Here is a 56941-nt window from a genome sequence, read left to right on the forward strand (position 1 = left end):
CTCGGCCGTCTCGTGCACGGCGAGAAGCCGGACCAGGTTCCGGAACGCCGCCCGGCGTTCGTCCCCGGCCGTCCGCTCCACCTCGTCGAAGAGGTTGCGGATGTCACCGTGCTGACGCATCAGCAGGGCCACGACATCGGCGTCGCTCGCGGCGATCCCGGCCATGTCAGCTCCTCTCCCGGGAGGCGACGTCGGGGTGCTCGCCCTCCGTCTCGATGCGGTACTCGCGGCCGAACATCTCCCGGTGCTGGGCCATCACCCGCTCGCTGGGCGGCTCCTCGCCACCGTGGATCTGCTCCTGCATCTTCTCGAACCGCTCGTGGGCGTCGCGGACATAGCCGGTGCCCAGCGTCGTCAGATCCATCTGGGTGTCCAGCAGACCGCGCACGAACTGCTTGTTCTCCTCGAAGGTCAGTACGTTCGGCAGCTCCGGGGCGAGGATCTCCTGCGGCTCACGGCCGTCGTGACGGCGCATCAGGTCGCAGGCGATCCGCAGGTGCTCCAGCTCCATGTTCAGGTGCAGCTCCCAGACCGCCTTCACCTTGGGGTCGGGCTCCTGCTCCATGAACGAGTGGTACAGGTAGCACTCGTTGTACTCGTGGGTGACGAGCTGCTCCCACCACGACTCGCCCGGGTCGACGAGGGACTCGTAGTGGGTGACGTGCTCCTCCTCGATCAGCCCGATCTCCTGGTAGAGCTGGCGGGCGATCGGCTCCATGTACTGGGGGCCGACGTTCATGTAGAAGTTCATGGTCTGCTGCTCGGCCGACATGATCGTCAGCGCGTGCAGCCGGGACAGCGGGTTGACCGTCGTACGGTCGTAGGGCTCGCGCACGTTGTCGGCCGGGTGCCGGTGGTGGAACTTGGTCGGCCGTCCCGGCATCACCTCCGTGAGCCCTTCCACGATCGACTCCGCCTTGCGGTGCTCGATCATCTCGTAGAGGTTGGCGTACCGGTACAGGTGGTCGAAGTCCTCCAGGACGCCGAACTCGTACGCCTGCTTCAGGTACGGGTCGGGCTCGTGGCGGGCGATCCAGCCGGTGAGGTCGACCGCGACCTGCTCGTAGGAGATGGTCGTCTCCAGGACCGAGGCGAGGCCGGGCAGCAGCCAGTTGACGACCTTCTGCTGCTGCTGCTCGATGTAACGGACCTCCGCCAGCTGCCGTTTGACGTCCGGGTCGGGACAGTGGCGGGCGAACTGGTGGCTGAAGAGGATCGCCTCGACCTCGATGCCGTTCATCGCGATGATGCGGCACTTGGTGTACGGGTCGCCGCGGTCGGGGTCGACCGGCTCGACGTCGAGCTCACGCCAGTTGCGCAGCTGGCGGTCCAGAGGGATGCCTTGGTGTTCCAGGGGGTTGAAGCCCATGAGTGTCTCCTAGGACTAGGGCCGGAACAGAGCCGCGCGGGTACCCGTGCCGGTGCGGTGTAACCAGGCGGTGAGGGACGAGAAGAAGCGGAATCGGCCAGATGCCGGGACGCCCGCTCCGCCTCCCGGGCAAGCGCCTGCGCGCCGACGGCCGCCCTCCGTCCGCACCGGCGTGTACCGGCAGGTCACGGCGGTGAGCTCGGCTCCGCCGCGGGGGTCGACGCGGGGTCCGGCCGCATCGCGGGGAACAGCAGTTCCGTGGCGGCCCTCGCGTGCAGGGAGTCCAGCGTCTTGATCTGCCGCGCCGCCCGGCGCAGCAGTTCCTCCAGCCGGTCGGCGTCCAGCCGCGAGTCCTGCGCCGACGCGGCGAGCAGCCCGCGCCACAGCGAGGCCTTGCCCTGCGCGCCCAGCCGCAGCGCCTCCAGCTCGATCAGCAGGGCGAGTCCTGAGCGGCGCAGCAGACGCCCGTTGGGCTTCAGCCGCGCGGCCTTCTCGCCCAGCCAGGCCCCGTACGTCTTGTAGCGCCTGACGGGGACGTCGAGGTCGGCGAGGAGGCGTACCAGGGCCTGCCGGTCCTGGGAGATCTCCTTGCACAGGTTCTCCAGGCTCTCGCCATAGGCCGTGCCATGGTGCTCCTGCGTCATGCGGCGGGCCAGTTCGACGCCCGCCGTCGCGCCGGCCAGGTGGTCGTTGAGATAGATCACCAGGCGTTTCTGCCGTGCCGGACCGTCGATCGAGGTCCGTGTCGTCGTGTTCATGGTTCCCCTCCGGACGCTGGAGTCCTGTGCCGGCCTCCGAGTGCCCCGGCCGGGCCGGTCGACCACCCGGTCGCGGAACCCCGGCGCGGACGACGGGCTCGGGCCCGCCCGGTGGCGGCGTACCAGCCCACCCCCATCAGCACGGCCAGCCCCGCTTCCACGAGGTCGCCGCCGTAGTACATCCACTGGGCGCCCTGATGCAGGTCGGCGGCGCTGAGAACGGTGCCGGGCGGGGGCCGGGAGTACAGCGTGCGGGCCAGCACCGCGTGCGCGGCCCCGGCGGCCAGTACGGCCGTACCGCGCATGGCGAGGCCCCGACGGCGGCGTACGGGATCGAGCCCGCCCACCGCGAACGTGAACAGCAGTCCAGCCAGCACCATGTGCACCAGGACCGCGCCGTGGACCCACGGCCGGTCCGCCGTGGCCGCGAACAGGCCGGTGCGGTACAGCAGCCACAGCCCGCCCATGTCCAGGACGGCCGCCAGCGGAGGGAAGAGCAGCAGACCCACGGCACGGGAGTGCGCGAGCGCCACCAGACGCCGCCGTACCCGGCCGGGGGCGAGGGCGCGCAGGGCGAGGGTGAGGGGGCGGGCGGCGACGAACAGCAGCGGGGCCGCCATGCCGACGACCAGGTGCCGCACCACGTGCTGGGTGAACGGGCCGCCCCACGGCTCGCCCAGCGTCGCCCAGGCCGTGGCCGAGCCTCCCGCCACGAAGGACATGTCCCGGGCCACCGGCCAGGCGTCCCCGCGCCGCCGCAGCCGGCCCGCCGCCGCCAGATAGCCGGCGGTCACCAGCAGCGCGGCCCCGGCCACCACCAGCTCGGCCGGTCCCGGGGCGCCCGGGTGCACATGGGCGGGGCTCATCCCGGACGTTCGCCGTCCCCGTGCCGCCGCCGCGCGGCACGCACGGCGAGGCCCGTGCCGGCGAGCAGGAGAAGCAGCCCCGCGAGGTTCCACGCCACGTCGTACGGGGTCACGTCGACGCCGTAGCGGATCTGGTGCAGGCGCAGCAGCTTGTGGTCCACGACCCCGTCGAACAACTGGAAGGCGCCCATGCCGAGGAGGAGGCCCGCCCAGGCGTGGGGTACCGCCAGGGCACGCCGGCGGCGCAGGTCGGCGTAGAGGAAGAACCCGGCGCACAGGGCGAGCACTTCGGCGGTGTGCAGGAGACCGTCCGAGAGCAGACCCGCGCGGGAGGTGGCGCGGTCGTAGAAGTGGTGCCAGCCCAGGATCTGGTGGAAGACGATCTCGTCGACCGCCGCGGTGACCGCCGCCCCGATCAGCGCGCACACGGCCATGGACCGGCGTGCCTCGACGCGCGGGCCGGGGGCGGTGTCCTGCCTGACCGATGCGGTCATGGCTGCGTCCTCCTCAGCGGCGTTCGCCCTCGTGTCCCTCGGCGTCGATGGCGTCGCGCCGACCGCTGTGCCGCTTCTGGTCGTACTCGGCGATGTCGGGGTGGTGCAGGTCGAAGGCGGGTGACTCGGAGCGGATGGGCGGGAGAGCGGTGAAGTTGTGGCGGGGCGGCGGGCAGGAGGTGGCCCATTCCAGGGAGCGGCCGTAGCCCCAGGGGTCGTCGACCTTGACGCGTTCGCCGTACTTGGCGGTCTTCCAGACGTTGTAGAGGAACGGCAGGGTGGACAGGCCGAGGAGGAAGGCGCCGATGGAGGAGACCGTGTTCAGGGCGGTGAAGCCGTCGGCGGCCAGGTAGTCGGCGTAGCGGCGGGGCATGCCCTCGGCACCCAGCCAGTGCTGGGCCAGGAAGGTGGTGTGGAAGCCGACGAACAGCGTCCAGAAGTGGATCTTCTCCAGGCGGTGGTCGAGCATCGTGCCGGTCATCTTCGGCCACCAGAAGCTGAATCCGCCGAACATCGCGAACACGATCGTGCCGAACAGCACGTAGTGGAAGTGCGCCACCACGAAGTAGGTGTCGTGCACGTGGAAGTCCAGGGGCGGGGAGGCGAGCAGGACACCGGTCAGGCCGCCGAAGAGGAAGGTGACCAGGAAGCCGGCCGCCCACAGCATGGGTGGTTCGAAGGACAGCGAGCCCTTCCACATGGTGCCGATCCAGTTGAAGAACTTCACCCCCGTCGGCACGGCGATCAGGTAGCTCATGAAGGAGAAGAACGGCAGCAGCACGGCCCCGGTGGCGAACATGTGGTGCGCCCACACGGTCACGGACAGTCCGGAGATGGCGATGGTTGCGCCGACCAGGCCCATGTAGCCGAAGATCGGCTTGCGGGAGAACACCGGGATGATCTCGGTGATCACGCCGAAGAAGGGCAGGGCGAGGATGTAGACCTCGGGGTGGCCGAAGAACCAGAACAGGTGCTGCCACAGGATCGCCCCGCCGTTTCCGGGGTCGAAGATGTGCGCCCCGAACTTGCGGTCCGCCTCCAGCGCCAGCAGGGCCGCGGCCAGGACCGGGAACGCGAGCAGCACGAGCACCGACGTGAGCAGCACGTTCCAGGTGAAGATCGGCATGCGGAACATGGTCATCCCGGGCGCACGCATGCAGATGATGGTGGTGATGAAGTTGACCGCGCCCAGGATGGTGCCGAACCCGGACAGCGCCAGGCCCATGATCCACATGTCGCCGCCGAGGTAGGGGGTGCGCTCACCGCCGCTGAGCGGGGTGTATGCGGTCCAGCCGAAGTCGGCGGTGCCGTTGGTGGTGAACATGCTGCTCACGACGATCAGTCCGCCGAAGAGGAACAGCCAGTACGAGAACATGTTCAGCCGCGGGAAGGCGACGTCCGGGGAGCCGATCTGCAGCGGCATGATCGCGTTGGCGAACCCGGCGAAGGTCGGGGTGGCGAACAGCAGCAGCATGACCGTGCCGTGCATGGTGAACGCCTGGTTGTACTGCTCGCTGGAGAGGAACTGGAGCCCGGGCCGGGCCAGTTCCGCCCTGATCGCCATCGCCAGCACCCCGCCGACCAGGAAGAAGCAGAACGAGGTGATCAGGTACAGATGACCGATCTTCTTGTGGTCGGTCGTGGTCAGCCAGGACACGACCACGCGGCCCCTGCCGCGGCGGCCCGCCGCAGGAACCGGAGCGACAGGTTCTGTGTGTGTGGCCATCAGCCCGCCTACGGTGCCTCGAGGGTCGTCGTGTCGGGCAGCGTGTAACCAGCCTGCCGGAATCCAGTCCTGTCACTTTCCGCCGCGGCCCGCCCGGGAACCCCGGTAGGCGGCGTCGCGTGTCCGGGCCAGCGCGCTGACCGGGGAAAGGCCGTCGAGGCTGTGCCCGTAGACGTCGAACCCGGGGCTTTCGTCCTCCCCCAGGGCCAGCGGTTCCCCCACCGTCAGGACGGCGAACGGACGCCAGGACCGCCCGGTGGTCTCCGCGCACAGGTCGAAGACGAGCGGTCCCACCGCCAGGGCCTCGCGCAGACGTGCCGGATCGCCGTGCACCGGTGCCTGCCGGGAGAGGCGGGGAAAGGCGGCCAGGACGCCGCGGCTGTCGCCGACCCGGTAGGGGAGGAGGCTGGAGTAGGGACCGCCCAGGACGTCGGCCCGGGGCAGTGGGAGGTGCCGGGCGAGCGGGTTGCGGCCGCAGCTCGTCAGCAGCAGGTCGAGCGGGCGGTCCGCGCCTCCGGCGTCCGCCACGCGTACCGCCAGACCCAGTCCGTCGGGCAGCCGCCGGGGCAGACCGGCGGCCCGGGAGAGCCTGACCCGGGCGGCGTACCGACCGGGACGGTCCAGCCAGGGCACCCCCCAGGCGGCGCCGCCGTCGGGGACGACATCCAGTCCGGCCGTGCAGGTCAGACCCTGCGGGTGGAGGGCGGGGGCTCGCCGGAGCCGGGCCAGCCGGCGGAAACCGCTCTCCGCCAGGGACGCGGGCCGTGCCGTCGGACGCTGCCGCAGGTCGCCTCCGTCGTCACGCATCACGGACCGGACCAGCCGCTCTCCCACGCCGCGCGCTCTTCACCGCGCTCGCCGTTCTCGTCCTCCGCGTCCTCCGCCTTCTCCGCGTCCTCCGCCTCCTCCGTGTTCTCGCCCTCGGCCTGGGACGGGGTCGTGCGGGGCACGTCCCGCTCCTCGTCCGGTGCGGCTTCCTGCCGTTCGCCCTCCGCCTGGGACGGGGTCTGCTCACTCATCGTCGGCCTCCTGCGGGGTGTCCGGTGTCTGCGGTGGATGTGCGGGACGGGCGTGCCCTGGCGCCCGTGGGGGGAGAGAGGGAGCTCGGAGCTGGGCGGGCAGACGGTGCGGCGCTTCCTTCGCGTCGGCTCCGACGGCCCGCCGGAGCTCCTCGCCGCCGAGGAGGCGGCCCGGCGGCGGGAACGGCAGCCGGTTCCTCACCGCCTCCCGCTTCTTCCGCGTGCGGTGCCCCGGCCGGAGGCGGGCCGCAGCCAGGTGCTGATCCATCCGGTCTGCATCGCCGCGTCGAGGAGGTACGTCGGCCGGATCCGTCCTGTGGGCACGTAGACCAGATCGACGGCGAGCAGGGTCAGAGCGGTGCCCAGACCGATCCGGCGGGCCTGTTCCGGCCCACGGGGGTCCGAGGCCGCCGCGAGCTGGGCCAGACCCGCGGAGACCAGGAGCCCGCCGGTGGTGCGCTGGAGCCACACGTCGGTCTTCGGCCCGAAGACCCACTCGAAGCTGCGCAGGTGCACCAACGGCCACAGACCGCCCACGACGTTGAAGGCCCCGTGCGCGACCGCGACGCCCTGTCCCGGCCTCCGTCTGCTCGTCCCGGTCATACGTCACCTCTCGTCCGGACGGGCCGGGTACCCCTGGGCGGGCATCCTCACTCCGGGGCCAGGGCCACCGTGGTCGTGACCCGGGTGAGCGAGGGCTTCCTCGGCACCGACCCGAACCCGAAGCGCACGGGCGGCGCGACGGGGGCCATGGCACCGAGGTCGTCGCCCCCGAAGGCCGCCGTCACCGAGTCGACGGGGCGCAGGTCCCGAGCGCCGTACCACTCCCGGCGGCCCCCTGCCGTACTGCCGCGGGTACGCACACCGGGCAGCAGCACGCGGGCCGGGAGAGCCGTGAGCGCGCACCAGACCGGCTGCCGCGCGAGCGGGGCGGGCACCGCCCGCAGCAGCAGACCCAGCCACTGGCGCCGGCCCACGGTGAAACGCAGGTCGAGAGGGCCCGCCGCCACGCTCCAGGTTCCGTCGGTGACGCGTACGCCGACCGGCACGACCCGCACGGTGTCGAAGACATAGGTGTCGCTGACGAAGTCCGCCGTCTCCCGCGTCGGCGCGAGCAACAACCGCTCGCCGTCGGGCCGTTCCAGCATCACATCGCTGAACGGCCCGAACGGCGACCGCGGCCAGTGCCCGAGCACGACGCGGGTCCCGGAGGCCGTGCCCAACCCGGCGATCCAGCCGTCGAAACGCAGGTGCCCGCTCATGCGACCACGGGCCGTGAGGGACCGAGCCGGACGTGTCCGACCCCGGGGGAGTAGTGCACGACGGGCTCGTCGAGCGGGACGGGCAGCCCCGCCGCGGCGGTCAGCGTCTCCTCCAGCACGTCGACGGCCGCACCGGCAAGCGGCCACGGCTCGTGCTCGACGGGCGTCTCGAGGACAACCCCCAGCCGACGGGTGTACGCCCGCCAGCGCGAGGTCAGCCACACGTCACGCTCCGTCGGCTGCACGGGCGCGCCGGGCCGTACGACGAGCCGGTAGGCGACCCGGCCGGCCCCGCGCGAGCCGGTGTACGACACGGTGTCGCCGTCCGTGGCGACGCGCAGGTGTGCCGGCGTGTACGGCGCCCCGACCACGCGAGCGGCGAGCATCAGCGGGCAGGCCACCTGGATGGACAGGAACCAGATCCCGTCCCGGCCGTCCCCGCGCCGCACGTAGGTCCGCAGGTTGGTCTCCGCGAACGACGGGAGTCCGGGCACGGCGGCGGGAACGCCCATGGGGCGCACGTCCGCCATCACGAAGGGCGTGAGCCCCACCCACGCCACGCCGTCGTACTCGTCCACGGCCGGCTCCCGGGGCACCAGGGCCCGCACCGCCTCCGGCGGGAACGGCCAGTGCACGAAGGTCTGCCGCAGCCACCGGGCCCGCAGGACCGGCACCCGCACCCGCTGTTCGGCTCCGTGGGCCACCACGAGCGCCGGGTCCCCGCCCCGGGACGGCGAAAACGCACAGGCTGCGGGGCGGTACGGCCCGGGCCGCGTTTCCGGCCGAGGGGGACGGGCACTCGCGGCGCCATGAATCAGAGTCGTCCGCCGCTCGCCGACAGCTCGCTCGCCCTCCTCGCCAAGGGCTACTCCTGGCTGCCCGACCGTTGGTGCCGCACCGCCGCCCCGCTCGTGCGCACCCGGCTGATGGGACAGCACGCCGTAGCCCTGCACGGCCCGGAGGCGGTGCGGTTCTTCTACGACGAACGTCATGTGGAACGCGGCACGGCGCTTCCCGGCCCGGTGCTCAGCACCCTGTTCGGCCATGGCGCCGTGCACACCCTGGACGGACAGGCGCACCGGGTGCGCAAGGAGATGTTCCTGTCCCTGCTGACCGGGCCCGAGGCGGTCGCCGGACTGGTCGACCGCGTGACCGAGGTCTGGGACGAGGCGGTGCAGTCGTGGCCCGAGCGTCCGGTCGTCCTGTTCGACGAGGCGAGCCGGATCCTCGCCCGGGGCGTCTGCCAGTGGGCCGGAATCCCCGTCGACGACGCGGATTCCGTGGCCCGCGACATGGTCGCGATGGTCGACGGCTTCGCCACAGCGGGACCGCGCCACTGGCGGGCACGCAGGGCCAGGGCACGCAGTGAGGCCTGGCTGGCGGGTCTGGCCGAGGAGGTGCGCGCGGGCGACGCCACGGCCCCCGCGGGGTCGGTGCTGGAGGCGGTCGTCCGGCACCGGGACGCCGACGGCCGGCCCCTGGACCCGCACACCGCCGCGGTCGAACTGCTCAACGTCATCCGTCCCACCGTCGCCGTCTGCTGGTTCGTCTCCTACGCCGGTCACGCACTGCGCACCCCCGGCGTCAGGGAACGGCTGCGCGAGGACGACCCCGCCTACGCCGTCGCGTTCGCCCACGAGCTGCGGCGCTTCTACCCCTTCGCGCCCTTTCTCGGCGGCCGGGCGGTGACCGATCTGGAATGGCGGGGCGAGCCGATCCCGTCCGGCACCCTGATCCTGCTCGACCTCTACGGGCAGAACCACGATCCCGACCTCTGGGACGCCCCGTACGCCTTCGCCCCGCAGCGCTTCGTGGGGCGGCCGCCGCGGCCCGACGAACTCGTGCCGCAAGGCGGCGCGGACCGGGCCGCCGGCCACCGCTGCCCCGGCGAGGACGTCACCGTCGCGCTGCTCGCCGCCCTCGGCCCGCGACTGGCCCGACTGGAGTACGACGTGCCCGAACAGGACCTGCGGATCCCGCTGAACCGCATGCCGGCGCGGGTGCGCAGCGGTTTCGTCCTCCACACCGTCCGCACCCCGGTCCCGGCGCTCCACTGAGGGCCACCGCCCCAGCCCTGCGCCCGCTGCCCGCCCGGTGCCTCACCGGGCGGGCAGCGCTCGTGCCGGCTTCACCCCGATGTCCCCGCCCGGCTGCCGCTCCCGGCGTGCCCGCCGGGCCTGAGCATCTGGCTCATGGCCAGTTCGCGGTAGAGGGCGCTGTCGGCCAGCAGCTCCTCGTGGCGTCCGCCGGCGGCGGCGCGGCCGTCGTGCAGCACGACGATGTGGTCGGCATGCTGCACGGTGGACAGGCGGTGCGCGATGACCAGCAGGGCGCACTCCTGGGCGACGTCCTTCATGACGGCGGTGAGCGCCGACTCATTGACCGCATCGAGGTGGGAGGTGGGTTCGTCCAGCAGGAGCAGCGTGGGGCGGGCCAGCAACGCGCGGGCGAGGGCGACACGTTGGCGTTCGCCGCCGGAGAGGGTGCCGCCGCGTTCTCCGATGACGGCGTTCAGCCCGCCGGGCAGCCGGTCGACGACCTCCTCGAGTCGGGCCAGCTCCACGACGCGCCGGATCTCCGCGTCGGTGGCGTCGGGCACGGCGTAGGCGATGTTGTCGCGCAGGGTGCCGCGGACGACGTGCGCGTTCTGGTCGACGACGGCCATGCGTCTGCGGCATGCGGCACGGGTGAGTTCGGTCGCGGGCCGCCCGTCGAAGAGCACGTGGCCCGCGTCCGGTTCCCAGAACCTCGCCACCAGGGCGAACAACGTGCTCTTGCCGGCTCCGGACCGGCCCACCAGGGCGACGTGCTGCCGGTGCGCGACGCTGAACGAGACGCCGCGGAGGACCGGCCGGTCCGGGTCGTAGCCGAAGTGGACGTCGCGCAGGGTGAGGGCGGGCTGCTCGCGGGTGCCGGCCGGTCCGGCCGGCGGGGATGCGGGGACCGGGTCTCTCGGCACGCGCGGCGCGGTGGGCTCGACGGGCAGACGGAGTGTCTGGTCGATGCGCCGGTAGGCGCCCATCCCGCGCTGGACGAGGCCCATGGCATGGAAGACGGAGGACAGCGGCAGGACGAGGTACGAGGCGTACAGCAGGAAGGCGACGAGGTCGCCGAGGGAGCCGGCGTGCCCGTTGACCCGCAGGCTGCCGACGACCAGGACGATGAGGAAGGAGCCCTGGACGGCCAGTTCGACGGCGGGGCTCATGACCGCGGCGACCTTCGCGGTGCGCACCCCAGCGCCGTAGGCCGCCTCGACGCGTGCGCCGATGCCCGCCGCCTCGCGCTCCTCGGCGCAGTGCACCCGGACCATCGGCAGGGCGGCGAGGGCGCGTTCGAGGTCCGCGGCGACGGCACCGACCGAGTCCTGCATCTGTTCGGACGCGCTGCGGATGCGCGTCAGCAGCGCGGCGACGACCAGGGCCGCCGCGGCCACGGTGACGGCGACCATGAGCAGCAGCAGGGGGTCCAGCCACGCCATGAGGACGATCGCCCCCGCGGCGACGAGGCTGCCCGTCACCAGATCGACGAGGGCCTGCGACACGACCTCCCGGAGCAAGGTCGTGTCGGCCGTCACCCGGGAGATGAGATCGCCGCTCCGCTGGCGGTCGTACTCCCTCATCTCCAGCCGGAGCAGCCGCCCCACCAGCCCGTGCCGGAGCTGCCGTACGACTCGTTCGCCCATCCGCTCCAGGAGGAAGCGCCCGGCGGCTCCCGTCGCCGCTTCGGTGACGAACAGCGCGCCGAGCATCCCCAGCAGAGGCCACACGACCTGTCCGCGGCCGCTCGCGTCCACGACGTGCTTGGCGACGAGAGGCTGGGCCAGCCCGAGGGCGGAGCCCACGAGGGTCAGTGCGGTGGCGACGGCGATGGCGCTCCGGTGCCCGGCGGTGAGCCGGTACATCGTGACCACCGCCGTCCGGGTCGATCTGTCCCCCGCGGTGACCAGGGTCCGGCCGCCGGCCGGGATCGTCGTGTCGATCATCGGTCCGTCGGAGGTGACAGCGGGGCGACGGTCACCAGCCGGGCGAAGTAGCCCTCCGGTACGCCCTCTCCGACGGGCCTGCCCTCCGCCTCGATCCACGCGTGCGCGGTGAAGGGCGGGACGACGCGTACGCCGGTGCACCAGGTCGGCCACGTTCCGCCGAGCCGGCACAGCAGTGCCGCCCCCAGAGAGCGCGGCAGGCACCCCTTCGGTCCGGCGCAGCGCAGGCTGGCGGCGCACATGGCGTCGCGCGCGTCCTGGGCCTGCGTCGTGGTGGCCGGCGCGGCTCCGCGCCGCAGGATGCCGAGCACGGTGCGGATGCTGCGGGGAGGCAGGAGGGCGAGGGCGACGGCGGGGAGCAGGACGAGGCGCGCGGCCAGGCGCCGGGCCATGGGGACCCCGGTGGGGCGTTGCAGCGCGCTGGGCGTCGTCATGAGGCGAGCCCCGAGTTCCGCAGCTCCCGTACGAGCGTCTCGACGTCCTGCATGGCCTGCGCCTGGTCGATGTCGAACTCCCGGACCAGGGCAGCGGCCGCGTCCGACTCCTCGCCGCCGTCGAGCAGCGTCCGCACGACCAGGGTGGCGGTCGGGTTCAACTCCCAGTAGGCGCCGGCCCGTTCGTCCAGCAGCACCGTGCCGTAGTCCGTCTCGGCCGTGGAGACGTCGTCGCCGAACCGCAGGGGCATGTGGGGGCCTTTCTGACGTGGGGACGTGTGGTCAGGGGTGGGCAACACGGGCGCCGCTGCGGGCGAGTCCCCGCAGCCACACCTCGGCGGCGATCGTGGAGTAGAGGATGGCGTCGGACAGGCCCGGGGAGGCGGGCCGCCGGGCGAGGCGGCGGAGCTCGGCGCCGTCCACCAGGCCCAGCTCCTCCAGCCGCGAGTTCTCCCACAGCGCCAGCAGGTCGGCGCGGTGCTCCCGCAGCCCGTTGGAGGCGTCCATGGAGGCCGTGGCCTTGTTGGTCCGCCGCAGACATGCCTCGGGCACGATCCCGCGCATCGCGGCGCTCAGGACGGGCTTGTACGCCCAGGGCGTCACGCGCTCGCTCGGACGGACGGCGAGACAGGCCTCGACGACACGGTCGTCGAGGAAGGGGGAGGCCATCGGCAGTCCGGCGCGGGCCGCCATCCGGTCCCACTGCCGGATCACGCGGGTGCACGAGCGGATCTGTTCCAGGTCGGTGTGCAGTCCACGGTCCGGATGCAGCGGCGAGGCCGTCGCCGCCGCCGTGAGCAGTGCCCGGCGTGCCATCCGTTCGGCGTCGGGCGTCACCCAGTCGAACAGACGCGGGGCCATGCCCCAGCCGAGCCCCGTCGCGACGGACGCGGGCAGTGGGCCGCGCAGGTGCCGGGCGGAGTCGGCGAGCCACGTCCCGTACGGCCGGGAGTCGGCGAGAGCGCGGACCGTGCCGGCGAGCGGCCACTGCCACAGGGCCCTGAACCCTCGCAACTGCCGTACGGCGAACAGCGGTCGGGTGCGCAGCAGCCGGTGGTAGTACGCCTCGGAGCACCAGGCCACGTGGTCGCCGCCGATGCCGGTCAGATGCAGGCGGCTGCCGCGTGCGGCGAGGCCGGGCAGATGGTGCAGGACCCGGGAGCGGTCCATGACGCCGATGGTGGGCTCGTCGAGGAGGTCGTCGACGGCGAGCAGGTCCTCGTAGACCAGGGGCGACGCGTCGGCGTCCCAGACCACGTGCTCGACCTCCGGGAGGTGGCCCATCGCCTGTTCGGCCCAGTACAGGTCGGTGTCCGCCGGATCGCGTCCCGGCCAGGTACTGGCCACCACGTGGGCCGGGGAGCGGTCCGCGAGGAAGCAGACGGAGGTCGAGTCCAGGCCGCCGGAGAGATCACAGCTGACCACGCCGCCCTGCCGGGTGCGCGCGTCGACGGCCTCTCCCAGCGCCTCGCGGATGAGGGGCGCCGCCTCGGCGAGCGGCCGGACCGGCTCCGGCGGCGTCCACCACCGGGTGTGCCGCACGGTGCGCCCGTCCGCGGTGACGACCACGGCGTCCTGCGGGGGAACGGCGGTGACCGCGCGCCACAGGGACGTCTCGAACAGTGGATAGGGGGCGGGCCACAGCAGCCTCGTGGCCAGCTCTTCCACGTCGGGGTCGACGCCCAGGACGGCGGCGAGCGTGTCGGCACGGGTGGCGGCCACCCGCACGCCGTTGACCTCCGCGTGGAAGACGAGTCGCAGTCCGGAGGCGGTGCCCTGCATCCTGATCCGTCCGTCGAGGGCGCCGACGAGGTGGAAGCTGCCGGGAAGGGACCGGGCCAGTGCGTCGAGTTCCGCGAGATCGCGCAACCGTGCGACCCGGCGCCGCAGTTCGCCGGCTTCGACGGGGCAGCAGCCGACGACGGCCACAGCGGCGTATCCGGCGGTCGCCGTGACCATGTCGTCGGCGTGCCAGTGGCCGACCAGCCAGGGCCGGCCCGACGCATGCGCGAGGATCCGGCTTCCGGGGCGGGCGAAGGAGCGGGCCACGGCGGCCGCGTCCGCGTGGTCGGTGAAGACCGCGAAGTGCGCGTCGCCGGGGCCCGTCCCCGCACTTTCGTGCAGTTCAGTCATGACGTCGAGTCAAGGACCGTCGGTCAGTCAGTTCTTGCTCAGGATCAGCCGGTCGTTGCCGGAGCGCTGAAGGAGCCCCGTCTCCTTCCGGAAGGTGCCGAGCCGGACGAGCGTCGGTGCCTCATAGGCCTTCTTCATGACTACTCCTCAGGTGCAGGTTTCCCGACCACCTCCGTCGGTCCGCCCAGGCTCATCGGGAACCCGGGCCAGGAAGTGGGCGCAGCACCTAGCTAGCTTCAGACCGTGAGACCAGGGCAAGAGCGTCCATGAAGCTCAGATAATATGGAGAATTTGGACTTCTCGGATTGTGCACCGACTCCCCGGGACCGCTTTTGCACGGGATTATGTGGAGCGTCGGGTATGCGCTTGTTCAAAGAAGCGTTTCGACCTGAGTCCCGGCGGATGCCCGTTGTTCGTCCGGAAGTGCGCCGACGGCGGTCACGTGCAGCGCCGCCGGGCGCACTCCCGGCTCCTGGCCGTGCGCCGCTTTCCTTCGCCCCACCCTCCGGCACCCCCAGGGCCGCGGCCCGCCGGCACGAACGGACGGCACCGAGTCGCAGACCGGAGCGCGCGGCGGCGGGGCAGCGGGGCAGCGGACCGGGGCAGACCGGCAGGCCCCTCCCCGGCCCGCCCGTGCGCTTCCCTAGGACGTGTTCTGGGAGGTCTTTTGGCCGAAGACATGCCGATGTACAGTGACCGATGCCCCTGACCTGCAGAAAGCCGGCGGGGAGCCGTCTTCCAGGAGTCCAAAGTGCTGCGTACTCTGTTCAAGTCCAAGATCCACCGCGCCACCGTCACCCAGGCCGACCTGCACTACGTGGGATCGGTGACCATCGACGCGGATCTCCTCGACGCCGCCGACCTGCTGCCCGGTGAGCTCGTCCACATCGTCGACATCACCAACGGCGCCCGGCTGGAGACCTACGTCATCGAAGGGGAGCGCGGTTCCGGTGTGGTCGGCATCAACGGCGCCGCCGCCCATCTCGTCCACCCCGGCGATCTGGTGATCATCATCAGTTACGCTCAAGTGACCGACGCCGAGGCACGGGCACTGGAACCCCGGGTCGTGCACGTGGACCGCGACAACCGCATCCTCGCCCTGGGGGCCGATCCGTCGGAACCCGTGCCGGGTTCGGACCAGGAGCGCAGCCCGCATTCGGTGCCGGCCTGACCCCGTTCGACGACCTTCGGACCAGGAGCACGCCCATGAGCGACATCGAGATCCGCGACGACCGGCCGGCCGGAATGCTGGAGGCCCTCGGATCCGGGAGCGACGAAGTCGTCGGCCACATCCAGTACTTCGTCCTCGAATCCCCCGAGCGCGCCCTGGTCCCGGTCCACACCATCGTGGACCCGGCCCACGAGGGCCAGGGCATCGCGGGTTCCCTGGCCCGCGAGTTCTACGGCATCGCGGCCCGCGAGGGCGTCTCCGTCGCCCCTCTCTGCCCGTACGTCGTCAAGTGGGCCGCACGCCACCCCGAGGAGGCCCCCGCGGCGACCCCGGAACTGCTCAGGGCGGCGAAGCAGTGGCTGACGGCCCACCCCGAGGGCTTCTGAACGGACGCCGCACCGGCTCGCCTCGGCCCGCTCCGCCTGCATCGGCGGGGCGGGCCTTCGCGATGCCCCACGCGATCCCCCTCGTCACGCGAGTGGGTGACTGGCGGGAGGGGCGACGGGTACGCGGGGCAGTAGTCCAGAGCCGATGCCGACCGACTGGCTGGAGGACCTGATGACCGATCCGTACCCCGACCCCGTCCCCCCGGGCCCCACGCCCGGCCCCGGGCCGGTTCCCACGCCGGGGCCGGCGCCGGAGCCCCCGTCACCCCCGAACCCGACCCCGACTCCGGGCCCGGGCCCCGGTCCTGCGCCCGATCCGGTCCCGCCGGGCCCCGCGCCCGACCCTTCGCCGTCCCCGGTCCCGCCGGGACCCGAGCCGGTTCCCGACCCGGAGCCGGGACCGCCGCTCAGCTGACGGCGGGCGACAGACGGAAGGAGGGCCACCGGACGGTGGCCCTCCTTCCTGTCAGGGCCACGCTCAGCCGGTCACCTCGGACCGGTCCCCGCCCCACAGCGTGTGGAACGAGCCCTCGCGGTCGGTGCGCCGGTAGGTGTGCGCCCCGAAGAAGTCCCGCTGCCCCTGCGTCAGCGCCGCGGGCAGCCGCTCGGCGCGCAGCGCGTCGTAGTAGGCCAGCGCCGCCGCGAAGCCCGGCGTCGGCACTCCCTGCCGCGTCGCAGCCACGACGACCTCGCGCCAGTCGTCCTGCGCGTCGGCGATCTCCTGCGCGAAGGTGTCGTCGGAGAGCAGGCTGGGCAGGTCCGCGCGGGTGTCGTAGGCGGACCGGATGCGGTCGAGGAAGGCCGCGCGGATGATGCAGCCACCGCGCCAGATCGCCGAGACGGCGCCCAGGTCGATGTCCCAGTCGTACTCCTCGCGGGCGGCCGCGATCTCGTGGAAGCCCTGCGTGTACGACACGATCTTCGAGGCGTACAGCGCCTGCTCGACACGGTCGGCGAAGGCTCCCGCCTCGGCCTCCGGCAGCGGCGTCGCCTTGGGCCCGGCGAGGGAGCGGGACGCCTCCCGCAGCTCGGCGTGGCCGGACAGGGAGCGGGCGAAGACCGCCTCCGCGATGCCCGAGACCGGGACACCGAGGTCGAGGGCGATCTGCACGGTCCAGCGGCCGGTGCCCTTCTGCTCGGCCTGGTCCACCACCACGTCCACGAACGGCTTGCCCGTCTCCGCGTCCACGTGGGAGAGCACCTCGGCGGTGATCTCGATCAGGTACGAGTCCAGGCGGCCCGTGTTCCAGGTGCGGAAGATGTCGGCGATCTGCGCGGGGGAGTACCCGGCCACATCGCGCAGCAACTGGTAGGCCTCACCGATGAGCTGCATGTCGGCGTACTCGATGCCGTTGTGGACCATCTTCACGAAGTGCCCGGCCCCGTCGGGACCCACGTGGGTCACGCACGGAGCGCCGTCCTTCGCCTTCGCGGAGATCTTCTCCAGCATCGGGCCGAGCGAGTCGTACGACTCCTTCGGGCCGCCCGGCATGATGCTCGGGCCGTTGAGCGCGCCCTCCTCGCCGCCGGAGACGCCCATGCCGACGAAGTGGATGCCCTGCTCGCGCAGTTCGCGCTCCCGGCGCCGGGTGTCCGCGAAGTGCGCGTTGCCACCGTCGATGATCATGTCACCGGGCTCCAGCAGCGGCGCGAACTCCTGGATCACCGCGTCGGTCGGCTCCCCGGCCTTCACCATGATGACCAGCCGGCGCGGCCGCTCGAGGGCCGCCACGAACTCCTTGGCGGTCTCCGCCGCGATGAAGTCGCCCTCGCTCCCGAACTCCTCGACCAGGGCGTGCGTGCGCGACGCGGTCCGGTTGTGCAGGGCGACCGTATAGCCGTTGCGGGCGAAGTTGCGGGCGAGGTTGCGGCCCATGACCGCGAGGCCCGTGACACCGATCTGCGCTGTGTTGCTCATACCGCCTGCTCCCAAAAGATCCCGTGGATCGCGTAGGTCGTCTACCGCTGCCGGTCGTGCTTGTCAGTATCGTCCACCGGTCATCCTGGCCCGTCGGGGGACTGTCCGCACACCAGGGATACGGTTCGGGCGCCTCGTTGCGTTCAGCCGGACCCGCCGGTCGGGTGCGCGCCCCCACGCGGCCGGATGCCGTCTTGTCATGGCCTGTTCGCGGCGATTACTTTTGCCCCTCCTGGCGCATGACGCTTGTCTAGGGGGAGGCCTCCATGGCCGTACGCGGCCGGCACCGCCGGTATCAGCCGAACAGGATCAACCGGGCCTCGCTCACCGTCACCGCGGGCGGTGTCGGCATCGCGGTCCCGCTCATCGGCACCGGCACCGCACACGCCGCCGACGTGGACACCTGGAACAAGGTCGCCGCGTGCGAGTCCAGCAGCAACTGGAGCATCAACACCGGCAACGGCTATTACGGCGGGCTCCAGTTCACCCAGTCCACCTGGGAGGCGTACGGCGGCGCCCGGTACGCGCCGCGTGCGGATCTGGCCACCAGGGACCAGCAGATCGCGGTGGCGGAGAAGGTGCTGGACGGACAGGGGCCGGGCGCCTGGCCGACGTGTTCCGTGCGGGCCGGGCTGACGCGCGGGGGCTCCGCCCCGGACGTCCCGCCGCTCACGAAGAGGACGGCCTCCGTGCGGGACGTCCAGCCGCAGACCACCCCGCAGTCGCGGGCCGGGTCCGCCGAGATGTACACCGTGGTCCGGGGCGACTCGCTCTCCGGGATCGCCGACGCGCACAAGGTGCGGGGCGGCTGGCGGGGGCTGTACTCCGCCAACCGCGAGACCGTCGGGGCCGATCCCGACCTGATCCTGCCGGGCCAGCGGCTCAAGCTGCGGGCCGGCGCCGCCACGCCCACCACCACCGAGCACACCTCGACCCCGACGAGGAAGACCTCCTCCGGCACCGGGAAGAAGACCGAGAAGGCCGCGGACACCGGCCTGGTCGCCCCCGTGAACGCCTCCCTCGGGACCCCGTACCACAAACAGGGCTCGGCCTGGTCGAAGGGCTACCACACCGGTGTCGACTTCGCCGTGCCCACCGGGACCTCCGTGAGGGCGGTGGCGGCCGGCAAGGTCGTCACCTCGGGCTGGGGCGGCTCCTTCGGTTACCAGGTGGTCATCCGGCACGCCGACGGCCGCTACACGCAGTACGCCCACCTGTCCGCGATCTCCGTGAAGGCCGGACAGAGCGTGGGTCCCGGCCAGCGCATCGGCCGGTCGGGCTCCACGGGCAACAGCACGGGCCCGCATCTGCACTTCGAGGTGCGGACGGGGCCCGGCTTCGGCAGCGACATCGACCCGGTGGCGTACCTCCGGGCCGGCGGCATCAGGATTTGACGCGGGTCCGGTGCCGGTCCAGTACCGGCATCGGGATGTACGCCGCGCCGTAGAACGGGCCGTAGTACGCCGGGGGCTGGCCTCCCGGGTCCGCGAGCTCCTCGGACGGGCCGTCCCTCCGTGCCGTCCCGGGGGCGGCGGGAGCCGGCACGAGCAGTTCCTCGCGCAGGGCGGCGACCTGTTCGACCAGCACGCTCTCGCGCACGAGCGCGTCGGCCGGCTCCTCGGCGGGCGCCGGGACGAACACGTCGACGTCGTCGAGGTCCGCGGCCTCGGCGGGCTCGCCGTGGGTGCGCTGGATGCGCTCCGTCGTCAGCAGGATCAGGCCGCCCGCCGCCACCACACCGCAGCTCAGGGCGAGCGCGGTGCCCGTGGTGCCGTAGCGGAAGGTCTCCCCGAACATCGTGATGCCGACCACGGCCGCCACCACCGGGTTCACGACCGTCAGCGTCGCCAGCGGAGCCGCGAGACCGGCGCCGCGGTAGGAGGCCTGCGACAGCATCAGTCCGGCGGTGGCCAGGACACCGATCGCGGCCAGTGAGGGCAGGTCCGTCGCCGAGACGCCACCGCTCCAGTCGACGGCGACCGTCTTGGTGAACACCGAGGACATGCCGAACGCTATGCCGGACGCGGTCGCGAGCAGCACGCTGCGCACCACCGGGTGCCGGTGTGCGGCCCGGCCCGCGATCATCAGCGCGACCACCGCGGCGGCCGTCACCAGCGCGGCGAACACCCGCTGGGTCGTGCCGAGCGAGTGCGCGTCGGAGGCGCCCACCAGGGAGAGCAGACCGGCCAGTCCCACCGTCGCCATGATCGCGCCCCGCCAGGCGGTCGCCCCGGCCCTGCGGCCGACGAACAGCGCGGCCATCGGCAGGGCGAACACGATCGTCAGGGCACCCAGCGGCTGGACCAGGCTGAGCGGACCGTAGGCGAGCGCCACCACGTGCAGGAGTCCGCCGAGGCCGTTCAGCGCGACCGCCGCCCACCAGCTCGGCCGGCGCAGCGGCGCGAACTGCTCGTCCGGGTGCGACACCGCGACCTGCTCCTGCACGATCGCTCCGCCCGCGTAGGCGACGGCGGAGACGAGGGAGAGGAGCACGGACAACGCGAGGGCACTCATGAGCAGCTCCTCTGCGTGAGGCGGGGGCGTGGCGCCCGGCGCGACGAAGGGTCGTCTTCCATGACCAACACGATGCCCGGAAAACTTCTTCCCGTCGTCGTCCCTGAGCAGGCAATGGGTCCTACTGCCGATGGAGTACGGAACGGCCCGTGTCCTCCCCAGGGCGGGTGACACGGAGGGGAGGGCCCCTGCTGGGCACCCCTAGGGGTCTTGGTACTACTGCTGGTCGTGGACCTCGACCCGGATCTGGTGGCGCTGCGACCGCTCGGCGCCTTCTTCGTCCTGCGCACGATCGGCGGCAGCCCCGCGGCACCGCGACCGGCGCTGCCGACCCTCGCACAAGTCTACGAGAACCGAGGATCGGATGTTTACGGAAATGCGCTGACTTTCCGGGTCCGGAAGGTGGCCGACGCCCTGCGCGCTCCCGAGCCCCGGATCGCGGCCTCGATCGCCCACCAGGGTCTCGCGGCCCGGCTGTGGTCGGTGGCGCTCGGCTGCGCCGTCCGGTACGGGCACATCCCCGACCTGGCCCCGCAGCGGCTGCTCTGGGACCCCGAGGCGAGCGCCCCCGACGATCTCCTGCTGGACGCGGTGGCACCGCTTCCGGCCGACGCCGAAACGATCTCCCGGGTCGTGCTGCACGGCCATCTCGAACCCCTGACGGCGACGCTGCACACGGACTACCGGCTGGCCACCGGACTGCTGTGGGGCAACGCCGCCTCGGCGCTCACGGGAGCCGTCCGCCAACTGGGCCACCACGGCGTCCGCGCCCTCGCGGCCGACCTCCTCACCCACCCCCTGCTCGCGGGGAGGCTCGACAGCGCCGCCCTCCGCCGCCGGAGCTGCTGTCTGTACTACCGGTTGCCGGGAGGTGGCGTGTGCGGTGACTGTTGTTTCACACGAGCCCCGCGCTCTTCCCCGCGCGGCGCATCTGGGTGACCATGAAAGCCGATCAGTCGAGACAGGGGGTTCCGGGTGCGAGTGGGCCTGCTGACCCGGGAGTACCCGCCGGACGTGTACGGCGGCGCGGGTGTCCATGTCGAGTTCCTGGCTCGGGAGTTGAGATCCCTCGTCGACCTGGACGTGCACTGCTGGGGCGAGGGCCGCACGGAGGGCGTGGTCCGGCACCGGCCGTGGTCCGCGCTGGACACCGCCAACGACGCGCTGCGCACCTTCTCCGTGGACCTCTCCATGGCCGCGGGCCTCGAAGGCCGTGAGCTGGTCCACTCCCACACCTGGTACGCCAACCTCGCCGGCCACCTCGGCAAGCTCCTGCACGGCATCCCGCACGTGATGACCGCCCACTCCCTGGAGCCCCTGCGCCCCTGGAAGGCCGAGCAGCTCGGCGGCGGATACGCGCTGTCGAGCTGGGCCGAACGCACCGCGATCGAGTCCGCCGACGCGGTGATCGCCGTCTCGGGAGCCATGCGCGAGGACATCCTGAGCTGCTACCCGGGGCTGGATCCGGCCAGGGTCCACATCGTGCACAACGGCATCGACACCACTCTCTACCGGCCCGACCACGGCACCGAGGTGCTGGACCGGATCGGCCTGGACCGGGACCGCCCGTTCGTGCTGTTCGTCGGCCGCATCACCCGCCAGAAGGGCGTGCCGCACCTGCTGCGCGCGGTGCGGGACATCGACCCGGCCGCGCAGGTCGTGCTGTGCGCGGGCGCCCCGGACACCCCGGAGATCGACCGGGAGTTCCGCGAGCTCTTCGAGCAGCTGAGCCGGGTCCGCGAGGGCGTGCACTGGATACCGCAGATGCTGCCGCGCCCCGAGGTGATCCAGCTCCTCACCCATGCCGCGGTCTTCGTGTGCCCCTCGGTGTACGAACCCCTCGGCATCGTCAACCTGGAGGCGATGGCCTGCGGGACCCCCGTGGTGGCCTCGCGGGTCGGCGGTATCCCCGAGGTCGTGGACGACGGCAGGACCGGACTGCTCGTGACCGTGGACGACGGGTTCGAAACGGCCCTCGCGGGGGCACTCGACTCCGTGATCGGCGATCCGGCCACGGCACGGCGGATGGGCGAGGCGGGTCGGGAGCGCGCGGTGGGCGAGTTCGGCTGGGACGCGGTCGCGCGGCGCACGGTCCGGCTCTACGAGGAGATCGTCAAACAGGCGTAGCTGGCCCCCGGCAAGGGCAGGCATCGGTCACGGACCAGGTGAGGGGAGCGGCCATGCGTCGTGGCGGACCTTCGGTGCTCGGCATCGTACTCGCGGGCGGAGAAGGCAAACGCCTGATGCCCCTGACCACGGACCGCGCCAAACCGGCGGTCACCTTCGGAGGCACCTACCGGCTGGTCGACTTCGTCCTGTCCAACCTCGTCAACGCCGACATCCTGCGCATCTGCGTGCTCACGCAGTACAAGTCGCACTCGCTGGACCGGCACATCACGACCACCTGGCGGATGTCGAGCCTGCTCGGCAACTACATCACGCCGGTGCCCGCCCAGCAGCGTCTGGGACCGCGCTGGTACCTGGGCAGCGCGGACGCGATCCTGCAGTCGCTGAACCTGATCTACGACGAGCGCCCCGAGTACGTCGCGGTGTTCGGTGCCGACCACGTGTACCGCATGGACCCTCGGCAGATGCTCGCGCAGCACATCGAGTCCGGTGCGGGCGTCACCGTGGCCGGCATCCGCGTGCCGCGCTCCGAGTCCCCGTCGTTCGGGGTGATCTCCCCGGCCTCGGACGGTCTCACGGTGGAGCGCTTCCTGGAGAAGCCCGCCGACCCGCCCGGCCTCGCGGACGACCCCGAGTGCGTGTTCGCCTCGATGGGCAACTACATCTTCACCACCAAGGCCCTCATCGAGGCGCTCCAGCGGGACTCCGAGGACGAGCACTCCGTCCACGACATGGGCGGTTCGATCCTCCCGCAGCTCACCGACCGCGGCGAGGCCCAGCTCTACGACTTCAGCGCCAACCACGTGCCCGGCGAGACCACCCGGGACCGCGGCTACTGGCGGGACGTCGGCACCCTGGACGCCTACTACGACGCCCACATGGACCTGATCGCCGAGCGCCCCGCGTTCAACCTCTACAACCGGCAGTGGCCCATCTACACCCACTCCGGCCAGCTCTCCCCGGCCCGCTTCAACGCCGGCGGCATCGCCAGCGAGTCCATCATCAGCGCGGGCTGCCTCATCCGCGGCCAGGTCACCCGGTCCGTGCTCTCACCCGGTGTCCTGGTCGACCCGGGGGCCGTCGTCCAGGGCTCGGTCCTGCACGACAACGTGAAGATAGGCCGGGGCGCGGTGGTCCGCGGGGCCGTCCTCGACAAGAACGTCGAGGTGCCGCCGGGCGCCACGATCGGGGTGAACCCGGAGCGGGACGCGGAACTGTACACGGTGTCCAAGGGCGGGGTGATCGCGCTCGGGAAGGGGCAGCTCGTGTCCTAGGCCCCGGCCGGCTCGGCCCGCCCTCGTGGGGAGTGCCCCGCGGGGGCGTGGACCGCGTCGCCCTCGTGGCACACCTCGTCGTCCCCGGACAGACTTGTCATGTCCCTGGACGGGAAGCCGAATCCGTGTTGTCATGCCAACTCCTGCCCATGACAACGTTGTTATGGAGGCTTCCATGCACCGCAGGCACCTCACCCGCCTCAGAGGCCGGCTGGCGTTACTGTTCGCCGCGCTCCTCGGGATCGCCGGCCTGACCGCGGCGCCCGCCCTGGCCGACGACCCCGTCGAGGCCCACGGCCTCAAGGGCGAGTACTGGACCCAGTCCGCCCCCGGCGCCTTCGACTTCCACGAGCTGAAGGCGACCACCTTCGACCCGAACCTCGACTTCGACAACCTCGAACCCCGCCTCGCCGCCGCGACCGGCCGCGCGGACGACGTCAGCGTCCGCTGGACCGGCAGGCTCGTCCCGACGGCGTCCGGGCCCCACACCTTCTCCGTCATCGGCGACAACGGCTTCCGCCTGTGGCTCGGCGGACAGCTCCTCATCGACCACTGGGTCGACGACTGGGACCGCGAACAGACCGCGCAGCCGGTCGAGTTGGCCGCCGGGCAGTCCTACGACATCAAGGTCGAGTACTTCGAGCACTACGGCGGCTCCAACCTCCACCTGCGCTGGATCCGGCCCGGCGGCACCAAGGAGTCGGTCCCGCAGTCCGCGTTCCGGCTCCCCGAGGGCTACGACTACGACGGACCGGTCGCGACCACGGTCCTCGGCACCGGCCGCACCCTGAAGCTCGACTTCGCCCAGCCGCTCGCCGCGCCTCCGGCCGGCCTCACCGACCACCTCCAGGCGGTGATCGGCGGCGCCAAGTGGCCCCTGGGCACGGCGAAACAGGACCCGCGCGATCCCCGAGTGCTTCTGGTCGAGCTCGCCGAACCCGTCGTGGGCAACAGAACCGGCACCGCACGCGGCACCGCCGACCTCCGCTACGACGGCCGGGGCGGGCTCACCGGCGCCGACGGCAACGTTGTCAAGGCGTTCTGGAGCAGTGGCGCCAACCGTTCGACGTACGAGCTGCGCACGAAGTGGGCCGACGAGGTGGGCCCCGGCAACGCCCATCCCGAGTACCCCCGCCCGCAGTTGACCCGCGACCAATGGCGGAACCTCAACGGCCGCTGGCAGTTCGCCGCCGCCGAGGCCGGTGAACGGCCGCCGGTGGGCCGGGACCTGGCCGAGCGCATCCTCGTCCCGTACCCGGTCGAGTCCCAGCTCTCCGGCCTGGAACGGCACGAGGACCGCATGTGGTACCGCCGCACCTTCACCGTCCCGGCCGACTGGCACATCGGCTCCGGCAAGCGGCTGCGGCTCAACTTCGGTGCCGTCGACTGGCGGTCCGAGGTCTACGTCAACGGCACCAGGGTCGCCGAACACACCGGCGGCTACGACAAGTTCAGCGCCGACATCACCGACGCGCTGCGGCCGGGCCGCACCCAGGAGCTGATCGTCGGCGTGTACGACCCCACCGACGCGGCCGACGGCGAGAACCCGCCGCTCGGCAAGCAGCGCCTCGACCCGAGCGGCATCTGGTACACCCCGTCCTCCGGCATCTGGCAGACCGTCTGGATGGAGCCCGTCGCCCGCGACCACGTCGACTCCCTGAAGCTGACCCCCGACGTGCCCACCGGACGGCTCACGGTGGAGGCGCAGGGCGTCCGCGACGGCGTACCGGTCACGGCGACGGCGTACGACGGGAAGCGGAAGGTCGCCACGGCCCGCGGCCGGACCGGGCAGCCGCTCACCCTGACCCTCACCGACCCGCACCTGTGGTCGCCCGACGACCCCTTCCTGTACGGCCTGAAGGTGACCGTCGGCACCGACCGCGTCGGCAGCTACTTCGGGATGCGCTCCATCGCCGTCGAGAACGTGGACGGCACCCCGCGCACGGTCCTCAACGGCGAGCCGGTCTTCATGATGGCCACCCTCGACCAGGGCTTCTGGCCCGACGGCCTGCACACCGCACCCACCGACGAGGCCCTCGCGTACGACCTGAAGGTGCACAAGCGGCTCGGCTTCAACGCCGTCCGCAAGCACATCAAGGTCGAACCCGACCGCTGGTTCTACTGGGCCGACCGGCTGGGCCCGATGGTGTGGCAGGACATGCCCGCCATGACCGCCGGGGTGAATCCGAGCCCCGCCGCCCGCGCGGAGTACGAGCGCGAGATGAAACAGATGATCGACGAACACATCAGCAGCCCGTCGGTCGTCATGTGGGTGACCTTCAACGAGGGCTGGGGGCAGTACGACGTCGGCCGGGTCGCCGAACAGGCCAAGGACTGGGACCCGACCCGCCTGGTCAACAACCAGTCGGGGCTCAACCTCGGCGCCGATGGGAACGCCGGCGACATCATGGACGAGCACGGCTATCCCAGCCCCGCCCTGCCGCCCCACCCGGACGGCCGACGTGCCCTGGTCAGCGGCGAGTACGGCGGTCTCGGCCTGGCGGTGCCCGGGCACGCCTGGTCGGTCCAGCAGTCCTACGTCGACGTCGATCCGGCGACCTACACCGACGACTACCTGGCCAAGCTCGACGAGGTGCGTGCCCTGGCCTGCCGCGGTGGCAACGGCGCCGTCTACACCCAGATCTCGGACGTCGAGGGTGAGCTGAACGGGCTGCTCACCTACGACCGGAAGGTCCTGAAACCGGACGCCGGGCGGGTCAGGGCCGCGCACCAGGCCCTCATCCGTGACGCGTCCCGGGCTGCCCCGGCTGGGTGCTGATCACCCTCCGATGAGCCCATCCGCACCATGTGTCCCGCCCCTTTCACCGGGGGCGGGACTTAATCTGGTGTTAACTGAGCGTAGCTTGATCGTACTTGACCGTAATCGCCGGAGGGCGATTGACTGCTGGTCCACCTGTTGTCGACGCGAGGCAAGGCATTGACTTCCGACCTGCTGGCCCCTCTCGACCTGGCGTTCTGGAACATGGAATCCGCCGAGCACCCGATGCACCTGGGAGCGCTCGGCGTCTTCACGGCGCACTCGCCCACCGCCGGCGCCCACGCGGCCGACCTGCTCGCGGGCCGCGCCGCCGCCGTCCCCGGACTGCGGATGCGCATCCGGGACGTGTGGCCGCTCGGCTTCCCGTACGCCTTCGGGGGAGCCGCCCGCGTCCCCGACCCCGACTTCGACCCGCTCCGGCACGTCCTGCTGCACGCCCCGACGGCGGACTTCCACGCCGAGGCCGGACGGCTCATGCAGCGGCCGCTGGACCGCGAGCGCCCGCCTTGGGAGGCGCACGTGCTGCCGGGGGAGGACGGGGCCTCCTTCGCGGTGCTGTTCAAGTTCCACCACGCCCTCGCCGACGGACTGCGGGCACTGACGCTCGCCGCCGCCGTCCTGGACCCGATGGACCTGCCCACCCCCCGGCCGCGCCCCGAGGAGCCCGCGAGGAAGCTGCTCCCGGACGTCCGCAGGCTCCCCGAGCTCGTCCGGGGGGCCGCCTCCGACCTGGGCCGCGCCCTCGACATCGGCGCCTCGGTCGCCCTGTCCTCCCTGGGCGCGCAGCCCTGCGCCGCCCTCACCTCCGAGGCGAGCGGCACCCGGCGCACCGCCGGAGTCGTCGTCGACCTCGACGACGTGCACCGCGTCCGCAAGAGCCGCGGCGGCACCGTCAACGACGTCCTGATCGCGGTCGTCGCGGGCGCCCTGCGCCGCTGGCTGGACGAGCGCGGCGACGGCAGCGAGGGCGTGGCCCCCCGCGCCCTGATCCCGGTCTCCAGGCGCCGTCCGCGCACCGCGCACCCCCAGGGCAACCGGCTCTCCGGGTACCTGGTGCGGCTCCCGGTCGACGACGCCGATCCGTTGGGCCGCCTCGACGCGGTCCGCACGGCCATGGACCGCAACAAGGACGCCGGACCCAACCGGGGCGCCGGCGCGGTCGCCCTGCTCGCCGACCACGTCCCGGCCCTCGGCCACCGCCTCGGCGGGCCGCTGGCCGGTCAGGGCGCCCGGCTGTGGTTCGACATCCTCGTCACCAGCGTCCCGCTGCCCGGCATCGGCCTGAAGCTCGGCGGCAACCCGGTCACCGAGGTCTACCCCTTCGCCCCGCTCGCCCGCGGCCAGTCCCTCGCGGTCGCCATCTCGACCTACCGCGGACAGGTCCACTACGGCCTCGTCGCCGACGCGGAAGCGGTGCCTGACCTGGACCTGCTGGCCCGGGCGCTGACCGAGGAGGTGGCGGAACTGCTGGTCGCCTGCGGTTCTTGATCGTTTCCGGTTTCTGGCGGGGCCCCACGCTGAAGTAAAATTCCGCGTTCGACCAGCGGACGCGGCCACAGCCGCACGGGTGACCAGGGAAACGGCAGCGCGATGACGGTGACAGAGGACGGCTCGGCCACGACCACGGACGAGGTCGTGCGCGAACCCGGTGACGAGGGCGTCTTCGGCCCCGGCATCGACCCGGAGCGGCTGGCCGTCTGCCTCAGCGTGCTCGACGAGCTCGACAAGCTGGAGGTCGACCACCCCGACGCGATCGCCGTGCGCCGCGCCACCGCCGGGATCTACCGGACAGTGAAGCAGCGCCGCCGGCAGGAGCGCCGGGCCGCCAAGACCGCCCACGACAAGGCGGTCACGGAGGCCACGGCGACCGGCTCCGCCCAGCGCATCGACGACGAGACCGAGGGCATCCTGCCGCAGTCGCGGACCGAGGAGGGCAGGATCGCGGGGATACTCCAGCGCCCGCGCTCCTGCTACACCTGCAAGACCCGGTACGTCGAGGTCGACTACTTCTACCACCAGCTCTGTCCGGACTGCGCCGCCCTGAACCGCGCCAAGCGCGACGCCCGCGCCGACCTCACCGGCAAGCGCGCCCTGCTCACCGGCGGCCGCGCCAAGATCGGCATGTACATCGCGCTGCGCCTGCTGCGCGACGGCGCGCACACCACGATCACCACCCGGTTCCCGAAGGACGCCATCCGCCGCTTCAAGGCCATGGACGACTCCGCGGACTGGCTGCACCGCCTGGAGGTCGTCGGCATCGACCTGCGCGACCCGGCGCAGGCCGTGGCCCTCGCCGAGCGGGTCGCCGAGGCGGGCCCGCTCGACATCCTCGTCAACAACGCGACCCAGACCGTACGCCGGCTGCCCTCCGCCTACGCCGCCCTGGTCGACGGCGAGAGCGCCCCGCTGCCCGCCGGTGAGCTCCCCGCCCACCACGTCATCGGCGCCTTCGGCTCCGGCGCGGTCGACGGACTCGCCTCCCTGCCCGCCGGGATCTCCGGCCTCGACGCCCAGCAGGTCGCCGACCTCGCCCTGGTCGCGGGCAACGCCAGCGTCGCCCGGCACCTCGACGGCACCGCCATCGACGCGGGCGGCCTCGTCCCCGACGTCGTGGACAGCAACACCTGGGTCCAGACCATCGACCAGATCTCCCCGGTGGAGCTCCTGGAGACCCAGCTCTGCAACTACACGTCCCCGTTCATCCTGATCAGCGCGCTGCGCCCGGCCATGGCCGACGCCGCGAAGAAGGCGGCCAGCAAACGCGCCTACGTCGTGAACGTCTCGGCGATGGAGGGCGTCTTCGGCCGCGGCTACAAAGGCGCCGGCCACCCCAACACCAACGCCGCCAAGGCGGCCATGAACATGGTCACGCGGACCAGCGCCCAGGAGATGTTCCAGACCGACGGCATCCTGATGACCTCGGTCGACACCGGCTGGATCACCGACGAGCGCCCCCACTTCGACAAGCTCCGCCTCGCCGAGGAGGGCTTCCACGCCCCTCTGGACCTGGTCGACGGCGCGGCCCGCGTCTACGACCCGATCGTGCGCGGCGAGGACGGCGAGGACGTCTACGGGGTCTTCCTGAAGGACTACGCGCCCGGCAAGTGGTGAGCCACCGGCAGCGCGTGTGGCCTGGTCCCGGCGGGGCACCCGGGGGCCGGGCACAGCGCACCGGGAGGTTCTCATGAGCGACTCGCACGGCGTCGATCCGCGCGCCCACAGTGATCCGCGCAACGTCTATCCGAGCGATGAGGAGTTCTACCGGGGTGACCGTCCCCGCGACGCGGTCCTGCCCGAGGACCGGCCTCGTGGTGGCGGCACGTCACACCGCGGCAGGCTCTTCACGGTGGTGCTGATCGCCTTCATCGCCCTGGCGTCATCGTCTGGTTCCTCGCGTTTCCGTGAGGAGGAGCGGTCACCGTCCGCGCGGCGCGGGCGACCGCAGCCGGTCATGGACGGCGTACCCGCCCGGATGCGCCGCCCGCACCCGCGTGCCCCCGTCCCCAGCAGCTCCGTCCCGGTGATCCCTCCTCACGCTCGAACCGCGCTCGCGCGGGGACACATCCCGTGGCCGCGTCGGACGCGAGCCACACCACCGTCCGCGCGAATTCACGGCCATGAGGGGCCGTACGGCTGATGCGTCGCCGTGTTGCTGACCAGGAGGTCGTTCAGAGGCGGTCTGCCGGACGTCCGGGTCCCTGGCCGTGACGCACACCAGCGCTTCGGCATCGGCCAGTTGCCGGGCGACCTCCCGCCCGATCCCGCGGGTGCCGCCGGTCACGAGGGCAGCCCTGCCGTGCGGTCCGTACGAGGACGTCATCGCCGTACGGACTCATGACGGACCGTCAGTCGACGCTCTCCAGGCGGGAGTTGCGTGCCGCGACCAGTTCCAGGACGGCCCGCCAGTCCTCCAGGACACCGGCGTCGAACCGGGCCGTGCGGCTCTCCTCGGCCGCCAGGCGCAGCAGGTCGTCGTCGGGGGCGGGGCCGCGGTGGGCCAGTAGGCGGTGGACCCGTTCTCCGAGCAGGGCGCGGACGACCTCGGCGGCCTGTCCGGTGCCCATCACCAGGCCCGCCACCTGGAGTTCCTTGTCGGCGGGCCGGCTGCGGCGCAGCAGTGCCGCGGTCCGCAGGGCGTGTTCGCTGCCGCAGGCGTGCAGCAGATCCATCAGTTCGTCGACACTGCGCAGTTCCATACGTCAGACCTCCCGCCGGTCCGGCCGTTGCCGTGGGTCAGCAGAACATGGGCGCCTTGCGAATCGGCCAACGGGACCTGAACTGCGTGCCCGGGGGTCGGAGGACCGGTCGAGCCATAGGCCGAACGAGTGACTCCAGGAGGGCACTCAAAGCGGCAAATCAGGCGAAAAGCGGGCGTAGAAGCCACAGTGAAGTGCAATGGTTACACCTTGTTTTCACTCGCTATCGAGCGGCCCTCCGCTCATCTGGTTAATCTGTAGCGGACGGACGGCAGTACGGGGTCCCACCCACACCCACAGTCCGTCCCGGGACAAGCCGGTCACCACGGTCTGTTCTCACCTGAGTTGCCGGCGCCACCGCGTCCGACCCGATCTCGACCCAGACCCGAGCGGACGTCCAGGCGCCGACCGTAGGTTGGCCAGGTACGTCCCGAGGGTGAGCCCGACACATAAGGAGTGCGCGGTGACACCGGAGAAGACGAATCGCGAACAGCGCCCCAAGGAACGCCCGGAGCGCGCGGGCCGACGGCCCGGAGACATCGGCAGCCTCGACGTGTGGGCGCGGTCCGCCCCCATCCGTCTCGCGGGCTACGAGGACGACCTCGCCGAGCCCCACATCCTGCCCAGCGTGGACTGACGGCAGGACCTTCGCGATCGCCGACGGCATGGGCGTGCGAGACTCACGCCCATGCTGATCAGAGAAGCCGTGGCCGACGACTGGCCACGGATCTGGCCGTTCTGGCACCGGATCGTGGCCGCGGGCGAGACCTACGCCTGGGACCCCGACACCTCCGAGGAAGCCGCGCGGGCCCTGTGGATGAGCCCGGCCAAGCGGGTCCACGTCGTCGAGGACGAGACCGGAGCGGTCGTCGCCTCCGCCTACGTCACCCCCAACTACGGTGGTCCGGCGGCCCGGATCGCCAACGCCGGCTTCATGGTCGACCCCGACCGGGGCGGCCGCGGAATCGGCCGGGCCCTCGCCGAGCACATCCTGGCCACCGCCGCGGCCGACGGCTACCGAGGCATGGTGTTCAACGCCGTCGTGGAGACCAACCCGGCCGTGAAGCTGTGGACCTCGCTCGGCTTCACGATTCTCGGCACCGTGCCGGACGCCTTCGACCACCCCCGGCACGGCCCGGTCGGGCTGCACATCATGTACAGGGCCCTGTAGGGCCGGGAGTTCAGCCGAGCGGTGCCGTCCGCCGCCACGGCCGCCGTCGCTCCAGCTCCTGTGCGACCTCCAGCAGCACCGTCTCCGACCCGGGCCGGCCGACCAGTTGGACGGCGGTGGGGGCGCCCGAGGGCAGGGTGCCGAGCGGCACCGACATGGCAGGCCAGCCGGTGAGGTTCCACGGCGGGGTCAGCGGCGAGTAGTTGGTGTTGGCCAGGACATTGCGCAGCCAGCCCCGCTCGTGCCAGGGCTCCGCCTTCGGGGAGCGGCGGGCCAGTGCCGGGAGCAGCAGCACGTCGTGCTCGGCGAAGAACGGCTCCAGGCGCTCGCGCAGTTCCTGCCGGGCCTTCCCCTTCCGTACGGTCCTGACGAAGCGCCGCCCGATCGCCGCGTGCACCCGGGTGCGCCGGGCCAGCAGCCGGGGGTCGAGGCCCTGGGCGTCCACCGAGGTGCCCGCCGTCCAGGTGGCGAGCGAGGTGACTCCCAGCGAGAGCGGGTACGGCGGGTCGGCGCGCCGCACCTGGTGCCCGGCCTTGATCAGCAGTCCGGCCGCCTCGCGGACCGCCTGCGCGTACGGCGCGCTGATGGTGACCCCGGCGAGCGGGCTGCGCAGGGACACGGCGACGTCGAGCGTCGCGGGCGCGTCCCGCCGTACGAACTCGGTGCCGGCGATGACCGAGAGCAGCAGACGGGCGTCCTCGACCGTGGTCGCGAGGGGGCCGTTCTCGGACATGCCGAACCAGTCGCCGTCGCTGATGCCGGCCGGCACCACACCCGAGCCCGGCTTCAGCGTGACGAGACCGCAGTTGGCCGCCGGGATGCGCAGGGAGCCCATGCCGTCGTTGCCGAGGGCGACCGGGACCAGGCCCGCGGCGACCGCGGCGGCGCTGCCCCCGGACGAGCCGCCCGCCGTGCGCGAGGTGTCCCAGGGGTTGCGGGAGGTGCCGTGGACGCCCTCCGTGGTGCCGAAGACGCACAGCTCCGGCACGTTGGTCAGTCCGACGACCACCGCGCCCGCGGCCCGCAGGCGGGCCACGACCTCATGGTCGGCGTCGGCGGGCGTGTCCGGGGTCGCGGTCGAGCCGACGCGGTTGGTCTCGCCGCGCACCGCGAGATTGTCCTTGACGGCCACGGGCACGCCGGCCAGGGGCAGTTCACCGAGGTCGTCCCGGGAGCCCACCTCGTCCGCCTCCGCCAGTGCCGCCTCGGCGCGGACCACCCGGAACGCCCCGACCCGCCCGTCCAGCTTCTCGATCCGGGCGAGGTGCTCGGCCACCACCTCCCGGGGCGTGGCGCGCTTCTCGCGGACGGCGGCGGCTATCTCGGCGGCGGTACGGCCGACCCAGTTGGTCACGTGCGCTCCTCGGGGCTACTGGCGAGTACGTAGGAAGAACTCTGCCCGGCGGCGGACGCCACGTCGAGAGCACCCGCGCCCGGACATTCGGCCCGGCCCCCTCGGACCCTTCACGGCGGGTGCGGCTGGACAGGCCCACCGCCCGCGGAAAATCCGGTCTCCGGCGCGACTCCGGGCGGTGCAGCCCCTGGACCGGAACGTGGACGCCACGGCGGCCGGGCCTCAGCGCAGGTGCTCCTCGAAGAGGTCCACGGTGGTCTCCATCGAGCGTGCCCACCGCGAAGAGAAGGTGCGCCCCTCGCCCTGGTACGTACGCAACTCGACGCCCTTGCCCGCCTTCTCGAACGCGGCGACCGTCTGCCGGGTCCAGCGCAGGGGACAGGTCGTGTCGGCGGTGCCGTGGTGGATCAGCAGGGGGTCCGTGACCCGGTCGAGGTAGGTGAGGGGGGACACCTCCCGCCAGAACTCCGGGTTCGTAGCGGGGTGCCGTGCGCCGACTCGATCTCGGCCATCAGCGGGTCCCCCTCGAGCCGTTGGAACTGGTCGATGTTCTCCTCGGGGCGCGCGCTGACCGGTGCGAAGGCGACCGCCGCGTCGAACAGGCCCGGGGCGACCACCAGCGTGTTGTAGACGACCCCGCCGCCCATCGAACGACCGAGGAGGCCCAGGCGGCCGGTGTCGATGTCGGGGCGGCTTAGTCGGGGTGCAGGACGGCACGGCCCTGCGGGAGAGGAGGACCTCGCTCTGACTCAAGTCCTCGCCTGTAGAACCTCGGCTTGACGTAGCCGTAGGCCGACACCACGGCGGAAGGGACCTTCGCCCTTTGCGGATGTTGATCAGCCCGAGATCGTCCGGCCGTTCGCCTCGTGCGTCACCTCGTAACCGGTGTACGCGAAGGTGCGGCTGAGCACCCTGCTCATGAGAGGTGCGCTCCGACGTCGCCGCTCGTACAGCCCCCGTACGGTCATTGTCCCCGCTTCTCCCCTCCGTGTCGGCTCGCTTCCGTCGTGTTCGTGTCCGGCACGCACGGGCGCAGGTCGGCGGGGAGCAGGTCAAGGACACAGGGGCGATCGTCGTGTGCGGGGTCGAGTACGAGGGCCAGGCGCAGGAGGCCCACATGTGCCTCGGCGGACTCGCGGGCGGCAAGCAGTCTCCTGGCGGACTCGATTCGTACGGGGACGGGGGCGCTCGGGTCGGCGAGCACGGTGCGTAGTACCTCCTTCGCCCGGCTGCGCCCCGTGCGCCACTTCATGAGTTCGGTCGCGGCCAGGACGCGGTGGTGAGGGTGCGCCTGTTCGTCGTCCACGACCCGGCGGCAGGCGGCCTCCGCCTCACTGCCGACGTCGAGCTTCGTCCACGCGGCGGCCGCGGCGAGCTGCGCTTCAGGGGTGGCGGTGTCGGGGCCGGAGAGGGATCGGAGGATGCGGCGGCCTTCCTCGCCCAGGTTCTCGGCGAGCAGGGCGGCAGCCCGGGCGCGGACCTCGACGGGGAGTGCGGGGTCGGACACCAGTGCGCGGAGGAGGGGGATGCGGTTCAAGGCGCCGCTGGCCGGGAGGTCTTCGCAGATGGTGACACGGAGTTCCGGAGGTGTGGCGTCATCGCCGGCCAAGGCGAACCATGGCTCGTCGAGGTCTCTACCGGCGGCCGCCGCGGCCGCGCATCTGTCCGAGAGGGGAGCCGTGCTGTCTTTGGCCCATGAGAGGAGCATCTTCCGGACACGGCCGGAGGTGCTTTCATCACGCACGAGGAACGACGGTCGCCTGAGCTGGGTGAGCGCCTCTGGCCGCCGTTGCCTGACGAGATCGACCCATTGTGTGACATATGCCGAAAGTTCGATTCCGGCCAGGGCGCCTGCTGGTACAGACGTGCCTTCGTCGTCTTGTGAGAAGGAGAGGGTATGCCAGAGAGTCGGGTGGGACGTGTGGCTGGACAGCATTCCCACCCACGCGTGGAGTCTCAGACGCTGCAGAGGATCCTGACTGACGTCGGCCATCAGCGTTCTCCATCGCGGGTATGGGATCAGCCCGATCAGCTGGGAGGCGGCCCGTACCCGGTCGTAGGGGGCGGCCTTGGGATCCGCCGCGATGCGGTTCAGGACACGGCGGGTCCGGGGAACGACGGTCGACCGGTTCAGATGAGAATCCCCTTCGAACGACAGCAGCGACTCCGTGGGCACCGACTCGTCGTCGATCAACGCCTCCAGGCGTCCGCGAAGAGTGGCGTCCGGGGTCAGATCGTCGGCCAGGTTGAGGAGCCTCCACAGATGCTCGTCGGGCAGGCCGGCCTCGTCCAGCAGGCGGTGCAGAGCCTCGGAGGCGGCGCGGACGTCGACTTCGGCCAAGGCGGCGAGAGCTTCGATGCGGTCACGCATGCCCCCGTACGGGTCCTCTGCGACTCGTCGCAGCAACCCCGAGGAGGTGTCGCGGTCACCGGTTTCGAGTAGCCGCATCGCCGCGTCCCGGCGTACGTCCGCGGGCACGGCCGGATCGCTCGCGATCGAGGCGAGCAGGTCGTCGGTGTCCGCCGCGTTGAGTTCGTTCAAGGCCTCCACAGCCTCAAGCCGGTCCGCGGCACCAATGCAGGTGTCCGTTGTCATCCGCACCAAAGATGCGTGCACCCCGTCCGTGGACGCGAGTGTCCTAAGGACGTCCAGATGGACGAGCCGCTCGCCGACGGTGAGCGTCGGATCGTGGAAGGCTTGCAGCACCACCTGCCGGAGTCTGGTCGACTCCCCGAGTCCTTGCAGAATTCGAGGAAGGTAATAGCCCACGCTCCATCGATCTGTAGGCCCGGCCGAGAGGCGGTCGACACAGTCCATCGCGACGGATCGCCGTCCGAGCCGGGCGAGCCGGGCAATGGCGTCGATCCGGGTGTAACCGCTTCGCCGCTCATCACGTGCAACGCGTTCAAGCAGCGTCACGTCGTCGATGTGGGACACCGCTGTTGTCACGGCGTCCTCCGAGGACTCGGAGCTGTCGACGACCTGCGTGCACACGAGACACAACGTTTCCTGGTCGGCCTCCGGCATGGCCCAGATCGCCCTGTGCCGCAGATACAAGGGCACGGAAGGATCCCTGCACAGTTCCGCCAGCTGCTCCGGTCGTGACAGCGTCAGCAGAAGACCCTGCAGAAAGCGGGTCATGTGGGGAGCCTCGACCAGGACCGGATTGTCGTGCAGCGCCTCGGTCAGGGCGGTCAATGCCTCCTCAGGAAGGCTGCGGGGGAGAAGGCTCAGCGTGTTGTCGACGTGCTGATGGGGAAACTCCGATGCACGCAGCAACGCGCCGAGCGCGTCCGTCCCGGCAGGGAGGTCCAGCGGAAGCAGCGCGACGGCAGCAGCCTGCCTTGTCTCGGGGATCTGACCGGGATCCTCGGCGAGAGCGAGCAGGCGTCGGCGCGCTCCCTCCGAATCGCCGACCCGCGCCGACAGCGAGGCTGCTACGACACGCTGGGCACCCAGCAGATCCGGGTTGTCGGCCAATGCACGGGCCAGGGCGTCCGCATCGTCGACGCCTCGGCGCACGCAGTGCTTCAGCGACTCGACACGCACTGTATGCGGCACACCCGGATCGGCGACAATACCCGCCAGGCTTGGCGCGTCCAGCACTGTGAGCAGCCTGTCGAGCACGGCGGAGACATCAAGGTCCCCCACGGTCACGGAGCGGCCGGACAACTTGATCACCGCCCGTGTGAACTGCGCCGTCAGCTCCTCGTTCGCGACGAGTTCGTCGCTCAGAATCGTCGCGCACAGCAGCAGGTCGCGCCAGCCTCCGCCGTCCACGACGGTACGCAGGAACTCCTCCAAGGACATGCCCTGTTCGCGCCAGCGGGCGGCCATGAACAGCACCAGGTTGGGACGTTCGGTCGCGATGGCCTCGCGTACGGTCGCCAGTGCTTCGGGGGACTTGGGGTTGAGGCGGTCCGCCAGGGAGCACCCGGCGAGGTACTCCTGAACGGTGTGATGCAGGAAGCGCAGATCCTCGCCGTGCCGCAGCACCAGCCCGGTGAAGGTGAGGGCGCCGAGGACCATGTCCCGGTCCGGAGCGGCGTCCGGGTGGCGCTCGGAGAGCAGGTCTCGCACCTGGTCGAGCAGAGGTCGCGGATCCCCGCTCTGCCGTGCCTCGGCCGCCGGGTACAGGGCGTCGTGCACCCGGTCCAGTAGATCCGGTGTGATGCCATGCCCGGTCCGGCCGCTGCGACGGAGTCGCGCCGAGCCTCTCTCCCGAAGGATGGCGATGAACCGTGCGTAGAGTTCGGCCGGGTCGCGGGGCAGCTCGTGCAGGGCGGCGACAATGCAGATCATCGTCAGGTAGAGCGGATTGCGCGCGACTTCGGAGAGACGGCCGAGGCGCAGACCGCTCGTCAGTTGCGTAGCCCGCCGTGCGGCGTCCGGAACGTCCAGTGCCGCGAACCAGGCGTGGGCGACACTTGCGATCTCCTGGTCGCCGAACTCCATCAGCGAGTAACGGCGCAGCGCGGTCAGCCGGTTCATCTCGGCGGTGACCAAGGAGCGACTGGCGACGACGAAGCGCAGATATGGTTCGCGGGCCCAGCTCTGGACGAGCCGGATGACCTTGCCGCGCTCCTCCGGGTCCAGAATCTCGTCGAGACCATCGACGCAGACCAGCCAGTCCACCGAGGGCAGCGGTCCGGTTTCGAAGAAGTCCGCGGGCAGCGAGCGCCGCAGACTGGGCAGGTCCCGTCCGACCGCACGGGCCAGGGCCTCAGGGAAAGGCAGGTCCAGCAGTTGGTCGGCGCCGACCCGTACGGGTATGTAGGAGGGCGCCCGCGCCGGGTCGTCGAGCCAGGCGGAGGCAGCCGTACAGGTCAGTCGTCGCAGCAGACTCGACTTACCCGTTCCCGCGCCGCCGGTGAACAGCACATGCCGGTCGTCGGCGAGGACGCTCTCGGCGGCCGGCCGCTGCCGGCTCGGGGACCGGTGGTCACGGGCGGCGTGCAGGTGATCAACGTGCGAGGGGGCGTTCTCGTCCTGCGTCTCGCGCGTGGACGACGCCTCCTGACGGACGTACACCGTGGACAGCGGGATGTCCTGAGCCTCGGTCAGCAGAGCGGCGTACGGATGCTCGTCCGCGGCGTCCCGGGCAGCCACGAGATAGTCACGCAGCCGGACGCCGGGGTGCCGGAACTCGCCGGCGCTCAGCTGCTCGTCCGTGAGTCCGTTCAGCCAGTGCGACGGGGGTACCGGAGCGGGGCACCGGGAGAGGATCTCGGACAACGGGACCATATGTGTACTGCCCGCCTTGTTCGAGCGGGCGAGCATCCCGCACACCCCGCCGGTGCGCAGGTTGACCACCGGGCTGCCGCTGAAGCCCTCGCCGACCGGGGTGCCGTATCCGCGCGGCAGCGTCAGCGGGTCGTCGAAGGACAGACGGGAGTCGCCCTGGTGTTCCAGCGCGGCCCACTGGCCGGCCCGGTAGTCCCCTCGCGGATGCCCGTGAACCCACAGGCGGTCACCGAGAGAGAGGTGAGGTGCGGTGAGGACGTACGGCAGATTCTGCGTTGCCGCGTCATAGTGGAGAAACGCGATGTCGAGGCCGTTCGCCGCGTGATGGATCGCGTCCTCGGACACCGTCAGCGTGAGATCGGTGCGGCTCGCCACGATGCGGCCGCGCACTGTTGTGGCTCCGGAGACCACATGCGCGCAGGTGACCACAGTTCCGGGAGCGAGGACGAACCCCGTTCCGCCGCCGCTGCCGTCCACGAGTTCCAGGGCGACGGTGGCGGCCGCCAGCGAGTCTCTCCAGCCGTCCATGCGCAGGGCTCCTAGGACTGTTCACCGGTTTCCGGTGCGGTCCACTCCAGCGTCACCTTCCACGCCGACTTCGATGACGCCTTGCCGATCACCGCCAGCAACTGGCCCGTGTCCACGGAGACATCGCAGCCGAACTCCACCGTCGCCTTTGACGCGCCGGTCTGCTGGAGCCGAGTGCCCACGGCCCGGGCCACGGCGGTCAGGCTGTCGAGCACGGTCTCCAGACGAGCGGTGCGCCAGCCGATCTCCTGCTCCTCGGCCAGACCAGATCCGACCTGGGCTCCCGACGGGCCGACCGAGACGAGGAGCCGTTGCCCGTCCACCTCGACCGGGACCATCACATCCGCTTCCTCGCCCAACTGCCCAGCCCTTCCACCCGATCCGAACGGACTGCTCATCGTAGCGGGCGCACCTCACGGGCAACTCCCGTGCTGTCCCGCACGATCAGCCGCGGCACCGGCACCCGTACGGTCCGGGCCGGACCGCCGTCCAGCAGCGCGGTCAGTTCCCTGGCCGCCGTGCGGCCGAACTCCACGCTGTCCCGGGACAGCGCCGACAGCCACGGCTTGACCATGCGGCACAGGGCCGAGTCCTCCCAGGCCACCACCGAGACGTCCCCGGGCACCAAGTGGCCCAGCTCGGTCGCGGCGGCCACTCCGGCGAGGGCCATCACGTCGTTGTCGTAGATCAGCGCGGTCGGGGGAGCGGCCGCCTCCAGGACCCGGCGGGTCGCGGCCGCGCCCTCCGCGTCGGAGTAGTCGGTGGTCACCGACTTCACCCCGGTCAGCCCGCGCCGCCCGGCCTCCGCGCGCAGGGTGCGGATGCGGCGCTCGGTGTGGGCGAGCCCCGGCAGGCCCGCGATGTGCACGATCCGCCGGTGGCCCAGCGCGTACAGCTCGTCCACGACCGCGGCCATCGCGCCCGCGTCGTCCGCCCAGACGGTCGAGAGCCCGGGGTGGCGTTCGTCGGGGGCGCCGCCGATCACCACACCCGGCAGACCCAGTTCGTCGAGGACCCCGGTGCGCGGGTCGTCGGTGCGCGGGTCGACGACCAGGACGCCGTCCACCCGGTGCTCGGCCCACCAGCGCCGGTACACCGCGCACTCGTCCTCGACGTCCTCGACCACCTGGAACAGCAGTCCGAGGTGCCGCTCCGCCAGCACCTCCTGGATCCCCGAGACGAGCTGGAGGAAGAAGGAGTCGACGCCGAGCGTCTCGGCCGGGCGGGCCAGGACGAAGCCGACCGTGGCCGCGCCCTCGCCGGACAGCGCGCGGGCCGCGGTGCTGGGCCGCCAGCCGAGTTCCTCCGCGACCTGCCGCACCCGGTCCCGGGTGTCCTCGGAGACCCCGGGCCGGCCGTTGAGCGCGAAGGAGACCGCGCTCTGGGAGACCCCCGCCTGCCGCGCGATGTCCTTCATCGTGGGCCTGCGGGCCACTGACCGCTTGCCTGACACGCTGTTTCCCCATTCCCCCGCCGATGTGTTCGGACAGTATGCACTAATGCGGTTCAGCTCCGTCAACCTAATGCGCATTAGTCACTAAACAAATTAGCTGTGCGAGAGGCATTGACGGGCCCGTGGAGGGGCGTGCAGGGTCTCCGTCGTTGGCCCACCCGCCGCAAAGGAGAACGGTTCGCCGTGCCCATATCCCGCAGAGCCCTCGCTGCCGCCGCCGTCTGTGCCCTCCTGCCGCTGAGCGGTTGCGGCTCCGGCGACGACGGCGGTTCGAGCGCCGCCTCCGGCAAGATCGAGGGCGACATCACCTTCCAGACCTGGAACCTCCGGGCGAACTTCAAGGACTACTTCGAGGGCGTGATCGCGGACTTCGAGAAGAAGTACCCCGGCACCGACGTGAAGTGGATCGACCAGCCCGCCGAGGGCTACGCCGACAAGATCAGCGCCGATGCCGCGGGCGGCACCCTCCCCGACGTAGTCAACGTGTCCCCGGACCTGGTCGCGCCCCTCGCCAAGGCCGGCCTCGCGCTCGACCTCGACAAGGCGGCCGGGCAGTACAAGAAGGAGTACCTGGCCGGCGCCTGGGCCAGCCACCAGATACCGGGCATGACCGGCACGTACGCCTTCCCCTGGTACCTCAACACCGGCCCGCTGTTCTACAACAAGGCCCTCTTCAAGGAGGCCGGGCTCAACCCCGACCAGCCGCCGAAGACGTACGACGAGCTCTTCACCGACGCGCTGGAGCTGGCGAAGAAGACCGACGGCAAGGTCGCCACCCTCGCCAACGTGCCCACCATCGAGGACTTCGGCCGCTACGGCGTCCCGCTCATGAACTCCGAGGGCACCGCCTTCGCCTTCAACGACGCCAAGGGGGTCGAACTCCTCACCAAGTACAAGGAGCTCTACGACGCCAAGGCGCTCGACCCGCAGGCGCTGACCGCCACACCCGAGTCCTCCGGCAAGAAGTTCCTCACCGGTGCCGTCGCCATGAACCCGGGCAGCGCCCTGGACCTCGGCAACTTCAAGAAGCAGGCGCCGAACCTGTACAAGAACATCGGCATCACCGACCAGATCACCAGCACCGGACACGTCAACATGTACGTGATGGGCGTGATGGTGAACGCGCAGACCAAGAAGAAGGCCGCCGCCGTCGCCTTCGCGCACTACGTCACCGACGCCGAGCACCAGATGTCCTTCGCGAAGAAGGTCGCCATCTTCCCGAGCACCGCGGGATCGCTGGACGACCCGTACTTCACCAAGGAGGACGGCACGGACGAGACGCGGGTGCGGATCGCCGCCGCCAAGTCCCTGAAGAACGCGGTCAATTACACGCCGGTGCTGTTCAGCGAGCAGATGAAGACGGCCCTGCGCAACGAGGTCGCCAAGGCGCTCCAGGGCAAGGAGAGCCCCAAGGAAGCTCTCGACAACGCTGTCAAGGCCTGCGACACGCTGCTCCAGCAGCAGGGATAGCCATGTCCTCGTCCACCGTCCCCCGGGTCCGGCCCGACAGCCGTGCGCCCGACGTCCCCCGCGGGCGTCGGGTGCGGCGCCAACTGCCGACCAGCCCCTGGCTGTTCGCCGCGCCCGGCCTGATCGTCATCGGCGTGTTCATCCTGTACCCGTTCGTCTCCACGCTGGTGAACGCCTTCACCGACAAGCGCACGCTGATCCCGGGCGAGTTCGTGGGCCTCGCGAACTTCCGTGAGCTGCTGCACGACGACATGTTCTGGATCGGCCTGCGCAACAGCACGCTGTACGTCCTCGGAGTCGTGCCCGCGCTGGTGATCCTGCCGCTGCTCCTCGCGCTCCTGGTGCAGAAGAACATCCCGGGCATCACCTTCTTCCGGTCCGCCTTCTACACCCCGGTCGTCGCGTCGATCGTCGTGGTCGGACTCATCTGGGTGTGGCTGCTCGACGAACGCGGCCTGATCAACTCGCTGTTGGAGTCCGTCGGGGTCGGGCGGGTCGGCTTCCTGAGCGACCAGTGGCTGCTCCTGCTGAGCGCCATGGCCGTCACGGTGTGGAAGGGCCTCGGCTACTACATGATCATCTATCTGGCCGCGCTGGCCAATGTGCCGCGTGAGCTGCACGAGGCCGCCGCGGTCGACGGGGCCGGGGCCGTCCGCCGGTTCGTCACGGTGACGGTGCCCGCCGTCCGCTCGACCATGGCACTCGTCGGGGCGCTGTCCTCGGTCGCCGCCTTCAAGGTGTTCTCCGAGGTCTACCTGATGGCCGGCCCGAGCGGCGGACCGGCCGGCGAGGACACCACACTCGTGATGCTCGTCCAGCGCACCGGCACCGGGCTCACCGGCAGGGTCGGCTACGCGTCCGCCATCTCCATCGTGGTCTTCGTCGTCACCGTGGCACTGATGCTCCTCGTGCTGCGCGCCGACCGGAGGGGGGAGTCGTGACCCGGGTGCGCAAGCGCGAACTGGTCCTGCGATACGTCCTGTTGCTGGCCGTCCTCGCCCTGACCGTCGGCCCCTTCCTGTGGCAGCTGTCGACCTCCCTCAAGGGGCCCACCGAGGACATCTACAGCTCGCCGCCCTCCTTCCTGCCGCAGCATCCCACCCTGCACAACTACGAGCGGGTCGCCGACACCATCCCCGTCTGGGACTACGCCCTCAACTCCCTGAAGGTCGCCGCCGGCAACGTCGTGACCAACTGCGTCGGGTCGGCACTCGCCGGATACGCCCTGGCCCGGCTGCGCTACCGCGGCCGCCGCGCGGCCACGCTCGCCTTCATCCTGGCGATGCTCGTGCCGGTGGAGGGCATCATCATCGCCCAGTTCACCACCATGCGGGAGCTCGGCCTCAACAACACCCTGATCGGCGTGGTCCTGCCGGGCTGCATCGGCGCGATGAACGTCCTGCTGATGCGCAACGCCTTCCTCAACCTGCCCTACGAGATCGAGGAGGCGGCGTACGTCGACGGCGCCAACGTGTGGCAGCGGTTCCTGCGGATCGCCCTGCCGTCGGTGAAGGGCACGATCGCCGTCGTCGCGATCTTCGCCTTCATGGGCGCGTGGGACGACTTCCTGTGGCCGCTGATCGTGCTGAGCGACCCGTCGAAGTTCACGCTGACCATCGGCCTCAACTACCTGCACGGCACCTTCGCCAACGACGAACGGCTCGTCGCCGCGGGCACGGTCATCGCCGTGGCCCCGCTGATCGCCCTCTTCGCCGGCCTCCAGCGGTACTTCTTCCGCGGGGTGGGCGAGGGGGCGGTGAAGGGCTGAACGAACCCCCAGAGTCAAGGATCCCGTATGCCTTCTGCCGTGCGCTTCGGCGTCAACTACACCCCGAGCGTCGGATGGTTCCACCACTGGCTCGACTTCGACCTGGACACCGTCCGCGCCGACCTCGACTCGATCGCCGCCCTGGGCCTCGACCACGTCCGGGTCTTCCCGCTGTGGCCGTACTTCCAGCCGAACCGCACCCTGATCCGTGAGCGGGCCGTGTCGGATCTCGTGCGGCTGGTCGACGCCGCCGCCGAGCGCGGTCTCGACGTCAACGTCGACGGTCTGCAAGGGCACTTGAGCAGCTTCGACTTCCTGCCCGCCTGGACCCGGACCTGGCACCGCCGCAACCTCTTCACCGACCCGGAGGTCGTCGAGGGCCAGGCCGCCTACCTGCGCACCCTCGCGGCGGCACTGGCGGACCGGCCCAACTTCCTCGGCATGACCCTCGGCAACGAGGTCAACCAGTTCTCCGCGGGCCCCCATCCGGACCCGGACCGGGCCAGCTCCGAGCAGATCGACGCCTGGCTCACCCGCATGCTGGCCGCCTGCGAGTCGGGCGCCCCCGGCAGGCTGCACCTGCACGCCGAGTACGACGCCACCTGGTACCAGGACGACCAGCCCTTCACCCCCGCCCAGGCCGCCCGCCACGGAGCCGTCACCGCGGTGCACTCCTGGGTCTTCAACGGCACCGCCCAGCGCCACGGCCGCACCTCCGTCCCGGCCGAGCACCACGCCGCCTACCTCGTCGAACTCAGCAAGGCCTGGGCGGACGACCCGCACCGGCCCGTCTGGCTCCAGGAGGTCGGCGCCCCCGCGCCCCTGGTGCCGCCCGAGCACGCCGCCGCCTTCACCGAGGCCACCATCACCAACGCCCTGGACTGCCCCGGCCTGTGGGGCATCACCTGGTGGTGCTCCCACGACGTGTCCCGGGAACTGGCCGACTTCCCGGAACTCGAGTACGGGCTCGGCCTGTTGACCAACGACCGCACACCGAAGGACACCGCCCGGGTCCTGGAACGGGCGGCCCGGGCGGGCTCCGCCGCGCCCCCACGCCGTACGACCGCACTCGTCGTCCCCGCCGACCCCGCCGCCCGCTCGCTCTGCGCGCCCGGCGGGCCCGTCTTCGACGCGTACTTCCGGCTCGTCGCCGACGGCGCCCGCCCCACCACCGTCCTCGACACCCGCGCCGCCGACCGGGACCACCTGGCCGCACGCTCCATCACCGAGGTCGTCACGTCCGATCAGGTACTCCCACCCCACAAGGACCACTAGGAGGCACCCGCTCGTGAACCCCACCAGACGTACCGTCCTGCTCGCCGCGACCGCGGCCGCACTGCTGCCCGCGCTGCCGGCGAGAGCGGCGGCGGCGACCGAGCTCCAGCCGTACGCCACCTACTGGTACCCGGACTCCCTGCCCTCCGGCAGCCCCGGCGCCGGCATCACCTGGCGCAGCCTCAAGACCTGGCGGGCGGCCGAGGACGCCGACCTCGCCTTCAACGCGGCCGCCGTGCCGCTCGCCACCCGCTTCACCCCGACACCCGCCAACCCGACGGCCCGGGCCGGCCAGGCCCGCATCCAGTCGCTGGTCTCCTTCGGGCCGACGGCCGGCAACCCCTCGCAGGGCTCGGCCACGTCCGACTACTACGCCTTCGGGCACTGGGCCTACGTCGACGAACTCGTCTTCTGGGGCGGCTCGTCCGGCGAGGGACTGATCCTCGCCCCCAACGCCCCGATCGTGGACGCCGCCCACCGGCACGGCGTGCCCGTCCTCGGCAACATCTTCCTGCCGCCGACCGCCTACGGCGGCCAGTTGCAGTGGACCCGGGACCTGGTCCAGAAGGACGCGGCCGGCCGGTACCCGCTCGCGGACCGACTCGTCGCGGTCGCCACCGCGTACGGCTTCGACGGATGGTTCGTCAACGCGGAGACCGGCGGCGGGGACGCGGCTCTCGGGGCCGACATGCTGGGCTTCGTCAAGGAGTTGAAGTCCCTCTCCAGGGCGCGAGGGCTGCGGGTCACCTGGTACGACTCGATGACCGTCAACGGGACGGTGAGCTGGCAGGGCGCGCTGAACAGCCGCAACCAGGCGTTCTTCGAGTCCGCGGACGACATGTTCGTCGACTTCCGGTGGACGGCGGACAGCCTTGCCTCCTCGGGCACACTCGCCCAGCAACTGGGCCGCAGCTGCTACGAGTTGTGGGCCGGCGTGGACGTGGAGGCGAACGGCTGGAACACGAACGAGAACTGGGACGCGATCGTGCCGGCGGACAGGACCCACGTGACCTCGATCGGGCTGTACCGGCCGGAGTGGACCCGCAACCACCTGCCCCCGGACCAGCGCACACCACGGGACTTCCACGCGGCCGACGACCGCTTCTGGACGGGCGCCTCGCTCGATCCCGCGCGGCCGGACGACACGGACGGCTGGCGGGCCCCGGCGGTGTCCGTCGCGGACCGGTCGACGGTCACCTCACTCCCGTTCGCCAGTGTGTTCAACACCGGGCACGGGCTGCGGTGGTACGAGAAGGGGGTCGTCACGTCGGACGCGCCGTGGAACCACCTCGGGCTCCAGGACCGGCTGCCGTCGCGGCGGTGGGTGGTGCGGACCCGGGGCACCCGGCCGGCCGTCTCCTTCGACTTCGACGACGCCTGGCGGGGCGGCAGCAGCGTCCTCGTGGACGGCGTGCTGGACGAGCCGGTCACCGTGGACCTGTACGCCGTACGGCTGCCGGTCGGCGGTGACACCGTGGTCGAGCTGACCCACCGGACCGACGAGGGCGAGGCGGGCGTCGAGCTCGCCGTGGCCACCGCCGAGCCGGGCGCGCCGGGCGAGACACCGCCGTACACCTACCTGCCCGTGGCCGTGGGCGACGGCTGGCGGACCTCGACCGTACGGCTGACCGGGCTCGCCGGGTCCGTCCACGCCCTCGGCGTGCGGCTCACCGGCACCGGCGCGCTGAAGTGGCGGCTCGGCCGGATCGCCGTGTACGACACCCCCCGCACCCCGCGCCCGCCGACCGGCCTGCGCGTCACCGCGGCCAGCGGCGGCGACCTGCGCCTCGCCTGGAACCCCGCCCCCGGCGCCGTACGCCACTACACCCTGCACCGGCTGCTGCCCGACGGCACCCGGCGCTTCCTCGGCGGCACCTGCCAGCGCGCCTTCTTCGTCCCCGGCCTGCGCCCCGAACAGGGCGAGCGGCGGGCGCGGTTGGAGCTGCGTGCCGTGGGGGAGCTCTACACCTCGTCGGCCCCCGTGACGGTCACCCATCCCTGGTGACCGCGTGACCCACCTCTGGTAACCCCCGGAACCCTGGAGAGCACCCCGCATGCATGACGACCGCAGCCTGGTCGAGGCCCGTCTCAAGCGCGTCCTCGACGAGCGACTCCGCCCCGCCGTGTACCCCGAGTCCGTGCCGCTGGAGGTGGCGGTGTGGCACGCGCCCGACGAGCCGGTGCCCGTCGCCGAGGGCCTGGCGGCCGAACCGGAGCCCATCGCGGTGGGCGACCGCTGGGGCGCTCCCTGGGGCACCAGCTGGTTCCGCGTCACCGGGACCGTCCCCGAGGAGTGGGCCGGCCGGACCGTGGAGGCGATCCTCGACCTCGGCTTCGACGAGAACATGCCCGGCTTCCAGTGCGAGGGCCTCGTCTACCGGCCCGACGGCACTCCGGTGAAGGGCCTCAACCCGCGCAACCAGTGGGTGCGGATCGGCGCGCCCGTCGAGGGCGGCGAGGAGGTGCGCCTGCACGTCGAGGCCGCCTCCAACCCCGTCATCCTCGACTACCACCCCTTCCTGCCCACACAGTTGGGCGACAAGGAGACCGCGGGCAGCGAACCGCAGTACCGGCTGGCACGCATGGACCTCGCCGTCCTCGACGAGACGGTGTGGCAGCTGGTGATCGACCTGGAGGTGCTCGGCGAGCTGATGGCCGAGCTGCCGGTGGAGTCGGCGCGCCGCTGGGAGATCCTGCGCGCGGTCGAGAAGGCCCTGGACGCACTGGACCTCCAGGACGTGAACGGCACCGCGGCACAGGCGCGGGTGCGGCTGGAGACGGTCCTGTCGGAGCCCGCCGTCCCCTCCGCCCACCGCATCAGCGCCGTCGGCCACGCGCACATCGACTCGGCGTGGCTGTGGCCGCTGCGCGAGACGGTCCGCAAGGTCGCCCGCACCACCTCCAACATGACCGCGCTGCTCGACGACGAACCGGAGTTCGTGTTCGCCATGTCCCAGGCCCAGCAGTGGGCCTGGGTGCGCGACCACCGGCCCGAGGTGTGGGCGCGGGTCAAGAAGGCCGTGGCCGACGGGCGGTTCGTGCCCGCCGGCGGCATGTGGGTCGAGTCGGACACCAACATGCCGGGCTCGGAGGCGATGGCCCGTCAGTTCGTGCACGGCAAGCGGTTCTTCCTCGACGAGTTCGGCATCGAGAACCAGGAGGCGTGGTTGCCCGACACCTTCGGGTTCGCCGCCGGACTGCCGCAGATCATCAGGGCGGCCGGCTCCAAGTGGCTGCTGACCCAGAAGATCTCCTGGTCCCAGACGAACAAGTTCCCCCACCACACCTTCCAGTGGGAGGGCATCGACGGCACGCGGATCTTCACCCACTTCCCGCCCGTCGACACCTACAACTGCTCCATGAAGGGCAGCGAGATCGCCCACGCGGCGAGGAACTTCAAGGACAAGGGGGTCGCCCGGCACTCCCTGGCCCCCACCGGCTGGGGCGACGGAGGCGGCGGCACCACCCGGGAGATGGTCGCCAAGGCGGCCCGGCTCCGCGACCTCGAAGGGTCCGCGACCGTGGTCTGGGAGACCCCGGCGGAGTTCTTCGAGAAGGCCGAGGCCGAGTACCCCGAACCACCGGTGTGGGTCGGTGAGCTGTACCTGGAGCTGCACCGGGCCACCCTCACCAGCCAGGCCAAGACCAAGCAGGGCAACCGCCGCAGCGAACACCTCCTGCGCGAGGCCGAACTGTGGGCGGCGACAGCGGCCGTACGGGCCGGATTCCCCTACCCGTACGAGGAGTTGGACCGCATCTGGAAGACGGTCCTGCTGCACCAGTTCCACGACATCCTGCCCGGGTCCTCGATCGCCTGGGTGCACCGCGAGGCCCGGCGCACCTACGAGCGGCTCGCGGACGAGCTGAACGCCGTCATCGACGCGGCCCAGCGCGCGCTGGCGGGGGAGGGGACCCGGGACCTGCTCTTCAACTCCGCACCCCACGCCCGTGACGGGGTCGCGGCGGGCGGCGCCGGAACCGCGGTCGTCGAGGGCCGCACGACCGTGACCGGGCGCCCCGGCGGCGGGCACGTCCTGGACAACGGCATCCTGCGGATCGAGATCGACGAGCGGGGCCTGATCGTCTCCGCGTACGACATCGCGGCCGACCGGGAGACCATCGCACCGGACCGGGCGGGGAACCTCCTCCAACTCCACCCGGACTTCCCCAACATGTGGGACGCGTGGGACGTGGACGAGTTCTACCGCCACACCGTCACCGATCTCACCGACGTGGACGAGATCGCCCCCGAGGGGCCGCACGGCGTGCGGATCACGAGGACCTTCGGCGCCTCCCGCGCCACCCAGCTCCTGTCGCTGGCGCCCGGGGAGCGGCGGCTGCTCGTGGACACCGAGGTCGACTGGCACGAGACGGAGAAGTTCCTCAAGCTCGCCTTCCCGCTCGACCTGCACGCCGAGCGGTACGCGTCGGAGACGCAGTTCGGGCACTTCCACCGGCCCACCCACACCAACACCTCCTGGGAGGCGGCGAAGTTCGAGGCCTGCAACCACCGCTTCGTGCACCTGGAGGAGCCCGGCTGGGGCGTGGCGGTCGTCAACGACTCGACGTACGGCCACGACGTGACCCGGACCGTGCGCACGGAGGGCGACCGGGGCACGACCACCACGGTCCGGGCCTCGCTGCTGCGCGCCCCGCGCTTCCCCGACCCCGAGACCGACCAGGGCGTCCACCGCTTCCGGCACGCGCTGGTGCCGGGCGCCGGGATCGGGGACGCGGTGCGCGAGGGATGGCGGATCAACCTGCCGGAGCGGTCCGTACGCGGCTCCGCGGAGGTCGCCCCGCTGGTGACCGTCGACCAGGACGCGGTCGTCGTCACGGCCGTCAAGCTGGCCGACGACGGCAGCGGCGACGTGGTGGTCCGCTTCCACGAGGCGCACGGCGGACGGACGCGGGCCACTGTCCGGGCCGGCTTCGAGGTCACCGGGGTCACCGCCACGGACCTGCTGGAGCGCCCGGCGGACGACGCCCCCGCACTGCGGCGGGACGGGAACGAGGTCTCCCTGCGGCTGCGACCGTTCGAACTGGTCACCCTGCGGTTCACCAGGGCCTGAGCGGCGAGGGGCGGGGAGATCGCTCCCCGCCCCCCGGTCACGCCGGTCCGGACCCCGCCCGGTTCAGGCGGGCAGCTTGGTGTCGACGATGAAGCTGGTCTCGATGACCTGCCCGGGGAAGGTCAGTTCGGTGACGCCGAGGACCGTGCTGACCGGGCGGTGATCGCCGAAGTACGCCAGGTTGCCCTCCGAGACCGCCCGGGCGTGGTGCCGCAGGTTCACCACGTACAGGGTCTGGGAGACGATCTGGTTGCGGGTGGCGCCGTAGTGCTTGAGGACCTTGTCGAAGTTGGCGTGGGTCAGGTCGAGCTGGGCGGCGAAGTCGTCCGGGTGGCGGAATTCGCCCGCCTCGTCGACCGAGAGCTGTCCGGAGACATGGATCAGATCGCCGGACCTGATCGCCTGCGCGTATCCGAAGTCGCTCTCGGCCGGCATGCCGTGGTTGAAGACGTCGACGGTCGTCATGCTCGTGTTCCTCCTTGCCGTGCGAGCCCGTGGGTCCGCTGCTGCGGGACGAGACGCACGTGCTCTCTTGTGGTTACTCGGGAACTGTAGGAGAGTGACCGTTGACCTGGAAGAACGCACTTTTCGGTGACTGGGGAACCAGATGGTGACCAAGCAGTTCACGGGCTCGCCCGAAGACGCGGACCTCAGGCGTGCCGACTCGCTGGCGCGCGAGATCTTCTCGGACGTCGCCAACAAGTGGGCGTTCCTGATCATCGAGGCGCTGGGGGAGCGCACCCTGCGCTTCAGCGAGCTGCGCGACGAGGTCGAGGGCGTCAGCCACAAGATGCTCACCCAGAACCTGCGCATGCTGGAGCGCTACGGCCTCGTCGACCGCAAGGTGCACCCCACCGTGCCGCCGCGGGTGGAGTACACCCTCACCGAACCGGGCCGGGCCCTGCGTGCCACGGTCGACAGCATGTGCGGCTGGACCCACCGGTACCTCGGGCACATCGAGGCCGCTCGGCGCCGCTTCGACGAGTGACGGGCCTGCGGGGGACTACTCCGGGCGCAGCCCGGCGAAGAGGTCGTTCTCGGGCACGGCCGCCCCGGTGGTGTCGCGCACCCGGACGAAGGTCTCCACGCCCATCAGCTCGCCGAACCTCTCCTTGCCCATCCTGAGGAAGAAGATGTTCTCGCCCTGGCTGGCGTGCGCGGCCAGCGCGTCGAACTTCTGACCGCTGAAGCCGGTCGTGTCCACCCACGTGGTGATCTCGTCGTCGGGCAGGCCGATCTCGGCCTGTGCGGCGGCCTCGTCGGGATCCGGCTCCGGCACGTCCTCACCGAACTCGCGCATGATCTCGCCGAACCGCTGCACCGCCGAGCGGGGCATCGTGGTCCAGTACACCTTCGGCGTCAGCTCGGTCATCTCCAGCGCCGCCATCGTGATGCGGTGGGCCTGGATGTGGTCGGGATGCCCGTAGAAGCCGTTCTCGTCGTAGGTGACGACCACATCGGGGCGGTAGTGCCGCATGAGTTCCGCGAGTCGGGCTGCGCCCTCCTCGACGGGGGTCTGCCAGAAGGATCCGGGGGCGTCGTTGGTCGGCCAGCCCATCATCCCGGAGTCGGCGTAGTCCAGCATCTCCAGGTCGCTGATCTTCAACACCTCACAGCTCGCCTCCAGTTCCTGGCGGCGCAACAGGGCGACGGCAGCCGGATCGTGGCCGGGATCGCCCGGCTTGACACCTCCCGGCCCGTCGCCGCATCCACCGTCGGTACAGGTGACGAGAACCGTGCGGACGCCTTCCGCCGCGTACCGCGCGAGGACCCCGCCGGTTCCGGTGGCCTCGTCGTCGGGGTGGGCGTGCACGGCCATGAGCGTCAAGGGCCGGTCAGTCATGAGAAAGTCCTCCAGCGGAAACACGTCTTGATCCGAGCGCGGTGGGTGCACCGCGGCCCGCGGGACCCGGAGGCGACGGGCGCAGGACCCGATGATCTCCGTGTCCCCCCGCCCGGCGACGCCGGTCCCCGCCCGGTGCAACCGCGCCGACGGGACCGGCTGTTCCCGGTGGGGCGCCTGATTTCCGGGTCAGTCTCCCGTGGTGGGGGCGTCGTCGTCGCGCTGATGGCCGCGGCGGGCGTCGCGGTCGAAGACGCCGAGGATCTCGCACGGGCCGCCCTCGGCGCCGATCGCATGCGGCAGCATCGTGGGGAACCCGGCGGCCTGGTTGGTCTCGACGCGGAAGCGGCGATGGCCGAGCAGGAGGGCGGGGCGCCGGACAGGACGACGGTCGCTCGTGCCTGGACGCTCGGACCGGGGTCGGGTCATGCGTAGGCGTACGACGGTCATGCCGCGGTCGGCGTGCGGGTCCGAGGCGGCGGAGGTGCCGGACCGACGAGCGCCGGCGGCAGGTCGCGCGTCACGCCGACGGGACAGTGGGGCGCGCTGTCCTCGCAGCCGTGATGTCGCGCCCACACGGTCACCGGGCGTGGCTGTGTCCCGAGGCTCCCGCCCCGTACGGGCCCCGAGCCGGCCCGCGGTCCGATGGCTCACCCGTCGTTGAGGTCCCTGCTGTCCGCTGACTCACCGGGTGCTCACGCCCCTGCGGTCGGATGGCTCACTCGGTGCTCACGCCCCTGCGGTCCGTTGCCTCGCCGCCGCTCACGCCCCGAGCTGAGCCCGCAGCCACTCCTCCACCTCGCCCACATGCGCGGCCGCCGCCGCCCTGGCCGCCTCCGGGTCGTGGGCGACCAGGGCGCGGTGGATCGCCGCGTGCTCGCGCCGGGTGCGCTCGAAGGCGCCCTCCTCCTGGTAGCCGCGCCAGACCCGGGCCCGGAAGGTGCGGGAGGACAGACCCTCCAGGATCGCCGCCATGGTGTCGTTGCCGGCGGCCGCCGCGATCTCACGGTGGAAGGCCAGGTCGTGGGCGAGGATCTCCTCCGGATCGTCGGTGGCGTTCATGGCCGTGAGGTGTTTCTCGACCTCGGCGAGCCGGTCGGGGGTGATCCGGGCGGCGGCCAGCGCGGTCGCCGTCGACTCCAGGATGCGGCGCACTTCAAGGAGCTCCACCAGCCGCGGACCCCGGGACAGGTCGGCGACCACCCCGAAGGTCTCCAGCAGGTCGCCGGCCTCCAGTCGGGTGACGTAGATGCCCGAGCCGTGCCGGGCCTCCAGCACTCCCAGCACCGTCAGCGCCCGGATCGCCTCCCGCATCGAACTGCGCGAGATGCCCAGCTGGACCGCCAGATCACGCTCGGTCGGCAACCGCTGGCCGGGCTCCAGCCGGCCCTCGCCGATCATCGCCTTGATCTGCTCGATGGCGCGCTGCGTCACGGTGCCCTTCTGCGGGGCTGTCTCGTCCACGCCACTCCTCCGCTCACCGGGTGCCACTCACCGGGTGCGCCGAAGTCTAGCCACCGATGTGGTCGGACCACTACAGCCTCAGAACGGGAAAATCTGCCGCTGGAGGGTATTGCCGAGGCCGAGTGGTCTGATAAGTATGCCGTCATCTGCTCGACCCGTGCACGTTCGACCAAGCGAGAACACGCTCAACGAGGAGCCGCCAGATGCCCGGCAGGACAGTGGGGAAGCGGAACAGGATTCGGATCGTCGGTGCCGTGGCCGCGGCCGCGAGCGCCTCGCTCGTGCTCGCCGCGTGCGGCAGCACCAAGGACACCGGCAGCGCCGGCAGCGCGGGAGGCGACGGCACCGGCAAGGTGGGCGTGATCCTGCCGCTGCTGACCTCGCCGTTCTGGCAGTCGTACAACGACTACGTGCCCAAGATGGCCAAGTCCGAGGGGGTGGACACGCTGAAGACGGTCAACTCCAACAGCGACCCCTCCCAGCAGATCACTGACATCAACAACGAGCTCAACCAGGGCGTGAAGGGCCTGGTCGTGGCCCCGTTGGACAGCGCCGCCATCGAGGCCGGCCTCGACCAGGCCGAACGCAAGGGCGTCCCGGTCGTCGCGGTCGACGTGGCTCCCGACAAGGGCAAGGTCGCCATGGTCGTACGGGCGAACAACGTGTCGTACGGCGAGAAGGCCTGCCAGTACCTCGGGAAGCAGATCCCCTCCGGCAAGGTCGTGCAGATCATGGGCGACCTGGCCTCCGTCAACGGGCGCGACCGCTCCGAGGCCTTCCGGGCCTGCGTGAAGAAGAACTTCCCGAAGCTCAAGGTCCTGGAGATCCCCGCCAAGTGGGAGTCCGACACGGCCGCCTCGCAGCTCAGCACCCTCCTGAACGCCAACCCCGACATCAAGGGCATCTACCTGCAGGCCGGCGGTGTCTACCTCGCGCCGACCATCCAGACCCTCAAGTCCAAGGGGATGCTGAAGAAGGCGGGCACCGCGGGCCACATCGCGATCGTGTCCAACGACGGTATCCCGCAGGAGTACGACGCCATCCGCAGGGGCGAGATCGACGCCACCGTCTCCCAGCCCGCCGACCTGTACGCCAAGTACGGCATGTACTACATCAAGGCGGCGATGCAGGGGAAGACCTTCGAGCCCGGCCCGACCGACCACGACTCCACGATCGTCAGGCTGCCGAGCGGCATCCTGGAGGACCAGCTCCCCGCACCCCTGGTCACCAAGGACAACGTCGACGACCCCGGGCTGTGGGGCAACACGGTCAAATGAGCACCCCACTGGTTGAAGCCCACGGGGTCGTCAAACGGTACGGCCCCACGACCGCCCTCGCCGACGGCCGACTCACCGTCCTGCCCGGCGAGTCCCACGCGCTCGTCGGCCGCAACGGCGCCGGCAAGTCCACCCTCGTCACCCTCCTCACCGGCCTCCAGGCCCCCGACGAGGGCACCGTCCGCTTCGACGGCGAGCCCGCGCCGCCACTCGCCGACCGCGACGCCTGGCGCGCCAAGGTCGCCTGCGTCTACCAGAAGCCCACCGTCGTACCGGAGTTGACGGTCGCCGAGAACCTCTTCATCAACCGGCAGCCGCTCCGGCGCGGGTTCATCAGTTGGCGCGCCCTGAAGAAGGAGGCCGCCGAACTCCTCGACACCTGGGACGTGCGCGTCGACCCGGAGGCGCGCACCGCCGACCTCAAGGTCGAGGACCGCCAGATGGTGGAGATCGCCCGGGCGTTGAGCTTCGGCGCCCGCTTCATCGTCCTCGACGAGCCGACCGCGCAGCTCGACAACCGGGAGATCGAGCGGCTGTTCGGCAGGATGCGCGCGCTCCAGGACTCCGGTGTCACCTTCCTGTTCATCTCGCACCACCTCCAGGAGGTGTACGAGGTGTGCCAGACGGTGACCGTCCTCCGGGACGCCCGCTGGATCACCACGGCCCCGGTCGCCGACATGCCCCGGGCGGCCCTCATCGAGGCCATGGCCGGCGAGCCCGTCGCCGAACAGCACGTCCGCCCCAGACAGGCCGAGCAGAGCGCACCCGTCCTGCTCGACGTCCGCGGCCTCACCTCCGACGCCTACCAGGACGTCGACCTGACCGTGCGCCGCGGCGAGGTCGTAGGACTCGCCGGCATCAGCGGCAGCGGCAAGACCGAGCTCGCCGAGACCTTCACGGGACTGCACACCCCGACGAGCGGCACCGCCCTGCTCGACGGGAGCCCGCTGCCGTTCGGCGACGTACGGGCCAGCCTGAAGGCCGGCGTCGGCTTCGTGCCCCGCGACCGGCACGCCCAGGGCCTGGTCCACGGCATGACCATCGGCGACAACGCCACCCTCAGTGTCCTGGACCGGCTCGGCCGCCGCGGCTTCGTCGGCACCGATCGCAAACGGGGCTTCGCCACCGGGCTGATCGACCGCCTCGACATCCACGCCGAGGGGCCGGACCAGCCCGTCTCCGACCTCTCCGGCGGCAACGCGCAGAAGGTCGTCATGGCCCGCGCCCTCGCCTCGGACCCCCGGCTGCTGGTCCTCATCAACCCCACCGCGGGCGTCGACGTGAAGTCGAAGGAGTCCCTGCTCTCCCGCGTGGACACCGCCCGTGAGGACGGCACCGCGGTCCTCGTCGTCTCCGACGAGCTCGACGACCTGCGCCGCTGCGACCGTGTCCTCGTCCTCTTCCACGGCCGCGTGGTCGCCGAGCACCCGGCCGGCTGGCGCGACCACGAGCTGATCGCCTCCATCGAAGGAGTGGACCACCATGGCTGACACCCAGGCCCCGCCCGTGCAGCAGGCGCGGGTGCCCGAGACACGGGCGGCCCGGACGGTCCTGCTGCGCCGCGCCCGCGAACTCGCCCTCGTACCCGCGCTGTTGCTGCTCATCGTGCTCGGCGCGTTCGTCAACGACTCGTTCCTCACCGAGCGCAACCTGATCTCGATCCTCGGCGCCTCGGCCGCCCTCGCGATGGTCGTGCTCGCCGAGTCCCTCGTCCTGATCACCGGCAAGTTCGACCTGTCCCTGGAGTCGGTCGTCGGCATCGCGCCCGCCGTGGGAGCCCTGCTCGTCCTGCCCGCCGCCCAGTCGGGCTGGGGCACCGAACTCCCGGCCGTTCTTGCCCTGTTGGCGGTCCTGGTCGTCGGTGCGGTGGTCGGCGCCTTCAACGGCGTCCTGGTCGTGAAGTTCAAGCTCAACGCGTTCATCGTGACGCTCGCGATGCTGATCGTGCTGCGCGGACTGCTCGTCGGCGCGACCAAGGGCAAGACCCTCTTCGGCATGCCGGACAGCTTCTACTCCCTGGCGACGACGACCTTCCTGAGCATCCCGATGTCCGTGTGGCTCGCCGCCGTCGCCTTCGCCGTCACCGGTCTCGTCCTGAAGTACCACCGCATCGGCCGTTCCCTGTACGCCATCGGCGGCAACGCCGACGCGGCCCGCGCCGCCGGCATCCGCGTCGAGCGCGTGATGCTCGGCGTGTTCGTCGTCGCGGGCGTCCTCGCCTCCGTCGGCGGCATCATGCAGACCGGCTACGTCGGCGCCATCAGCGCCAACCAGGGCCAGAACATGATCTTCACCGTGTTCGCGGCCGCGGTGATCGGCGGCATCAGCCTCGACGGCGGCAAGGGCACCATGTTCGGCGCCCTGACCGGCGTGCTCCTGCTCGGTGTCGTGCAGAACCTGCTCACGCTCGCCCAGGTGCCGTCCTTCTGGATCCAGGCCATCTACGGCGGAATCATCCTGGTCGCCCTCATGATCGCCCGTGTGACGACGGGCCGCGCGCAGGACTGAGCCCACCCCGCCCCCTACCGAAAGGCCCTCCGTGTCCTCGACGCCCGCCCGTATCAGCGCGGTAGACACCCACGACATCCGCTTCCCCACCTCGCGCGAGCTCGA

General features: G+C 71.4%; 50 protein-coding genes and 3 pseudogenes (2 of these 53 running past the window's edge). 23 read left to right on the plus strand and 30 right to left on the minus strand.

The genetic code is table 11. The features are described from left to right. The 11 genes from ACIQJT_RS01810 to ACIQJT_RS01860 form a co-directional block, all read right to left on the minus strand. Positions 1-165, minus strand: the 5' portion of a protein-coding gene (locus ACIQJT_RS01810) for a hemerythrin domain-containing protein (RefSeq protein WP_402639006.1). It extends 405 nt beyond the left edge of the window; 165 of the gene's 570 nt are visible here — the first part of the coding sequence; its start codon is at positions 163-165; its stop codon lies beyond the left edge, outside the window. A gap of 1 nt (position 166) precedes the next feature. After that, on the minus strand, positions 167-1369 hold the full coding sequence (locus ACIQJT_RS01815; RefSeq protein WP_365454736.1) for a hypothetical protein: 1203 nt from the start codon (positions 1367-1369) through the stop codon (positions 167-169). Between the two features lie 185 nt (positions 1370-1554). Further along, entirely contained in the window at positions 1555-2127 is a 573-nt protein-coding gene (locus ACIQJT_RS01820) for a hypothetical protein (RefSeq protein WP_402639009.1), read from the minus strand. Continuing rightward, positions 2124-2993 (minus strand): cytochrome c oxidase assembly protein, encoded by an 870-nt coding sequence (locus ACIQJT_RS01825; protein WP_402639011.1) that lies wholly within the window; start codon positions 2991-2993, stop codon positions 2124-2126. Before ACIQJT_RS01825 ends, ACIQJT_RS01820 begins: the two co-directional genes overlap by 4 nt. Next, positions 2990-3487, minus strand: coding sequence for a DUF2243 domain-containing protein (locus ACIQJT_RS01830; RefSeq protein WP_402639013.1), 498 nt, complete (start codon positions 3485-3487; stop codon positions 2990-2992). Before ACIQJT_RS01830 ends, ACIQJT_RS01825 begins: the two co-directional genes overlap by 4 nt. A 13-nt stretch (positions 3488-3500) precedes the next feature. Then, entirely contained in the window at positions 3501-5213 is a 1713-nt protein-coding gene (gene ctaD, locus ACIQJT_RS01835; RefSeq protein WP_402639016.1) for a cytochrome c oxidase subunit I, read from the minus strand. Positions 5214-5285: 72 nt separating this feature from the next. Continuing rightward, complete coding sequence (locus tag ACIQJT_RS01840; protein WP_365454751.1) at positions 5286-6020, minus strand: phosphodiesterase; 735 nt, start codon at positions 6018-6020, stop codon at positions 5286-5288. Next, complete coding sequence (locus ACIQJT_RS01845) at positions 6020-6232, minus strand: hypothetical protein (protein ID WP_402639018.1); 213 nt, start codon at positions 6230-6232, stop codon at positions 6020-6022. Before ACIQJT_RS01845 ends, ACIQJT_RS01840 begins: the two co-directional genes overlap by 1 nt. 198 nt (positions 6233-6430) lie before the next feature. Then, on the minus strand, positions 6431-6835 hold the full coding sequence (locus ACIQJT_RS01850) for a hypothetical protein (protein WP_402639020.1): 405 nt from the start codon (positions 6833-6835) through the stop codon (positions 6431-6433). A 47-nt stretch (positions 6836-6882) separates the two neighbouring features. Beyond that, entirely contained in the window at positions 6883-7494 is a 612-nt protein-coding gene (locus ACIQJT_RS01855) for a hypothetical protein (protein ID WP_402639023.1), read from the minus strand. Then, positions 7491-8201 (minus strand): YqjF family protein, encoded by a 711-nt coding sequence (locus tag ACIQJT_RS01860; protein ID WP_402639025.1) that lies wholly within the window; start codon positions 8199-8201, stop codon positions 7491-7493. The genes ACIQJT_RS01855 and ACIQJT_RS01860 overlap by 4 nt, the downstream gene beginning before the upstream one ends. A gap of 102 nt (positions 8202-8303) precedes the next feature. Between ACIQJT_RS01860 and ACIQJT_RS01865 the strand changes: the two genes are divergently transcribed. Further along, positions 8304-9551 (plus strand): cytochrome P450, encoded by a 1248-nt coding sequence (locus tag ACIQJT_RS01865; protein WP_402639027.1) that lies wholly within the window; start codon positions 8304-8306, stop codon positions 9549-9551. 71 nt (positions 9552-9622) lie between these two features. Here ACIQJT_RS01865 and ACIQJT_RS01870 read toward each other — a convergent pair whose 3' ends face one another. From ACIQJT_RS01870 to ACIQJT_RS01890, 5 genes are read right to left on the minus strand one after another with little or no spacing between them, the layout of a single operon-like run. Further along, a complete protein-coding gene (locus ACIQJT_RS01870; RefSeq protein ID WP_402639029.1) occupies positions 9623-11476 on the minus strand; it encodes an ABC transporter ATP-binding protein in 1854 nt (617 codons plus the stop codon). Next, on the minus strand, positions 11473-11910 hold the full coding sequence (locus tag ACIQJT_RS01875) for a lasso peptide biosynthesis B2 protein (RefSeq protein ID WP_365454766.1): 438 nt from the start codon (positions 11908-11910) through the stop codon (positions 11473-11475). Before ACIQJT_RS01875 ends, ACIQJT_RS01870 begins: the two co-directional genes overlap by 4 nt. Next, entirely contained in the window at positions 11907-12161 is a 255-nt protein-coding gene (locus tag ACIQJT_RS01880) for a lasso peptide biosynthesis PqqD family chaperone (RefSeq protein WP_266511736.1), read from the minus strand. Before ACIQJT_RS01880 ends, ACIQJT_RS01875 begins: the two co-directional genes overlap by 4 nt. Positions 12162-12192: 31 nt before the next feature. Next, positions 12193-14043 (minus strand): lasso peptide isopeptide bond-forming cyclase, encoded by a 1851-nt coding sequence (locus tag ACIQJT_RS01885; protein WP_402639032.1) that lies wholly within the window; start codon positions 14041-14043, stop codon positions 12193-12195. A gap of 27 nt (positions 14044-14070) precedes the next feature. Next, complete coding sequence (locus ACIQJT_RS01890; RefSeq protein ID WP_107047813.1) at positions 14071-14181, minus strand: keywimysin-related RiPP; 111 nt, start codon at positions 14179-14181, stop codon at positions 14071-14073. A gap of 613 nt (positions 14182-14794) precedes the next feature. Between ACIQJT_RS01890 and panD the strand changes: the two genes are divergently transcribed. Both panD and ACIQJT_RS01900 read left to right on the plus strand, forming a co-directional pair. Then, positions 14795-15214, plus strand: a complete 420-nt coding sequence (gene panD, locus ACIQJT_RS01895; protein ID WP_365454776.1) for an aspartate 1-decarboxylase — start codon at positions 14795-14797, stop codon at positions 15212-15214. A 35-nt stretch (positions 15215-15249) separates the two neighbouring features. Then, the gene (locus ACIQJT_RS01900) at positions 15250-15600 is read left to right on the plus strand and encodes a GNAT family N-acetyltransferase (protein ID WP_402639034.1); all 351 of its coding nucleotides are present in this window, start codon (positions 15250-15252) and stop codon (positions 15598-15600) included. Positions 15601-16078: 478 nt separating this feature from the next. Here ACIQJT_RS01900 and gndA read toward each other — a convergent pair whose 3' ends face one another. Continuing rightward, a complete protein-coding gene (gndA, locus tag ACIQJT_RS01905; RefSeq protein ID WP_402639036.1) occupies positions 16079-17518 on the minus strand; it encodes an NADP-dependent phosphogluconate dehydrogenase in 1440 nt (479 codons plus the stop codon). A gap of 266 nt (positions 17519-17784) precedes the next feature. Between gndA and ACIQJT_RS01910 the strand changes: the two genes are divergently transcribed. Beyond that, on the plus strand, positions 17785-18912 hold the full coding sequence (locus ACIQJT_RS01910) for a transglycosylase family protein (protein ID WP_402639038.1): 1128 nt from the start codon (positions 17785-17787) through the stop codon (positions 18910-18912). Here ACIQJT_RS01910 and ACIQJT_RS01915 read toward each other — a convergent pair. After that, positions 18902-20032, minus strand: a complete 1131-nt coding sequence (locus ACIQJT_RS01915; protein WP_402639040.1) for a DMT family transporter — start codon at positions 20030-20032, stop codon at positions 18902-18904. The genes ACIQJT_RS01910 and ACIQJT_RS01915 overlap by 11 nt on opposite strands. A 210-nt stretch (positions 20033-20242) precedes the next feature. Between ACIQJT_RS01915 and ACIQJT_RS01920 the strand changes: the two genes are divergently transcribed. From ACIQJT_RS01920 to ACIQJT_RS01945, 6 genes are all read left to right on the plus strand, one after another. Next, positions 20243-20971, plus strand: a complete 729-nt coding sequence (locus ACIQJT_RS01920) for a (2Fe-2S)-binding protein (RefSeq protein ID WP_402639042.1) — start codon at positions 20243-20245, stop codon at positions 20969-20971. Between the two features lie 36 nt (positions 20972-21007). Continuing rightward, complete coding sequence (glgA, locus tag ACIQJT_RS01925) at positions 21008-22159, plus strand: glycogen synthase (protein ID WP_402639045.1); 1152 nt, start codon at positions 21008-21010, stop codon at positions 22157-22159. Positions 22160-22212: 53 nt separating this feature from the next. Continuing rightward, on the plus strand, positions 22213-23433 hold the full coding sequence (gene glgC, locus ACIQJT_RS01930) for a glucose-1-phosphate adenylyltransferase (RefSeq protein ID WP_053852805.1): 1221 nt from the start codon (positions 22213-22215) through the stop codon (positions 23431-23433). Between the two features lie 175 nt (positions 23434-23608). Next, entirely contained in the window at positions 23609-26212 is a 2604-nt protein-coding gene (locus ACIQJT_RS01935) for a PA14 domain-containing protein (protein WP_402639047.1), read from the plus strand. 159 nt (positions 26213-26371) lie between these two features. Beyond that, positions 26372-27700 (plus strand): wax ester/triacylglycerol synthase family O-acyltransferase, encoded by a 1329-nt coding sequence (locus ACIQJT_RS01940; protein ID WP_365454800.1) that lies wholly within the window; start codon positions 26372-26374, stop codon positions 27698-27700. Between the two features lie 102 nt (positions 27701-27802). Then, the gene (locus ACIQJT_RS01945) at positions 27803-29323 is read left to right on the plus strand and encodes an SDR family NAD(P)-dependent oxidoreductase (protein WP_365454803.1); all 1521 of its coding nucleotides are present in this window, start codon (positions 27803-27805) and stop codon (positions 29321-29323) included. A gap of 556 nt (positions 29324-29879) precedes the next feature. On the opposite strand, the pseudogene ACIQJT_RS01950 reads toward ACIQJT_RS01945, so the two are convergent. Together ACIQJT_RS01950 and ACIQJT_RS01955 are read right to left on the minus strand one after the other, a co-directional pair. Beyond that, a pseudogene (locus ACIQJT_RS01950) lies at positions 29880-30032 on the minus strand (SDR family NAD(P)-dependent oxidoreductase); the annotation flags it as partial. A 25-nt stretch (positions 30033-30057) separates the two neighbouring features. Continuing rightward, positions 30058-30408, minus strand: coding sequence for a hypothetical protein (locus ACIQJT_RS01955; protein ID WP_365454812.1), 351 nt, complete (start codon positions 30406-30408; stop codon positions 30058-30060). 463 nt (positions 30409-30871) lie between these two features. Between ACIQJT_RS01955 and ACIQJT_RS01960 the strand changes: the two genes are divergently transcribed. Together ACIQJT_RS01960 and ACIQJT_RS01965 are read left to right on the plus strand one after the other, a co-directional pair. Beyond that, a complete protein-coding gene (locus ACIQJT_RS01960) occupies positions 30872-31045 on the plus strand; it encodes a hypothetical protein (protein ID WP_007386357.1) in 174 nt (57 codons plus the stop codon). A 51-nt stretch (positions 31046-31096) separates the two neighbouring features. After that, positions 31097-31579, plus strand: a complete 483-nt coding sequence (locus tag ACIQJT_RS01965) for a GNAT family N-acetyltransferase (RefSeq protein ID WP_365454815.1) — start codon at positions 31097-31099, stop codon at positions 31577-31579. A 10-nt stretch (positions 31580-31589) separates the two neighbouring features. Here the strand turns inward: ACIQJT_RS01965 and ACIQJT_RS01970 are convergent, their stop codons facing one another. The 6 genes and pseudogenes from ACIQJT_RS01970 to ACIQJT_RS01995 all read right to left on the minus strand — a co-directional run bounded on the left by ACIQJT_RS01970 (position 31590) and on the right by ACIQJT_RS01995 (position 40123). After that, entirely contained in the window at positions 31590-32933 is a 1344-nt protein-coding gene (locus ACIQJT_RS01970) for an amidase (RefSeq protein WP_402639050.1), read from the minus strand. 222 nt (positions 32934-33155) lie between these two features. Next, positions 33156-33386: an alpha/beta hydrolase family protein gene (locus ACIQJT_RS01975; protein WP_402639052.1), complete on the minus strand. Its 231-nt coding sequence runs from the start codon at positions 33384-33386 to the stop codon at positions 33156-33158. Positions 33387-33897: 511 nt separating this feature from the next. Next, entirely contained in the window at positions 33898-37965 is a 4068-nt protein-coding gene (locus ACIQJT_RS01980; RefSeq protein WP_402640106.1) for a hypothetical protein, read from the minus strand. Positions 37966-38223: 258 nt separating this feature from the next. Further along, a pseudogene (locus ACIQJT_RS01985) lies at positions 38224-38706 on the minus strand (trypsin-like peptidase domain-containing protein); the annotation flags it as partial. Between the two features lie 11 nt (positions 38707-38717). Then, on the minus strand, positions 38718-39104 hold the full coding sequence (locus ACIQJT_RS01990; RefSeq protein WP_402639054.1) for a CU044_2847 family protein: 387 nt from the start codon (positions 39102-39104) through the stop codon (positions 38718-38720). After that, on the minus strand, positions 39101-40123 hold the full coding sequence (locus tag ACIQJT_RS01995) for a LacI family DNA-binding transcriptional regulator (protein ID WP_402640057.1): 1023 nt from the start codon (positions 40121-40123) through the stop codon (positions 39101-39103). Before ACIQJT_RS01995 ends, ACIQJT_RS01990 begins: the two co-directional genes overlap by 4 nt. A 219-nt stretch (positions 40124-40342) precedes the next feature. On the opposite strand from ACIQJT_RS01995, the gene ACIQJT_RS02000 reads away from it, so the two are divergent. Genes ACIQJT_RS02000 through ACIQJT_RS02025 form a run of 6 tightly spaced genes read left to right on the plus strand, consistent with a single transcriptional unit; the run spans position 40343 to position 49744 of the window. Continuing rightward, entirely contained in the window at positions 40343-41629 is a 1287-nt protein-coding gene (locus ACIQJT_RS02000; RefSeq protein WP_365454830.1) for an extracellular solute-binding protein, read from the plus strand. A gap of 2 nt (positions 41630-41631) precedes the next feature. Beyond that, complete coding sequence (locus tag ACIQJT_RS02005; protein WP_402639057.1) at positions 41632-42570, plus strand: carbohydrate ABC transporter permease; 939 nt, start codon at positions 41632-41634, stop codon at positions 42568-42570. Next, positions 42567-43397 (plus strand): carbohydrate ABC transporter permease, encoded by an 831-nt coding sequence (locus tag ACIQJT_RS02010; protein WP_365454836.1) that lies wholly within the window; start codon positions 42567-42569, stop codon positions 43395-43397. Before ACIQJT_RS02005 ends, ACIQJT_RS02010 begins: the two co-directional genes overlap by 4 nt. 27 nt (positions 43398-43424) lie before the next feature. After that, positions 43425-44672, plus strand: coding sequence for a glycosyl hydrolase (locus tag ACIQJT_RS02015; RefSeq protein WP_402639060.1), 1248 nt, complete (start codon positions 43425-43427; stop codon positions 44670-44672). Between the two features lie 13 nt (positions 44673-44685). Then, the gene (locus ACIQJT_RS02020) at positions 44686-46677 is read left to right on the plus strand and encodes an endo-beta-N-acetylglucosaminidase (RefSeq protein WP_402639062.1); all 1992 of its coding nucleotides are present in this window, start codon (positions 44686-44688) and stop codon (positions 46675-46677) included. 49 nt (positions 46678-46726) lie between these two features. Next, a complete protein-coding gene (locus ACIQJT_RS02025) occupies positions 46727-49744 on the plus strand; it encodes an alpha-mannosidase (protein WP_402639065.1) in 3018 nt (1005 codons plus the stop codon). 63 nt (positions 49745-49807) lie between these two features. On the opposite strand, the gene ACIQJT_RS02030 is transcribed toward ACIQJT_RS02025, so the two are convergent. Continuing rightward, positions 49808-50209, minus strand: coding sequence for a RidA family protein (locus tag ACIQJT_RS02030; protein WP_402639067.1), 402 nt, complete (start codon positions 50207-50209; stop codon positions 49808-49810). Positions 50210-50351: 142 nt separating this feature from the next. On the opposite strand from ACIQJT_RS02030, the gene ACIQJT_RS02035 reads away from it, so the two are divergent. After that, on the plus strand, positions 50352-50732 hold the full coding sequence (locus ACIQJT_RS02035; protein ID WP_365455109.1) for a helix-turn-helix domain-containing protein: 381 nt from the start codon (positions 50352-50354) through the stop codon (positions 50730-50732). A gap of 15 nt (positions 50733-50747) precedes the next feature. Here the strand turns inward: ACIQJT_RS02035 and ACIQJT_RS02040 are convergent, their stop codons facing one another. The 3 genes and pseudogenes from ACIQJT_RS02040 to ACIQJT_RS02050 all read right to left on the minus strand — a co-directional run bounded on the left by ACIQJT_RS02040 (position 50748) and on the right by ACIQJT_RS02050 (position 53051). Then, the gene (locus tag ACIQJT_RS02040) at positions 50748-51587 is read right to left on the minus strand and encodes a PIG-L family deacetylase (protein WP_402639069.1); all 840 of its coding nucleotides are present in this window, start codon (positions 51585-51587) and stop codon (positions 50748-50750) included. A 189-nt stretch (positions 51588-51776) separates the two neighbouring features. Beyond that, positions 51777-51953 (minus strand): annotated as a pseudogene (locus ACIQJT_RS02045) (XRE family transcriptional regulator); the annotation flags it as partial. Between the two features lie 396 nt (positions 51954-52349). Beyond that, a complete protein-coding gene (locus tag ACIQJT_RS02050; protein ID WP_365454854.1) occupies positions 52350-53051 on the minus strand; it encodes a FadR/GntR family transcriptional regulator in 702 nt (233 codons plus the stop codon). 203 nt (positions 53052-53254) lie between these two features. Here ACIQJT_RS02050 and ACIQJT_RS02055 point away from each other — a divergent pair, with 203 nt between their 5' ends. The 4 genes in view from ACIQJT_RS02055 to ACIQJT_RS02070 are tightly spaced (at most 31 nt apart) and all read left to right on the plus strand, a layout consistent with a single transcriptional unit that may run on beyond the window. Beyond that, a complete protein-coding gene (locus tag ACIQJT_RS02055) occupies positions 53255-54328 on the plus strand; it encodes a sugar ABC transporter substrate-binding protein (protein ID WP_402639072.1) in 1074 nt (357 codons plus the stop codon). Next, positions 54325-55818, plus strand: a complete 1494-nt coding sequence (locus ACIQJT_RS02060; RefSeq protein WP_402639075.1) for a sugar ABC transporter ATP-binding protein — start codon at positions 54325-54327, stop codon at positions 55816-55818. The genes ACIQJT_RS02055 and ACIQJT_RS02060 overlap by 4 nt, the downstream gene beginning before the upstream one ends. Continuing rightward, positions 55811-56836: an ABC transporter permease gene (locus tag ACIQJT_RS02065; protein WP_402639077.1), complete on the plus strand. Its 1026-nt coding sequence runs from the start codon at positions 55811-55813 to the stop codon at positions 56834-56836. The genes ACIQJT_RS02060 and ACIQJT_RS02065 overlap by 8 nt, the downstream gene beginning before the upstream one ends. 31 nt (positions 56837-56867) lie before the next feature. Continuing rightward, positions 56868-56941 carry the 5' portion of an L-fuconate dehydratase gene (locus ACIQJT_RS02070; RefSeq protein WP_365454866.1) on the plus strand. The gene runs 1276 nt beyond the window's last position, so 74 of the gene's 1350 nt are visible here — the first part of the coding sequence; the start codon lies at positions 56868-56870; the stop codon falls past the right edge of the window.

The organism is Streptomyces sp. NPDC091972 (assembly GCF_044756385.1).
Lineage (GTDB): Bacteria > Actinomycetota > Actinomycetes > Streptomycetales > Streptomycetaceae > Streptomyces.

Excerpts from the sequence above, each read along its gene's own strand:
- ACIQJT_RS01845 (WP_402639018.1), bottom strand. The coding sequence starts at position 6,232 with ATGAGTGAGCAGACCCCGTCCCAGGCGGAGGGCGAACGGCAGGAAGCC.
- ACIQJT_RS01830 (WP_402639013.1), bottom strand. The coding sequence starts at position 3,487 with ATGACCGCATCGGTCAGGCAGGACACCGCCCCCGGCCCGCGCGTCGAG.
- ACIQJT_RS01935 (WP_402639047.1), top strand. The coding sequence starts at position 23,609 with ATGCACCGCAGGCACCTCACCCGCCTCAGAGGCCGGCTGGCGTTACTG.
- ACIQJT_RS01915 (WP_402639040.1), bottom strand. The coding sequence starts at position 20,032 with ATGAGTGCCCTCGCGTTGTCCGTGCTCCTCTCCCTCGTCTCCGCCGTC.
- gndA (WP_402639036.1), bottom strand. The coding sequence starts at position 17,518 with ATGAGCAACACAGCGCAGATCGGTGTCACGGGCCTCGCGGTCATGGGC.
- ACIQJT_RS02005 (WP_402639057.1), top strand. The coding sequence starts at position 41,632 with ATGTCCTCGTCCACCGTCCCCCGGGTCCGGCCCGACAGCCGTGCGCCC.
- ACIQJT_RS02035 (WP_365455109.1), top strand. The coding sequence starts at position 50,352 with ATGGTGACCAAGCAGTTCACGGGCTCGCCCGAAGACGCGGACCTCAGG.
- ACIQJT_RS01870 (WP_402639029.1), bottom strand. The coding sequence starts at position 11,476 with ATGATCGACACGACGATCCCGGCCGGCGGCCGGACCCTGGTCACCGCG.
- ACIQJT_RS01880 (WP_266511736.1), bottom strand. The coding sequence starts at position 12,161 with ATGCCCCTGCGGTTCGGCGACGACGTCTCCACGGCCGAGACGGACTAC.
- ACIQJT_RS01990 (WP_402639054.1), bottom strand. The coding sequence starts at position 39,104 with ATGAGCAGTCCGTTCGGATCGGGTGGAAGGGCTGGGCAGTTGGGCGAG.
- ACIQJT_RS01955 (WP_365454812.1), bottom strand. The coding sequence starts at position 30,408 with ATGGAACTGCGCAGTGTCGACGAACTGATGGATCTGCTGCACGCCTGC.
- ACIQJT_RS01900 (WP_402639034.1), top strand. The coding sequence starts at position 15,250 with ATGAGCGACATCGAGATCCGCGACGACCGGCCGGCCGGAATGCTGGAG.
- ACIQJT_RS01910 (WP_402639038.1), top strand. The coding sequence starts at position 17,785 with ATGGCCGTACGCGGCCGGCACCGCCGGTATCAGCCGAACAGGATCAAC.
- ACIQJT_RS01850 (WP_402639020.1), bottom strand. The coding sequence starts at position 6,835 with ATGACCGGGACGAGCAGACGGAGGCCGGGACAGGGCGTCGCGGTCGCG.
- ACIQJT_RS01885 (WP_402639032.1), bottom strand. The coding sequence starts at position 14,043 with ATGACTGAACTGCACGAAAGTGCGGGGACGGGCCCCGGCGACGCGCAC.
- ACIQJT_RS01840 (WP_365454751.1), bottom strand. The coding sequence starts at position 6,020 with ATGCGTGACGACGGAGGCGACCTGCGGCAGCGTCCGACGGCACGGCCC.
- ACIQJT_RS01815 (WP_365454736.1), bottom strand. The coding sequence starts at position 1,369 with ATGGGCTTCAACCCCCTGGAACACCAAGGCATCCCTCTGGACCGCCAG.
- ACIQJT_RS02015 (WP_402639060.1), top strand. The coding sequence starts at position 43,425 with ATGCCTTCTGCCGTGCGCTTCGGCGTCAACTACACCCCGAGCGTCGGA.
- ACIQJT_RS01825 (WP_402639011.1), bottom strand. The coding sequence starts at position 2,993 with ATGAGCCCCGCCCATGTGCACCCGGGCGCCCCGGGACCGGCCGAGCTG.
- ACIQJT_RS02060 (WP_402639075.1), top strand. The coding sequence starts at position 54,325 with ATGAGCACCCCACTGGTTGAAGCCCACGGGGTCGTCAAACGGTACGGC.
- ACIQJT_RS02040 (WP_402639069.1), bottom strand. The coding sequence starts at position 51,587 with ATGACTGACCGGCCCTTGACGCTCATGGCCGTGCACGCCCACCCCGAC.
- ACIQJT_RS01890 (WP_107047813.1), bottom strand. The coding sequence starts at position 14,181 with ATGAAGAAGGCCTATGAGGCACCGACGCTCGTCCGGCTCGGCACCTTC.
- ACIQJT_RS01945 (WP_365454803.1), top strand. The coding sequence starts at position 27,803 with ATGACGGTGACAGAGGACGGCTCGGCCACGACCACGGACGAGGTCGTG.
- ACIQJT_RS01965 (WP_365454815.1), top strand. The coding sequence starts at position 31,097 with ATGCTGATCAGAGAAGCCGTGGCCGACGACTGGCCACGGATCTGGCCG.
- ACIQJT_RS02055 (WP_402639072.1), top strand. The coding sequence starts at position 53,255 with ATGCCCGGCAGGACAGTGGGGAAGCGGAACAGGATTCGGATCGTCGGT.
- ACIQJT_RS01865 (WP_402639027.1), top strand. The coding sequence starts at position 8,304 with ATGAATCAGAGTCGTCCGCCGCTCGCCGACAGCTCGCTCGCCCTCCTC.
- ACIQJT_RS01855 (WP_402639023.1), bottom strand. The coding sequence starts at position 7,494 with ATGAGCGGGCACCTGCGTTTCGACGGCTGGATCGCCGGGTTGGGCACG.
- ACIQJT_RS01820 (WP_402639009.1), bottom strand. The coding sequence starts at position 2,127 with ATGAACACGACGACACGGACCTCGATCGACGGTCCGGCACGGCAGAAA.
- ACIQJT_RS01875 (WP_365454766.1), bottom strand. The coding sequence starts at position 11,910 with ATGACGACGCCCAGCGCGCTGCAACGCCCCACCGGGGTCCCCATGGCC.
- glgC (WP_053852805.1), top strand. The coding sequence starts at position 22,213 with ATGCGTCGTGGCGGACCTTCGGTGCTCGGCATCGTACTCGCGGGCGGA.
- ACIQJT_RS01995 (WP_402640057.1), bottom strand. The coding sequence starts at position 40,123 with ATGAAGGACATCGCGCGGCAGGCGGGGGTCTCCCAGAGCGCGGTCTCC.
- ACIQJT_RS02065 (WP_402639077.1), top strand. The coding sequence starts at position 55,811 with ATGGCTGACACCCAGGCCCCGCCCGTGCAGCAGGCGCGGGTGCCCGAG.
- ACIQJT_RS02030 (WP_402639067.1), bottom strand. The coding sequence starts at position 50,209 with ATGACGACCGTCGACGTCTTCAACCACGGCATGCCGGCCGAGAGCGAC.
- ACIQJT_RS02025 (WP_402639065.1), top strand. The coding sequence starts at position 46,727 with ATGCATGACGACCGCAGCCTGGTCGAGGCCCGTCTCAAGCGCGTCCTC.
- ctaD (WP_402639016.1), bottom strand. The coding sequence starts at position 5,213 with ATGGCCACACACACAGAACCTGTCGCTCCGGTTCCTGCGGCGGGCCGC.